The sequence below is a fragment of the Streptomyces sp. CA-294286 genome (assembly GCF_050947155.1).
Taxonomy (GTDB): Bacteria; Actinomycetota; Actinomycetes; order Streptomycetales; family Streptomycetaceae; genus Streptomyces.
This window is the reverse complement of the sequence record NZ_CP192004.1, coordinates 339,311-395,669: the sequence shown is the minus strand read 5'-3', so window position 1 is coordinate 395,669 and position 56,359 is coordinate 339,311. Positions and strand designations below refer to the sequence as shown.

Below are 56,359 nucleotides of genomic sequence, written 5' to 3'. Positions count from 1 at the left end.
CGAGCGAGACGGCGCCGGGCTGCTCGCCGTAGCCGGTGGTGTCGTGCGCCTCCAGGACGCAGACCAGCTTGTTCGCCTTGCACTGGGCGACCACGTCGGCGACGTCGGCGGTGCCGTTCTTGGTCCACCTGTCGCCCGTGCTGAGCACGACGCGTACGGAGTTGGCGCCGAGCGCCTTGATGTCGGCGAGGGCCTGCCTGGTCCTGGTGGTGTACCAGGTGTGGGCGTGATTCACGCCGCGGAAGACGAAGTCGTTGCCGTTGGCGTCCAGGAGACGCCCGTCCCGGACGTGGAACCCCGGCTCGGCCTCCGCCGCGGCGTCCGCTGCGTTGGCCGCAGGGGCGGCCGTTGACACGGAAGCGGCGAGGGCCAGCAGCGCTCCGGCTGCGGTGGCCAGTTTCGTTCTGCTCATATGGTGCTCCCAACTCGACGGAGGGCGAGGCGCAGTGCGGGAGAGGCGGTGCACGGGATACGGGATACGGGGTACGGGGTACGGGATACGACATGTGCGACACCAGATATCAGATACCGGATACCGGATACGACGAACGAAACACAGCGCACGGAGTACGGAGTACGGAGTACGGAGTACGGAGTACGGAGTACGGAGTACGAGACGTGAGACGCGAGATCCAGGGGCCCGGAGACGATCCGCCGCACGAGTGGAGAGATTAGGGCGCTGCACCCGACCGCACAACACTTGCAACATAACCGGTTAAGTTTACTTGGTTGCCCGACGCCCTCCGGGCGAACAGCGACCGCCCGGAACGGTACCGCCCGGCTCACGAACCGGCTCCCTCCCCGCAGACCCGCCCACCGAGACGAAATTATTGACCGATCGGTTCAGATAAGGCTAGGGTCCCCGACATGGCCAGGACCAAGGAATTCGATCCGGACGCCGTGCTGCAGTCGGCCCTTGAGCTGTTCTGGCGGCGCGGTTACGAAGCGACGTCGGTGGCGGATCTCGTCGAGCACCTCGGCATCGGCCGCGCCAGCATCTACGCGACCTTCGGCAGCAAGCACGAGCTGTACCTGAAGGCCATGGACCGGTATGTCGAGATGCGCGACCCGCTTCTCCTGGCCGAGCTGTCCCAGCCGGGCCCCGCACTGCCCGCGGTGCGGACGGTGGTGCGCCGCTTCGCCGCGGAAGCCGCTTCCCCGGAAGGGCGACTGAACGGCTGTTTCGTCACCAATACCGCAGCCGAACTGGCCCCGCACGACCCTGTGGTGGCCCGTCGGGTCGAGATCAGCTGGGACCACGTCGAGACCCCGCTGCACTCCGCACTGGTACGGGCCCAGGCCCAGGGCGAGCTCCCCGCGGACCGCGATCCGCGCACGCTGGCCCGCATGCTGCTCGTCCTGCTGCAGGGCGTACGCATCGTCGGCAAGGCGTCCAGTGATCCCGCCCGGGTGCAGGACGCGGCCGAACAGGCACTGGCTTTGCTGGACTGAGCACACGCGCCCGTGCAGCCGGGCCGCTTCTGCACGCCCAAATTATGGACCGATCAGTCAAATATCGGGGGAAACTTGACCGCCACGGGCGTCGCCCGCGCCACCGCCACCCGCCACCGCCACGCCTTCGTTCTCCTCGGCAGCGTCCAGACCGTGCTGATCTTCACGCTCGCCGCGATCGCCATACCGCTGCCCCACCTCGCTCACGAATTCGCCCTGGAACGCAGCGACGTGATCCTGCTCAGCGCCGCCTACGGACTGACCTTCGCCGGTCTGCTTCTCTTCGGCGGCCGCCTCGCCGACCGCCACGGCGGCCGACCCGTGCTGACCGCGGGCCTTCTCCTCTTCGCCGCCGCCTCGGCAGCCGTCCCGTTCGCCCCCGGTATCGAGGTGCTCCTCGCGGCGCGCTTCGCACAGGGCGCGGGTGCGGCCCTCGTCGCACCGGCCGCCATGGCCGTACTGCGCGTCCTCTTCCCCTCCCCCACCGCGTACGGCAAGGCAATGGCCACCTGGGGCGGGCTCTCGGTGCTCGGCGCGACTGCGGGCAATCTGCTCTCCGGCGTCATCTCGGCGCTGCTCTCCTGGCGTTGGACCTTCGCGGTGCCCCTCGTGGTGGCGATCACCGCCCTCGCCCTCGCGCCCCGGCTGCTGCCGGACACCGCACCGAACCGGGGCAGGGCCCTCGACCTGCCAGCCGCTCTGCTCGCCACCCTCGGCATCACCCTCGCCAGCTACGGACTCGTCGTCACCGACGCCCGCCCCTGGTCGTCGTCCGACGTGCTCGTGCCGCTGCTCGGCGGAACCGCACTGCTGGCCTCCTTCTGGTACGCCGAGCACCGAGCCCGCGATCCCCTGCTGCCACCCCGCTTCCTGCTCGACCGGCGGCGGGCCCTGGCCCTCACCGCCACCGCGCTGAGCGCCTGCGGGACCGCGATGACCTTCGTGATCTTCTCGCTCCACCTTCAACAGGGGCGCGACTGGTCACAGTTGCAGACCTCGGCCGCCTTCGTGCCGTTCGCCGTCGCACTCATCGCCTCGGGCCGGACGGCAGGTCCGCTCATCGGCAGGTACGGGGCCGGAGCCGTCACGTCCGCCGGGCTGGGCACGGGCGCGGCGGGGCTCGCCCTCCTCGCGGGGACCGGGCTCGATGCGCACACCTGGTACGCGTACGGACTGCTGCCGGGCCTCGTGCTGCTGTCGGCCGGCGCCGCTGCCTCTTTCGCGGGAGCCGCCGTGCTCGCCACCGAAGGCGTACCGCAGCGGCAGAGCGGGCTCGCGGGTGGCGTGCTGAACACCGCGATGGAATTCGGCCCGACCGCTGTCTTCGCCGGCCTGCTCACGCTCGGCAGCGACGCCTCGTCCTTGGCCGTGACCGGGGCCGCCCTCGCCGTCGCGGCCCTCCTGAACCACCGCACCAAGTAGTCCTCACCCACACTCAAGGGAGTCACCGAATGAACCGCTTCACCGGCAAGACCGTCCTCGTCACCGGCGCAGGATCGGGCCTCGGCCGCGCGATCGCGCTCGCCTTCGCCGCCGAGGGGGCATCCGTGGTCGTCGCAGGACGCACCGCGGCCTCCCTGGACGAGACGGTCGGCCTCGTCGAGGCCGACGGCGGCACGGCCACCGCCGTCACTGCCGATGTCACCGACTCCGGGCAGCTGCAGAACCTCGTACGAGAGAGCGTCATCCGCTTCGGCCGACTGGACATCGCGGTCAACAACGCCGGAATACTCCGCGCCACCGTACCCGTCGGCGAGGTGAGCGAGGACGACTGGGACATGGTGCTGCGGACCAATGTCACCGGCGTCTGGCTCGCCATGAAGCACGAGATCGCCCACATGAAGGACAACGGCGGCGGCACCATCGTCAACATCTCCTCCAACCTGGGCGTACACCTCCGGATCCCGAACGCCGCCGCGTACATCACCTCGAAGGCTGCGGTCTCCGCGCTGACCCGCGCCGCCGCTCTCGACCACATCCACCAGGGCATCCGCATCAACGCGGTCAGCCCCGGCGCCTCCGCCGCTCCCATGTCGCTGCGGCCGGGCGAGAGCGAAGCCGACCGTGCCGAGCGGGTGAAGTCGGAAAACCCGCTCGGCCGGGTGGCGGAGGCCGAAGAGGTGGCAGCCGCGGTGCTCTACCTCGCCTCCCCCGCGGCCGGCGCGGTCGTCGGCACCGACCTGGTGATCGACAGTGGATCATCGGCCTGACGGCTCGTGGGTCGCGGGGCCCTCTCCCTCAGGTTGAGGGTGACGGTGTGGCCGAGTCCCACCAGCGGGGGACTCGACGCCCCAGCCCCGGCGCGGACCAGCGAGTCACGCCGGGGCGCAGCCCTCGCCCCCTGCGGGGAAGGATCCAGAACAAGCCGGCTTTCGGCCTCCAGCTCGGACCCACCGTATGGATCGACGTGGCGGCAACGGTACGAGAGCAGGGGCGGAAGTAGCTCCCGTACGTACGCCTCTGCCCTGTCGCGTCACTTTCCCGCTCCCCCGCTCCCCCACCGCGTCACTCCCCCGCTCCCCCAGCACATCACTCCTCCGCTCCCCCGCCGGTCAACGCTCGCAGGATGCCTGCCAGCCGCGCCTCCCTGGCTGCGGGGGTGAGCGCCTGGAGGAGGGGAAGGATCAACTGGTACCGCTCGGACCTGCCCAGCGCTTCGTAGGCTCTCCCCACGACGGGGTCGGCGCCGAGCGCCGCCACCAGGTCCGGCGGTGCTGCCGCCGTCCGCTGTGACTCGTACGCCTTCGTCCACCGACCGTCCTCCTGTGCCCTGCGCACCTCGGCCAGGCCCGGTTCCCGCATACGGCCCGCGGCGATCAGCACGGCGACCTTGTCCACGTTCACCTGCGACCACAAGCTGCGAGGGCGACGCGGCACATACTTCTGGAGGTAGTACTGCGCGTCCAGGGAGCGGCGCTGCCCGGAGATCCAGCCGTAGCACAGCCCGATGTCCACCAGTTCGTCGTCGCTCACCGAGGGGATGCCGGACTTCTTCTTCGCCACCTTGACCCAGATACCCGGTTGCCGCGTGTAGTTGCCCGCCAACCAGCTCTCGAAGGCCAGGCTGTCCGCGAAGGCCATGACCTCGACGCCGTCCATGCGCGGCCGCTTCCCCGGTTCGTCGTCCATGCGGTTCAGGCTAGCCGGGCACGGAGCGGAATGTTCTTGATGTCGTGGCCAACCAGGCTGCGGGGAGGCCATGTTGCGCGCCCCACTCCCTACCTGCGGTCCGCTGCGCGCCGTATGGAGATCCGTCACACGGGAGGACATGGCCCGGTCACCGCGCCCTCGGCACCCTGGCTTCCCTGCCGCGAAGAATTCGCTGCTGCGCGGGGCCGTGGCGGCGTAGCCTGCCCTGCTGTGGACAGTGAGCGCGCTCATCGACAACTTCGTTTGATCGCGGAGACCGTGCAGACGGCCGAAGCTTTGGGAGCCGAGGTGTGGCTCCGCGGTGGATGGGCCATGGACTTCTTCCTCGGCGCGGTTTCGCGGGACCACGAGGACATCGACTGGTTCGCCTGGGCCGACGATGCCACGGCGTTGACCGGGGCCCTGCTCCTGCACGGTTGGCGATCCGTCCCCGGGCCGCCGCCGGAATGGCAACTCGACTTCGTGAAGGACGGGTTGGAGAGCAGCCTCACTCTCGTGAACCGCGATGGGGCCGGCCGTGTGGTGGTCGCCGGTGGCCCGTGGGCCGGCACGCCGTGGCCCGAAGGCATGCTTGAGGCCGAGCCGAGGTGTGTCGCAGGTGTCCGGTGCGCGATCGTGAGCCCGCAAGTCCAGATCGAGATCAAACGGATGATGCCGGTCTGGGACGCCTCCCGGCCCCGACGACTCAAGGATGCCGAGGACATCGCACGGCTGGAAGCGGCCCTCCGAGTCCGGGAGCGTCGATCCGAGCAGGGCCGCGGCAACCGTCCAGGACGCTCGCTGCCACACCGGGGCGCTCCCGTTCAGGGGGACGCTTCGTAGCGGGTGGCGACAGCGGCAGCCCGCTCGCGCAGGGCGGTGCGCAGCCAACGCGGAGTCAGGGCCTCCGCGTTGGTCGCGAGCTGCCACAGCGCCCACTCGGCGTGCCTGGCGTCCTGGAAGGTCACCTCCAGCCGCAACCATCCGTCGGCGTCGGTCTCTTCGGTGAGGACGGCCAGCGCGGTGCCCACCAGTTCCTCACGACGCGCCGGTATCACCCGTACCAGCACGGTGACTTGCTCGCCGCCTGCTCGGAACTGCGTGCTGCGTTGCTGCCAGGCCAGGCCGAGGTCGACCCGGGCCGACCGCTGTGCGGGTTCGGCGAGTTCCTCGGCGGCCAGGAGCCGGGACAGCCGATAGGTTCGGTCGGCACCGGACCGTGTGGCCAGCAGGTACCCCTGCTCGCGTACGGTGACCAGCCCGATCGGATCCACCGTGCGCCACGTCGGCACCCGGCCCACCGCCGCGTACCGGATGCGCAGCTTGTGTCCGGCGAACACGGCCCGGCGCACTGCGGCCACGACCGCGTCGGGTGCTTCCTGGATGTCCTGCCGACGGGAGAGGAGGTCGGCCTCCGGGTCGATGAGCAAACGCTCGGCCACCCCGGCCGCGGTGTCCCGATGACTTTCGGGCAACGCATCGACGACCTTGAGCATGGCCGAGGCGAGCGCTGATCCGAGACCGAACGCCTGTGCGCCGCGCCGCGATCCGGCAATCAGCAGCGCGAGTGCTTCGTCGTGGTTGAGCCCGGTGAGTTCGGTGCGGAAACCCGGCAGCAACGCGAACCCGCCGTGCCTGCCACGCTCGGCGTGCACGGGCACTCCAGCCGCGGACAGCGCCTCGATGTCCCGCAGCACGGTGCGGGTGGAGACCTCCAGCTCCCGGGCCAGTGCGGTCGCGGACAGCCGACCGCGCTGGCGCAGCAACAGAACCATGGAGACCAACCGGTCGGCGCGCATTGAATTCCCCCAAGGATCAGCTGACTTGGAGTGTCACACAACGGGGGCACACCGTCGGCGGGCGAGGTACCGGTACCGGTACCGGTCAACCAGTTCGCGGGGGTCTGCGGGATCCTGTCACGACAGGAACCCGTAGCCCGTGAGGAGTTCCCCTCCCCCGCGCGACTTCCCCGCACGACGGGCGACCAGCGCGTCGCCGTCAGCTTCTTGGTGCCGTCAGCTTCTTGGTGCCGTCAGCGCCGTTCGTGCCATCAGCGTCGTTGATGCGCCGGACGACGCCATGTTGGGGGCTGACCCTCGCCGCGTCGAGGAAAGCCAGCGCCACGTCCGACCAGTTGCTGGATCTCGGGCTGAGTGCGCAACCACAGCTGACCGCGCTCCTCTCCGTCAAGCCGTCCGGCTCCGACTCCCTGGCTCCGGCGCAATTGCCCTCGTCAACCGTCAAACTCCGGTACCCGAGGGGCCGAAAACCCACAGAAGCCCTCCTGGTGGCCGTTCATGCCTCGGAGGACCCCATCACACCGGGGGGTGTCCGTTCGGGCCCCAGAGGGCCCTTTCTGTCGGTCGATTTTTGGGGTGATGAGAGAAGAATTTCTGGTTTGAGCGGTTTTTGGTTTGTGAGAGCCCTGGGTGCGGCTGGTTCAGGCTGATGATCGAGCACGACGTCTGGCGAACCGTCCCTGAGCAAACGGCGCGGCGAGCGGCGTGACGGTGGGCATCGTGCACCGGCGTTACCCGCATCGGATCTCTGACATCGGCTCTCTGAGGGGACTGCTGGCAGGTGCGACCGAGGGCACGTTTCCGGGGGTGGAGGTGCCGGGCGAGTGTCGGCAGATGCCCACCCCGACTTGGGGCCATGGGACCGACCCCAAGTCGACGCCACGCTTGGCGGCTGGACCGACGCACCGGTCGACTCCCGGTCTTCGGCCGTCCGCTCTGCCTGGACGGAACGCGGCACGGCGGATCGCCTCTCGACCACCTCTCTGTGTACGACGCGGTGTCCGTACGACTACTTGTTGGCCCGTGCGCCGCTCGGACAACGAGATCCGCAGCCCCCGCGATCTCACCGTCGGCGCACCGCCGCCGGAACGGGATCCGCTCCGGCGGCCAGCTCCGAGCTCTACCGCTGCCCTCTGCGGCGGCCGACTGTCCAGGAGGCGAAGGCGGGTAAGCGAGGGGCGATGTTCCTCGCCAGCGGATCTTCAGTCGTCGTCGCCGATCGCGGGATCCGGGAAGGTCCGGGTCTCCGGTCAGCCAGCCTGCGCCCGCCACTGGCTTGCAGTCCACTCTCTACCGCACGCCTCGGGGTCGACCCGTTCGGGAGTGAGCCGCCGACGGTGCCGATCGTTCTGCGGGTACGGCAGCAGAGGCGAACGGCGCAGAGCCGCAAGCCGTAGGACGAGGGTTTGGCAGCGGAGGGTATGAAGCGGGATCTGACGCTGTTGTCCGCGGACAACAACTCCGCAACCTCTCCCTCCGCACGGGTGGTTGGCAAACTCTCGGCACTCCCCCGGCGGCAAGTCCGACCCGCCATGCTGCGCACGCCCTCCCAACCGCCGACACGCTTGGACATGTTGTCCGCGGACAACACGGGCCGATGTTGTCCGCGGACAACACGACGACTCCCTGGCATACCATACGAAGAACCTTCGGCTCTGTTGTCCGCGGACAACAGATGCGGACCACTACGGGTCAAGGCTTGTGTTGTCCGCGGACAACACAACTGACCGCGCCTGGCACCATCTATCTCATCTCGTGGTGTGGGCGGCGATTAACCGGGCCTCGGAGTCCAGCATCCGGCACCCGTTGTTGTCCGCGGACAACGCCTCTGCGCCTCTGGCGCAACCATGCCCTCACGAAGAAGAGGGCCTCACCGGGGTATAGGTGCACCCCGAGCAAGGTCAGGACCTGACCGGTGAAGTGACGCACCCCGGGGGGCTGCGAGAGAAGCTCGATGGCATTCACGACGCCCTCGGACGTACCCGCACCACCGATAGCTCACTACCGATAGCTGCGGCAGCGACTGTCATGCGCCGCCGCTCCTCGGACAGCGCGAGTCGCGGAAGAACTCTGTCTCGGAGAGGTAGCCGGGTGAGACGACGTTGGCGGTGGTGCCACAGGGCCCCGGTTGCACAGCAAGGTTGCAGTTCAGGCGGTCGGCCCTGCCTTGGCCGCGCCGTACGCATCCACGCCCTGGCACCCTGGTTGGCGGCGAGCAATCCGATCTGCACCACCACGGCCTCTCCGGTCGCCAATTGGGTCTGCCACGGCTTTCGTCGTAAGGGCCCGCACCCACCAGATTCGCTTCGAGGTTGGCCCGGAAGCGACGGCGGAACGAAGCCAGGTCTACGGGAACGGATGTATCGCAGTCTGTGTCGCCGCCCGGGTTGTTGATCAGCACGTCGAGGTGCTCGGGGAGTTCTGTCAGGAGACGGACGAGTGCCTGCGGATCCGTGTGGTCGCACGGAGCCGCCTGGCACGGTCGTACGGCCCGGCCACCTCGTGAAGGCCACTGCGGCGACGGCCGGTCACCACAGCTGCGTCGCCCTGGGACGCGCAGTACTCGACTCCAGCTACCCGGTACGGGACATCGCTGCCGCCTGGGAACGAGAACGTCCGGGCACGCCCGTCTCCTCGATCGGTATCGTCACTCCGATCCGGCGTCCAGCGAAACTCCTTGGCGACGATCGCCGTCGGATCCTTGCCCAGGCCCAAATGGACGCCGCCACCGTCGACCTGCTCAGTGTGTTGCGTCGGAGCGGTGCTCCGTACACCCTCAGCACCCGCGAGCTGAGCCGACGCTCTCTGATCACCGCGGGAACTGTTTCACAACGCGTCGTCTGCGCCAGTCGTCTGCGCCAAAGGTGAAGGGCTTGTCACCCGCCGCCGCGGCGAGGGACGGCCCCGCAGTGTGCAGGTGGCGTGGACACCGACCGGTCACGACCTGGGGGAAAGCACCGTGGAGCACGTTCTGGGACGGGAGGCCGAGCTGATCAGCAGCTTGAGTACCACGCAACAGACCCAGCTTGCCGAGCTGCTCCAAGCCCTGCTCCAGGACGTTCAACGCCGCGTGGGCGACCACCGGAATGACCACATCGGAGACGAGAGAGACGGCGCGGCGGGTCAGCCTGGGGGAGGAGGCGCTTCTGTTGTTGTCCGCGGACAACAACAGAGCCGGGGGATGGGAGGTTCTTCATGAGCGTTGTCCGCGGACAACGGCTTCCCCGCCAGTTCGGGTCTGGTGCTGCCGCAGTGTTGTCCGCGGACAACACATCTGGGTGTTCCGAGGCTTGTCTCGAATGTTGTCCACGGACAACACCTTGCGGACTAACCAGGTTCCCTTCTGCCCGCTCACGACGATCTCTTGCCCGCTGACGATGCGACCCCTGTTGTCCGCGGACAACAGATGTCCCTCACCACTGGCGCCTCCGGTCCTCCTTCTGAGCCTCGATGACCGGGCTCCGGGCGTCGTCTCCGCTCCCGTAAGACAAGTTGTCTCCGCTGAAGTGGGGGGCTCGGACAGACTCATTCGCTCGTGGACTCACTGCCGGATCCTCGACCGCAGCCGGGGCGGGAGCCGGATCCGAAGCCGACGCGGAGAGACCGGAGAGCCGGGCCGTCGCAATCGGCATCACCGTCGCGGGTCGCCAGGCACCACACCCCTCCCTCTGGCCGCCCCCTCTACACTCCTCGCCAATCAAGAAGATGCTCGGCCAAGACAGTGCTCAGCCAAGACAGCGCTCGCTCGCCAGGACTTGTGCCGTCGCTGACCAAGCTACTGACGTGATGCCTCGCATCGAGGTGAAGCCGTGCTTCGTCAATCCCCCCGGCAGTACGACCGACTCTGCGACCGTTCGGCGCGATGACTGGTTCGGTGGAATGACTGCGCGGCGGAACGACCCCGCGGTGGAATGACTGCGCGGCGGGAGCACCGCATTCCACGCTTTCCCCACGCTCACTCGACGTCCAACGTCCGATGGCAAGAAACCGGTAGCCGGCCCCGTAGCCGCCAAGCCCGGTGCCTCAGTGTTGTCCGCGGACAACAGCTCTCAGCCCGTACGAGCGACTCCTCGTGTTGTCCGCGGACAACACATTCAGGAGCACTGAGCTCAGCGCAGGCGTTGTCCGCGGACAACAGAACCTGTTCCGCCATGATTCTTCCCAGAGCTCAACGACAGACGTCAGCTGTTGTCCGCGGACAACACTTTCCTTCGGGTTCCTTCGGGACACCGAGGTCCTCGTCCTACGAAAGCCTCAGCACAGAGTCGATACCGTTCACGCGGGGGAGTGGTTTGCCGCTCAAGACGGAGAACGAAGCGAGCCAGCTGCGGTGCGTTGTTGTCCGCGGACAACAACTCCGGCGGCACGACTACCGCACCCGTCGCATCAGGCAGACCACGCCGCCTTCCCACGTCTGACGTGCGTCTCGTCGCACGGGTACTGCACCACCACTGCGATCCAGGGACGGCCTCGCCGAACGGTTCTCGACTACGGGCCACCTCTGGGCGGGCCGACGAAAGCGAACCCGCGAGACGGGGAGGAGCTTGCTAGCCGAAGGCCCGTTCCTATGGATCAGCCATGACCCAGGCGAGCCTGCCTGCGTACCTACCGAGGGGCTTCAGAGGGCAGGCCAGAGGAGAACGACCACGGCCTGAAGGAGGTCGGAGTGAACACCCCCGCTCGCCCAAGCCGCATCGCTCTCGATCACCGACCAGCCGATACCCTCCGCCTTGCCCACCTCTACGACGGTCGCGGAAGGGAGGGCCACGCCGCGTTCCGCCAGGAGTTCCCCCGAACATGACCGCTTCCGCTCTCAGCGGGTCTAGCCGAGTCCCAGGCGCCCGCTCTCCGCACACCGCAGCCGGTCACCTCGTCCGGGCCGGGAAGCACAGGAACCCTCCGTGTAGACCAGGGCTTGCCCGGATCGGCCTTGTCGTGGCGCGTCTCCACGAACGCCGACCCTCGCAGTCCATCGCAGTCCGTACGCTTTCGCAATCGGCACGCCTTCGCCATCTGCATGACGACCGCGTCTCCTCCGGTCCCTTTTCGGGGCAGCCGCGCCAGCCAGTCCTCAGGTGCCTGCCCCGCGCCGATTCCCAGCACCGGTGCCACGGCGTCCGCGAGTGCGGGTCCTGCATGAAGATGCCCGGACCGCAACTCGGCGGGCCCGTGGGGGGTGGTCAATTGCCCGGTGCCCAGCCCCGTTGTCCGGCCGCCTCCCGCCTCACTCTGGCAGAGGCACTGAATCTGGGCGACAGCACACGCGTCGCATGCCCTAAACGGCATGCCCTAGACGGCATGCTTTGTGCCGCGCATGCCGCCTGCCCGCCGTCGACAGGTACGAGCCGGTGGAGTCGTCCAGCGGGCTGGTACCCGTCCGGGGGCTCTGCAGCACGGCCGACGCCTGCGGCCGTACGGAGCTATCGCGCAAGACTGAGCTCACAGAACGCCAAGGGGCGCGTCCCGGCATGAGCCAGGGCGCGCCCCTTCGGCGAGCTGTCCGGATGCGTCACATGTGGTCGTGCAATTCCTTGACGAGGGCGACCAGTTCGTCATGTGCGAGGCCGGCCGCGAGCGTACGAGCCTGTGCTTCCGGTGTCGCACCGAGCTTCCGTACGAGGCTCCGAGCGCTGGTGTCGGTCACGCGTTCAGCGGAGTCGGAAGCCGTCGACTCAGTGGAGCCGACCGCGGCGGCACCCGCGGAGTTGTTGTCCGCGGACAACAACTCCGATGTGCTCTCCCGCTCCGCCAACGGAGGCACCGCCACCGGCACAGGGACCACCGCAGGCAGCGGGTGCAGTCCGGCCCCGGGTGCCGGGCCGGTCCCCGGTGCCGGAGCAGGTTCCGACATCGGAACAGACTCCGACGCCGGAGCAGCACCCGACACGGGTCCGGAGGCCGCCGTCCCCTCCGTCACCGCTGCGGGCCCTGCCGCGCGCGGAGCCGGGGGAGCCTCATGAGGGGCCTCCGACGCGGGCGGCTGCGCCGGTGCCGGAACGGACGCCTGGGGGGACGGCACGGCGGACGGCTGCCCGGCCCGCAAGGTGTTGTCCGCGGACAACACCTGCCCGCCACCCGCAGCCCCTTCTTCCGCCTGCTGCCGCTGTCGCACCTGTTCGGCGAGCGCTCTCGTCTCCTCGCGGGTGCGGGCTTCCTTCTCCCGCTGCTCCTTGAGGTGGTCGAGGAGGGCCGCGGCGTCCAGGCCCGGCTCGTCCTTCAGCTTCCGGGCCAGCATGCGCCCGTCCCGTTCGGCGAGCGTCCCGGCGCTGAGCATCAGCTGGAGTTCTTCCGGGAGTTCGAGGAGGGCGAGCTGGTTGGTGACCCAGGAGCGGTCGCGGCCCAGCCGCTTGGCCGCCCGTGCGCGGGCACCCGTCGCGGACTCCTCGCTGCATACGAGGACCAGTTGCTGCACGCCCCGGGCGCGCTCGACGACGTCGAAGTCCTCGCGCTCCAGGTTCTCCTTCAGCAGGTGGTCTATGAACGCCTCGCGGGAGGACGCCAGATCGTCGCGTACGACGAAGTCCAGGGCCTCCAGGCCGACGTGTGAGGCACAGCGGTAACGGCGTTCGCCGTTGATCAGGACGTACTGCGCGTCCCCGATCGCTGCCTCGTGCTGCGGCCACACCTTGAGGTAGGCGGCACGCGAGATGGCCACGCAGGCGGCGAGCTGGGTGTTGCGCAGCTCCTCGCCGAAGCGGGTCATCTCCTCGTCGGTGCCGAAGTTGCGGCGGGGGTTCAGCGGGGTGGGGGCCACCTCTTCGAGGCGGATGCGGGCGAGTTCGTATGCTGGGACGTCGCCCTGGACCAGAGCCTTGGCGCGGCCGCGGGCGCTCCTGCCGCGCGGTACGCCGCCGAAGGAGGAGCCGGTGCCGAGCCGGTCGGCGACGCTCATGAGGTGATCCTCCGTGCAATGGTGCGCATGATCTCGGACTGTTCGCAGTCGGGTGCGTAGGACAGCAGTGGCTGCTTGAGACGGACGGCTTCGCGCTGCTCCTTGCGCTCCGGCATGATGCCGATGACCGGCGGGTCGCCGATCGCCTTCCAGCTGTCCAGCGAGGACGTGGCGATGTAGCCCTTGCGGCTGTCGTACATGTTGACGATGAAGCCGAGCATGGTGATCTCGACCTCCATGTCCGCGGTCAGGTCCTGGATCTGGTCGTAGAGCATGTCGTAGGCGTCGGCCGAGGAGTCCTCGGCGAGGACCGGCACGAAGACCCCGGAGGTCTCCGGCTCCTCGTCCTCGCGGGTACGGCAGTAGTAGAGCGCGGTGTCCATGGAGTAACCGAGACTCGGGGGGCAGTCGACGACGATGTAGTCGAAGTCCCGTTCCAGCGGTTCCATCGCCTTCTCCAGGGCGGTTTCCTTCACCCGTACGAAGCGGCTGGTGGCCAGCTTGGCATCGAGCAGGAACGCGTCCTTGCACGCGGGCAGCAGGAACAGCCGGCCCGCGAAGCCGCTCTCCTCTATCGGGACGAGCAGCTCACGCAGCTCGCCCTTGGCTTCGCCGAGCATGTGCTTGGCGAGGCTGGGCTCTTCGATGCCGAAGAGCTGGTAGCCGAGCTGCTTGGTGAGGTGGCCCTGCGGGTCGAAGTCGATGAGCAGGACGCGGTTTCCGGCCTCGGCGAGGGCCTGGGCGACACCGGAGGAGGTGGCGGTCTTGCCTACGCCGCCCTTCTGGTTGCCGAAGATGATGCGGCGCGCGCCACCGCGGCGGGCGGGGCGACGGGGGGAGGGGTGGGCCCCGAGCCAGAGACGGATCGCCTGTGCGAGTCCCTGGTTGAAGGGCAGCCCGCGCTCCTTGCAGTCGTCCTTGAACTCCCCGTACAGACCGTGCGGAAGGTACGTCGAGAAGGAGCTGCCGCCAGTGGTGTCCACGACGGGGTGTTCGGACTTCTCCGAACGCCACGCCTGGACTCCCTCCGTGACGGCGTCCTTGATGTCGACGCCCAACTCGGCGGCTCTGACTTTGAGTTCTTGGCGCAGGGAGGCGGGAAGCTTCGCTACTACCTTTTCCCGGTCGTCCGGGGCGTATGGGACGGTCATGCGGTTACCTTACTCACCTCCGCGGGGGTATTGGTGACATTGGGGGCAAGAAAGTGCCGCGTGTCGGGTGAGAGCAAGGGGATGTGACGGGCCGTGAGGAGCCAGGACGGCATCGAACACGACATTTCAGGCCGTCAGCACCAGCATTCCGCCCATCGTCACCATCGTCGCCGCCACCACCGCGTCCAGCACCCGCCAGGCCCCCGGTCGGGCCAACAGACCGTTCAGCAGCCTCGCCCCGTAGCCGAGCGCGGTGAACCACGTCAGGCTGGCGACGATCGCGCCGCCGCCGAACACCCAGCGCAGTGACCCGTGGTCGGTGGCGACCGAGCCGAGCAGAAGGACGGTGTCCAGGTAGACGTGCGGATTGAGCCAGGTCATGGCGAGGCAGGTCAGTACCGCGGCGCGCGTCGAGCCGGCCGCGGTCCGGCCCCCGGTGGTGAGGGCCGCGTCGGGGGAGGGACGGATGACGCGGCGGGCGGCGAGGAGCCCGTAACAGATCAGGAAGCCGCCGCCCGCCAGGCCGACCGCGGTCAGTGCGGCGGGCCAGGCGGTGACGACCGCGCCGACGCCCGCTACGCCGAGCCCGATGAGGAGTGCGTCGGACAGTGCGCAGATGGCGACCACGGCGAGTACCGCGTGCCGGTGTACGCCTTGGCGCAGGACGTACGCGTTCTGCGCCCCGATGGCGACGATGAGGGAAAGTCCGGTGCCGAAGCCGGCGAGCGCGGCCGCAGCGATGCCGGAGGTGCTGTGTGACATGCGTGCCACGCTAGGGATCAGAGGGTCATCAGTACAGCTAAAGATTCTTACGTACCCTTAGCTCTCATGATGAATGAACTTCCCCTGGAGCAGGTGGCCACCCTGCTCGCCGTGGTCGACGAGGGCACGTTCGACGCGGCCGCCGCCGCCCTGCACGTCACCCCGTCCGCCGTCAGCCAGCGCATCAAGGCCCTGGAGCAGCGCACGGGGCGAGTGCTGCTGATGCGCACGAAACCGGTTCGGCCCACCGAGTCGGGCCGGGTCCTGGTGCGGTTCGCCCGCCAACTCTCCCTGCTGGAAAGGGATGCACGCGCCGAACTCGGGCTGACGGAGGAGGCGGCGGGAGCGGGGAACGCGGTACGGCTGGCCGTCGCCGTGAACGCCGACTCCCTCGCCACCTGGTTCCTGCCCGCCTTGAGCCGACTCCCGCAGGACCCGCCCGTCTGCGTGGAGCTGCGCCGCGAGGACGAGGGACACACGACGGCACTGCTGCGGGAGGGCCGGGTGATGGCCGCGGTGACCTCGTCGCCCGACCCGGTGGCCGGGTGCACGGTACGGGCCCTGGGTCTTGCCCGGTACCTGCCGGTGGCGAGCCCGGAGTTCGAGGCACGGTATCTGTCCGAGGGGCGCCTGGTGGACTGCCTGCGCCGGGCCCCGGTCATCGTCTTCGACCGCAAGGACGATTTGCAGGACGGCTTCGTACGGTCACTGGCGGACGGCGAAGAGGGGGCGACGGCGCGGGGAGCGAGCCCGGTCCGGCACTACGTGCCCACCTCGGAAGGCTTCTGCGACGCGATCACCGCCGGCCTCGGCTGGGGCCTCGTACCGGAACAGCAGGCGGTACCCCTGCTGCGCGCAGGAGCACTGTCCCTCCTCGCCACCGACCGCACCGTGGACGTGCCGCTGTACTGGCAGCAGTGGAAGCTGGACTCGCCCGCCCTGGTCGCCGTCGCGAGCGCGGTACGCGCCACGGCCGCGGCGGAACTGCTCGCTCCGCGTTGAACCGCTCGGCCCGCCCGCTCCGGCCTCAGTCGGCGAAGCCCCGTACGTACCGCTTCTGCCAGGGGGTTTCCACGGCACGGGGATCGTAGTGGGCCCTGACGAAGGCAACCGCACCGTCCGGCGGAACGCCGTCCAGGACCGCGAGGCACGCGAGAGCCGTACCGGTACGACCTCGTCCGCCGCCGCAAGCCAGCTCGACCCGTTCGGTGTCCGTACGGGTCCAGGCGTCGGACAGCAGCGCGCGGGCCTCGTCGCGGTCGCCCGGCAGCCGGAAATCGGGCCAACGCAGCCAGCGGGCCTCCCAGGGGACCTCGGGGGGCTCCTTGCCGAGCAGGTGGAGCGCGTACGTGGGCGTGGGCCCCGCGGGAAGCGGTCGGCGCAGCCCGCGGCCGCGCACGAGGCGTCCGGAGGGCAGCCGCAGCACACCGGCGGCATCAGGATCCCAGGGTTCCGTCATGCGCCCAGGGTAGTCGTCTCCGCACGGCGGAGGCGGAGAGATCACACAAGTGAGCGGCGCGGGGAGGCAGTTGGCGAGAGGGGGTCAGCGGGGGAGGACCGCCCGGATCGTCTTGCCCCGTGCCGTACGACGTGTCCGGACGGGGGAGCGGGCTCCGGTCCCGGTGAGGGAGGCCGGGCCGGTGAGCGCTGCCTGACCGGACATCACCGTCACCTCCTGCGCCAGCATCCCCACCAGATGCCAACCGAAGCCGCCTCCGCCGTCCGCCGTGTCGGGGGCGCGAGGATGCGGGCGTTCCGGGCTGGGGTCGCCCACCGCGACGGTGAGGGTATCGGGCGACGCGGACAACGCGAGGGTGTACCGGCCGCCCCCGTGCCGGACCGCGTTGGTGACCAGTTCGGACACCACCAGCACGAGGGAGTCCGCGGTGTCGGGTGCCGGTGCGGGGGAGAGGCGGTCGGCGAAGGCGCGGGCCGCCTTGCGGGCGCGAACGACTCCGGCCGGTCCGCGCCCCCGGATCGTCTCGGAACGCTGCTCCGGGGGCGTACGGCGGATCAGTTCCGCCCGAGAGGCCCTGAGGGCCGGTCGATCGGCCCTCAGGTCGGCCGGTCCGTCACTCTTCTGCTTGGTCAACGACTTGTGGTCGGCGGAGTCGTGGGTGTTCCGGGAGATGAACTGCATGCGCGTACGCCCCAATCCATGATCGGTTGTACCGCCCTGAGGCAGGCGTATGCCCGATGCATCGGCTCTCAGACACTCGCAGAGCATTGCGGATGCGAAATTCAGCTCGTACGAGTGACAGAGGGTGCGACAAACGCGGCGGGTGGAGCGCACGGAGTGGCCGGATCTTCTGGGCAGCGAGCGGGAGCGTTCAGCGGGGGAGTTTTCCCGTTCTGCGGGCTCCACAAAATCTGTAGCGAAGACGGTAGACATCGACGCACGTCGGTATTAGATTTCTTCTCGTAGCCACGAAGTCCAGTGAGGCGCGGCAGATACGGAGTGCCGCGCGTGCCGGTTCGAAGCAGGTTGTGGCACGGCAGCGGAACGGCGGGGCCGGGCAGTAGGAGGGTCCCGTGGTTGGTTGCCGGGTCGGGCGGTCCCAGGGCCGCGAGCAGTTCGCAGGTGGACCGGCACGACGAGCAGTACGCAGTACTCGCAGTACCAGAGATCGCAGCACGAGAGAAAAGGAGGAGGACGCCATCAGGATCGCCCGGGTGAGGCACAGTCCGCTCGGGTACCGCAGGCCCCGGAACGAGAGGTGGTCCCACGGTCACGCATCCGCGATCCCCGCATTTCGGTTCTCACCGGCCGGAACGCGGAAACAGAAGGCCGGCGCAGCACGAAGCCGGTAGATGGTGTTGATCCCTCGGGGTCCCGGTGCCACACGGTACCGGGACCCCTCTACGCGTTGACGTTTCTCCGAACAGTTCAGCCGACCCGGAACACCAAGCGCAGCACCGACGACACCACCCGCACACCGAAGATCATCGAGCCATGACCGCAGACCGCAGCGAAGGCAGTGAGGTGCCAGTGACAGTGGACAACCAGCAGGCCCCGTCCCCTCCCCGGGAGGAGCATGCCCGGGACCGTTTCGACGACGACGACTTTCCCGCGTACACGATGGGCCGGGCCGCCGAGATGATCGGTGCGACGCCCGCCTTCCTGCGGGCCATAGGAGAAGCGCGGCTGATCACCCCGCTGCGTTCGGAGGGCGGCCACCGCCGCTACTCCCGCTACCAGTTGCGCATCGCCGCGCGCGCTCGCGAGCTGGTCGACCAGGGCACCCCGGTCGGCGCCGCGTGCCGCATCGTCATCCTTGAGGACCAGTTGGACGAGGCCCTGCGCCTCAACGAAGAACTGCGCCACCCGGCCTCCGAGGTCAGTACCGGGGTCTGACGACGCCCGCCTCGGGGGCGCCGTCCTCGACACGCCGAACCCGGCCCAGTTACTACCGGTACTTCGAAATCCCGGTCCTTCAGTCCCTCCGTCCCTCCCCGTGCTGGATGCACCGCCCGGGGAGGGACTCCGCTGTGATCCCGTCCGCGCTCAGCCGCGGCCAAAACGCCTCACCCCCGGCACGGGACGAAAAACGCTCCAGCGGCGCCTGACGGCCTCGCGCACCCGTCACGGCTCCCTCTGGCGTCGCCAGCGCTCTCTCCGTACGCCGACGGCCGGCACGAGGGTCTGGGAGGTAGGAACCGAGCACACGCTGCCGTGCCCGCCGAGGCTTCTGTTGCCCCGCACGGGCTCCCAGCTCGCCAGCAGGCACCGGAACGGCCCTGGAGGGGCTCCCGGCACGGCTGTGGCGTCCTCAAGGGCTCCCTGTGCGTCTTGCACGTTCCTGGGCGGCCGGGAGCGACTGGGCAGCCAGGAGCGACTGGGCAGCCAGGAAAGTGCCTGGCAACGAGAGAGCCCGGACACACAGCCTGCGGGGCGCGGGGCGCGTCGTCGGCCCCCCACCGCGCCGCTGATCGCCCCGGGCCTGGAGGGCCATCCGGTGGATCCCTGATCCGGGCGCAAGACCTGCTGGGCACAAGGGACCGGCGCCTCCAGGAGGGACCGACGGGGCGGTCGAGGGACTGAACCCCCGCTTCGGACAGACGCACGGTCCTGCTCGAACGCCCTCGCGGGGGTTGCCCGTCTGTGCCCTTCCGCAGGGCGTGCGGCACAGGCCGGGGACTCTGCGTCTCAGTCCCTGCGTTTCAGTCCCTCCGTTCAGTCCCTCGGGAAAAGCGCAGGTCAGAGCGGTGGACTTCGTTTCGATCAAGGGACTGAGGGACTGAAGGGACTCAACTTCGCAGTATCCATCCCAATTGTGTGCGCGTGTGTATGCGGACGCGTGTAGTAGACAGCTATAAGCCTGAAGCGCTCATAACTAGGATTTTCAGTCCCTTCAGTCCCTTTGAGTCCCTGTTCGCGGTGGGCGCAACCCCCTGACCTGCAGGTTTACTGAGGGACTGAAGGGTAGGGACTGAACCGGCCGGTCCCCGGTCCTTCCGTCCCCCGGCTCTGGGATCCGTAGAGGCATCCGCCTCTCGTAGGCCAGTACGACACGGCCCCGCGGAGGGTAGCGATCATGTACCTGGGCACCCGCAACCCTTCGGGCCCTCTTTCGGCTGCGAACGAAGACCGCCCACCCGCCGAGGACTCAAAGGGACTCAAGGGACTGAAGAACTGATACAACGGCAGTTCCCCGCGGAGATTGCCGACCCTTGCGCTAGGCTCAGGACCTCATAGGAAAGTTCAGTCCCTTCAGTCCCTCATACAGACCCCTACAGGGCGCTGACCAGCGCTTCTATGACTGAGGGACCGAACGCACCAGAACGCACGACCTCTGAACCCGACAAGGACGACCGCGTGCCGCGCCACGGTGAGACCAGTAGCCCCGTCCCCTCAGGGACCGTGCGGGCACACGACGTTGCCCGCTGGTGCGCGGGCAACGGCTGGCCGGTGCACCCGCTCGCTCCCGGCCGGAAGACCCCGGCCGCGAACTGCGCGGCCTGCCGGGAGCCGGGGCACGTCCCGCAGGACTGCTCGTGCCTGCCCGCCGGCCGCTGGTGCCACGGCTTCCGGGCCGCCACCACCGACACCGCCCGGATCGACGACTGGTGGGGGCAGCACCCCGCGATGGGTGTGGGTGTCGCCTGCGGCCCGGCCGGGCTCGTCGTGCTCGACGTGGACGCGCACAGTGCTGAGGTCCCGGACCGGGGACGCCTGCTGCCGGGCATCCCGATCCATCCGCGGGTCGACCTGACGGGACTCGGGTCCGGGTTCGACACGCTCGCCCTGCTGGCCGCCTACCGGGGGCAGCAGGACCCGGCCTCCGACGCCACCACCCTGCGCGTCCGCACCCCCTCGGGAGGCCTGCACATCTGGTACCGGAACACCCGCCCCGGGACCCGGTACCGCTCGTCCACCGGGTCCAGCACCAAGGTCGCGCTCGCCTGGCAGGTCGACATCCGTGCCGACAACGGCTACATCGTCGCGCCCACCAACCGGACCCCGCAGGGCAGTTACGTGCCCGTCGGCGAGGCCAGGACGCCCGCCCCGCTGCCGGAATGGCTCGCCGGGGAGCTGACCCGCACCGGACACGCCACCACGCCCGCCCCCGAGGAGGTACCGGCAGCCACCCCCACCCCGGCCACGACAAAAGCCCCTGACGCCCCTCTGAGCGCCTTGCGGATCCCCGCCCCCCTCTATCGCGCCCGACGTGCCCCCAGGGCCGCACAGCGGCTTCTGGACCCCCTCCTGGCCGAAGTGGCGGCCTGTAGGGCCGTCCCGCAAGGAGCGAGCTTCTCCGAGAAGCTCAACCGGGCGGCCTTCACCGCGGGCGGTCTGGTGGCGGCCGGGCACCTCGCCGACACCGACGCACGAGACCTCCTGGCCCGGGCCGCACAGGCGGCCCGACCGCACCAGCCGCAGCGCAACACCGCGATCATCGACTCCGCCCTCGCCGCAGGTGCCACCCGACCGCTTCACCCCCAAGGACGCCCATGAGCAGCGCCGAGAGCACGAGCTTCGACGCCACTGCCGCCGCTCAGCAGATGCTCGAATTCCCGGTCCCCGGACCGGAATCGGGCCCTGACCAGGCGGCCGCCGGCACCACCGTGAGCCCCGGTTCACCCGCAGCCCTGCCCGCCCAGCAGGCGGCGCCCCCCGGGCTGCTCGCCGTGCACGAACACCCCAACCCCCTCGGGCTGCTGCCGAGCATGCTCACCGACCGGGGCAACGCCAAGCTGTTCGCGCAGCTGTACGGGGACCAGTTCCGCCACGTCGAGGGCCTCGGCTGGTACTCCTGGGACCAGTACCGGTGGAAACGCACCGGCGGCGAGAAGGCGGCCCTGTGGGCGGCCGGGGACATGGCCGAGCAGATGCCCGCCCAGGACCCGCGCGGCTTCTTCAGCGACCGCGAGCTGTACGCGCACCGCAAACGGACGATGTCCACGCCCGGCATGAAGGCGCTCCTCACGCAGGCCAAGGCGTCCCCGGCGCTCACCCTGGATCCGGACGTCCTGGACGGCGACGCGTACGCACTGTGCACTCCCGAAGGGGTCGTGGACCTGCAGACGGGCGAGATGCGCAAGCCCGACCCGGTCACCGACCGGCACTCGCGGGCCACCAGCGTCGCCCCCGAGAACATGCCCACGCCGCGTTGGCACAAGTTCCTGCACGACACCTTCGGCGACGACGAGAAGGGACTGGAGACGATCCGGTTCCTGCACCTGCTGCTCGGGTACTCGATCACCGGCGACGTCGGCGCGCAGGTGCTGCCCTTCCTGTTCGGCGCGGGTGCGAACGGCAAGTCGGTGCTGCTGGACGTGATGATCCAGATCCTCGGCGACTACGCGGACGCGGCGCCGCCCGGCTTCCTCATGGAAAAGGGCAAGTTCTCCGAACACTCCACCGAGCTCACCGAGCTGCACGGCCGCCGGATCATGGTGTGCTCCGAACTCAAGCCCAACGACAAGTTCGACGAGTCCCGCGTCAAGCTCCTCACCGGTGGCGACCGCATCAAGGCCCGGCGGATGCGGCAGGACTACTTCTCGTTCGCCCCCACCCACAAGCTGTGGCTGCTCGGCAACCACCGCCCCGAGGTCGGCACCGGCGGGCACGCCTTCTGGCGCCGCATCCGACTGATCCCCTTCGAGCGGGTCGTCCCGAACAAGCACAAGATCGACAACCTGGCCTTCGAGCTCGTACGGGACGAGGGCCCCGGAATCCTCCACTGGCTCATCGAGGGCGCCATGAACTACCTGGAGACCCGCGACCCGCTCACCGGTCCGGATTCCGTACGCATGGCCACCGAGGCGTACGAATCCACGGAGGACCACATCGGGCGCTTCCTCAAGGAGTGCTGCCTCAAGAGCCCGCCGTCCGCGAACGGCCACGACCGCTCCTCGGACGTGCTCCGGGTCGAGCAGGGCGTGTTGTACGCGGCGTACGGCACCTGGTGCAACGCCAGTGAGGGCATCAGGCCCGCGACCTCCCGTTCCTTCGCCAGCCGTATCCGCCAGGAGCTGGGTCTGGCGTCGCCGAACGACATGATGAAGTCCAGCGGCAAGAAGTACTACCCGGGTCTGGGCCTGCTCTCCGACGAGGACGACCCGGCCGCGGCCGGAGTCCTTTCCGGCTCTTCGAACGGTTCGGCAACCACATGACGCCCATCCGTGCACTGTGCGGCGACAGCGGGCAGCCTTACGATGGGACCCGGGCCTTCGGGCAAGCAGACCGGCGGGGCCCGACGACAGGACCCGGTCCGGGGCCAGAAATCCGAGGCCCGCGCGTGGCCGGAAACAACGAGGAGGGGCTTCAGCCATGAGCTCGCTACTGAACGAGAGCGATCTCGCCCACGAGAATGCGGTGGTGTGGCTGGAAAGCCCCGACGACCTGGACTACGTGCGCCAGGCCCTCGACAAGACGCCCCGTCGCCGCGGCAAGCCGCGCTACGCCCGCGACGGCCGGCTGGTCGGCTACACCGAGCTCGACGAACACGCCGAGGCCGACCCGGACAGCGGCCTGCACAAGCGCCGCGTCTTCTTCCTGCTGCCGCACGACCGCGACACCGCCCCCGGTGGCTACTACGCCGAGGGCGCCCCCGGCGAAGCCGTCGACCCGCGCACGATCGACCCGCAGAAGGTCGGCGAGAAAACCCCCCGTTCGCAGCAGGGATCCGCTGCTGCGGCCATAGCGATGCCGTAGGTCCCCGCCCGCCGCCGGGACATCGCCGCCGACGCGACGACGTCGGCATCCGCGCGCTGTGCGTCCGCGGCGCCGGGGGAGTGGGGAACGCCGGAGCGGGGGCGTCGTTCGGCGACGGCTCAGCGAGGCGGAACCTCACGTTCCACGACCGCGGCGGCACGAGCGGCGAGGGCGTTCAGGACCGGCTCGTGGAGGCGGTCCACCTCGATCTCCAGGACGGTTCGGTCCCCGTCCGCCCTTGTGGTGAACGTGAAGAACGAGCAGCAGTCGCCCTCCCGCGCCACCAGATCACGCACCCGCTCCTCGACGCCCTCCCCGCCGGACGAGAGGTGGAGGCGAAGGCGCAGCGGCCGGGGTCGCGTGATCGCGGCCAGTCGCTCGCAGAACAGCGCGTCCCACTCGGCGCTGCGCAGGGGCTGCTCCGCGGACGGCAACGTGCAGGACTGCGGTACCCACGTCGGTTCACTCATCACGCCTGCTCCCGTCGTCACGCCCCCGGCCGGCCGGCAGCCGATCGAGGACACCTTCGTGCGTGGTCGTCGTGCACTCGTGCACCGGTGCCAAAGCCTCGGAGAGCGCTCTTCCTTCCGGGAGGCGACCGACCCCTGAATTCAGCATTCCATGAATTCAGGACGTTGTGTACTGTCGCGGCATGCTCACTCTCGCTTCCGACATCGAGGTGCTGGCCCGGTTCGGCCGTGCGCTCGCAGACCCGATCCGCTGCCGGTTGCTGCTCGCCCTGCGTGAGGCCCCGGCCCACCCCGCCGATCTTGCCGATGCGCTCCAGATCTCGCGGACGCGCCTCTCCAACCACCTGGCCTGCCTGCGTGACTGCGGGCTGGTCACCGCTGTGCCCGTGGGCCGCCGTACCCGCTACGAACTCGCCGACCCCCGGTTGGGGCACGCGCTGGACCACCTGCGCGACGCGGTGGTGGCGGTCGAAGCGGACCGCACGTGTCCGGATGCGGACGCCGAAGGGTGCTGCTGATGCCGGCGTCGGCGTCGGGCCCGATACCCGCGCGCCGCGACGTCCTGACGAAGCGCATACGGCTGCTGGTCGCGGCGACCCTGGCGTACAACGTCGTGGAGGCCGTCGTCGCGCTCACCGCCGGCAGTCTCGCCTCCTCCGCCGCGTTGATCGGTTTCGGCCTCGACTCGGTCATCGAGGTCTCCTCCGCCGCTGCGGTCGCCTGGCAGTTCTCCGCCCGTGACCACGCCGTTCGCGAGGCCCGTGAGAAGACCACCCTGCGGATCATCTCCGTGTCCTTCTTCGTGCTCGCCGCCTACGTCGGCTTCGATGCCGTCCGGGCGCTCGCCAGCACCGGCGAGGTCCAGCACTCCCCGCTGGGAATCGTCATCGCCGCCCTGTCCCTCGCGATCATGCCGTTCCTCTCGGCAGCCCAGCGCAGGGCCGGACGCGAACTGGGCTCGGCCTCGGCGGTCGCCGACTCGAAGCAGACCCTGCTGTGCACCTACCTCTCCGCCGTCGTCCTGGCCGGCCTCGTCGCCCACAGCGTCCTCGGATGGTCCTGGGCCGACCCGGTCGCCGCGCTGGTGATCGCCGTCATCGCGGTGAAGGAGGGCCGCGACGCCTGGCAGGGCAAGGGCTGTTGCGCGTCCCCCGCCACCACGGCGTCCCCCGCCACCACGGCGTCCCCCGCCACCACGGCGTCCCCCGCCGCCACGGCGGCGCCGACCGGGAAGGCGGACGCCTGCGGCTGCTGCGCGGTCTGAAAGCCCGGGCAGCGTTCCCTACCACGCGGGACTCGACGGAACGCGCGTGGCGGGGCGGATCGCCAGCGAGAGCAGGGCCGCCATGGCGCAGAGCGCGCCGACCGCCGTCCAGACCGGGTCGTACGAGCCGAAGACGTCGCGGGCCGTGCCGCCGAGCAGCGCCACCAGGGCCGCGCCCAGCTGGTGGGCGGTGCTGATCCAGCCGAAGACGACGGGGCTGTCCTCGCCGTAGAAGTCCCGGCACAGCGCCAGGACCGGCGGAACGGTCGCCAGGTCGAGCAGGCCGAAGAGGGCGACGAAGGCGAGGAGGGGCGGGGTGGGCGTGGCGGCCAGGGAGAGGGGGAGGGTCAGCAGGAGGGCCGCTCGGAGGGCGAAGCAGAGGGCGAGGAGGCGGCGGGGCGGGTAGCGGTCGGTCAGCCAGCCGGAGGCGATCGTGCCGGCGACGTTGAAGACACCGACGAGTGCCAGGAGCGTCGAGGCGGTGGTGGCGGGCATGCCGTGGTCGTGGGCGGCGGGCGTGAAGTGGGTCCACAGGATGCCGTTGGTGGACGCCCCGCAGACCGCGAAGGCGGTGGACAGCAGCCAGAAGGACGGGGTGCGGCAGGCGCGGCGGAGGACCCGGAAGGTACGGCCGACGGCACCGCGCGCGGGGGAGGGCCGAGGAACGAAGGCCGCCGCGCCGTACGGCTTCAGACCGGTGTCGGCCGGGTGGTCGCGCAGTACGAGCAGGACGACGGGGGCCACCGCGCAGGCGGCCAGAGCGACCGTCACCAGAGCGGGACGCCAGCCGTGGTGCTCGACCAGCCGGGAGAGGGCGGGCAGGAACGCCATCTGGCCCAGCACGCTCGCGGAGGCGAGCACCCCGGTGACCAGGCCCCGGCGTCGTACGAACCACCGTTGGGTGACCGTCGCGCCCAGCGTCATCGCCGTGGATCCCGTGCCGAGGCCCACCAGCAGGCCCCAGTAGAGGGTGAGTTGCCAGGGTTCGCTGAGGACGGTGGAGGTGAGGAGGGCGCCCGCGGCGACGGTCGCGAGCGCGGTCGTGACGACCCGGCGGATGCCGAAGCGATCCATCAGGGCGGCGGCGAAGGGGGCCATGAGCCCGTACAGCAGCATGTTGACGGAGGTGGCGACGCCGATGGAGCCGTAGGACCAGCCGAACTCCTCGCGGACGGGCCGGGTGAAGAGGCCGGGCAGGGTGGCGAACGCGCCGGTGACGAGGATCGCGAGGGCGGCCGTGGCGGCCACGGGCCAGGCCCGGTGGACGCGGGGCGTGCGGGCGGGGGCCGGGGGCCCGCTCTCCGGGGCGAGGGGTGGGTGCGTATCCATGCGGACGATCCTTCGCGGTGGCCCCGACACCGGCCACCGGCCGGATTGCCGCCTTGTGAAAGAATCTGGCCATGCGTGACGACAGGGATGTGAACGGTGGGTCGGCTGCGGAGGCCCGTCGCGCCGATGGTGTGCACCGGGTCGCCGTTCTCGTACGACCCGGGCTGCTGCCCATGGAACTGGGCATCGTGCACCGGTTGTTCGGGCAGGCCAGGTCGGCGGCGGGCGAGCCGCTGTACGACGTGGTGACCTGCACGCCCGAGCCCGGCGAGGTGGCCACCGACACCGACTTCACCGTCAACGTGGCGCACGGGCCCGAGGCGCTGGACACGGCGGACACCGTCGTCGTGCCCGCCGCACACGAGGACTACGGGCCGCAGACGCGCGGCCTGCTGGAACCGGGGGTGGCCGCGGCGCTGGCGCGGATTCGGCCCAGCACCCGGATCGCCTCCATCTGCACGGGTTCCTTCGTGCTCGCGGCGGCGGGTCTTCTGGCGGGGCGGCGGGCGACGACGCACTGGAAGTCCTGCGAGGAGTTCCGGGAGCTGTACCCGGAGGTGGACCTCGATCCGGACGTCCTCTACACGGACGACGGCGGGGTGCTCACCTCCGCCGGGGTGGCCTCCGGCATCGACCTCTGCCTGCACATGATCCGCAGCGACTTCGGCGCGGCCGTCGCGAACGCCGTCGCCCGTACGACGGTGGTGCCGCCGCACCGGGAGGGCGGCCAGGCCCAGTACGTACGGCGCCCGGTGCCCGCGCCGGAGGTCTCCTCGACCGGCCGCGCACGCGCCTTCGCCCTTGCCCACCTCGACCGGCCGCTCACCCTGGACGAGCTCGCGCGCGAGGCGCACATGAGCGTACGGACCTTCAGCCGCCGGTTCCGTGAGGAGACGGGACTCACCCCCGTGCAGTGGCTGTCCCGCCAACGGGTAGACAGGGCAAGGGAGTTGCTGGAGGAGACGGACCTGCCGGTGGACCGGATCGCGCACGAGGCCGGATTCGGCACGGGGACGTCGATGCGGCAGCACTTCCAGGTGACGGTGGGCGTCTCACCGCAGGCGTACCGGGGGACGTTCCGGGGGCCGCGTACGGGCGCGGGAGCGCGAGCGGGCGGGGGGTGACCAGCAATGCCGCCGGTAGAGGCGCACGGGGTGGCGCTCGGGTCAGCTGCCCGCGGTGGCGGCGGTGCCCGCGGTGTCGCGGGCGCGCAGCACCATGAGTGAGCCCTCCGGGGCGGCGACCAGGGCGAAGGGAAACCGGTCGACCTCACAACAGAGCGCGACGTCGTCGGGGTGGACCCCCTCGCGTACCCCCTCCGTCAGTTCGGCGGCGGCGCGGGACGCGGCCGCGCGGCGGAGGAACCCGGCGGCGTCCGCGCCGGATCCGGCGGCCCGCCCGGCGATGTACTGGGCGCACGCCAGGTCTTCCTCCGCCCGGCCGCCCTCCCCGGTGACCACGAACGTCACCCGGTCGCTCCCGTGCGACCGCAGGAGCCGAGCCGTCGCCTCCGCCACCACGAAGCTCGCGCACAGCACCAGCGAGGAGTCCCTGACGGCGTGGGCCCCGACCGTTCCCGCGGTGGTCTTCTGTACGACGGTCCGGCCGGTGAGGTCGAGGGAACGCAGCATGCCGGGCGAGTTGACGGTGTCGAACCCGGGCGCGGGCGGACCGTCCTTGAGTGCCACCCAGCCCGGGTGGGACGCCTTGAGCGCCCGCGCCTCGTCCAGCGACTCGGCAAGAACGATCTTCTCCGCCCCCTGGGCGAAGGCCCAGGCGGCCACGGTGAAGGCACGCATGACGTCGACCACGACCGCCACGGGCGGAGTGTCGGTCAGATCGGCGATGCCGAGGAAACGGGAGTCCATGCGAGCCATGATCGGGTACGACCGTCCCGCAGCCCGGGGAGAGTGAGGCGCGTCACAGGGCCGGTGGCGGACCTGTCGGGTGCGGGCGGCCCGGTCACGGGACGAACGGGGGCGAGGCGAACTCCCGTTCCGCGGCGGGTCACCGGGGCGCGTCCGCTCCGGCGGTGAGCCGGGGCAGCGGTTCCGGCTGCGGGGCGGCGGCACGGTCCGGCGCTGACCTCGGGAGGTGACGCAGGGCGAACGCGCCGAGCGCCGCATGGAGCAGGGACGCGACGAGGGCGGCGGCGTGCAGTCCGGTGACGGCGGCCTGCTTGGCCTGGTCGATCACCGCGGGGGTCAGGCCCGGGAGGTGCAGGGTCTCGTGGAGCGTGCCCGCGGCGTCCGGCCCCTGGAGCCGGAAGATCAGGGCGGCCAGTGAGCCGAGGAGCGCGATGCCCAGGGCGTTGCCGAGCTCGTTGCTGGTCTCGGCGATCGCCGCCGCGGCCCCGGCACGTTCCGCGGGCACCGCGCCGATGGCCGTGTCCGCGACGACGCTGAAGGAGATGCCGTAGCCGACCCCCGCCACGACGGTGGACGCCACGTACCAGCCGATGCCGCCGGAAACGCCCGTGGCCAGCAGCAGAACGAGTCCGGCCGCGATGAGGAAGTGGCAGGCGACGAGCGCCGACCGGGTGCCCGTGCGGGCGACCAGGGCCGGGGTCGCGAGGCAGCTGACGGTGAGCACCGCGGCCCCCGGCAGTGCCACGAGGGCGGCGTCCAGGACGCTCAGACCGAGGACGGCCTGGAGGTAGCCGCCGCCGAGGTAGGCGACGGCCGACCACGCCGCCAGCGGGAGGAGGCCGGTGATGGCGGCGACGGTGAAGACCCGGTCGCGGAAGAGACGGAAGTCGATCAGCGGTCGGTCGAGGCGGAGTTGACGCCGTACGAAGACCCAGAGGGCGAGGACGCCGGGCACTCCGGCGACCAGCGGCGTCGCGGACAGGCCGTCGGCCGCCGCGTGCTTGATCGCATACACGCTCAGCAGGAGACCGGCGGCGGAGAGCAGGATGCTCGGCACGTCGACGCGACCGGGCCGGGTGGCGCGGACTTCGCGCAGCAGGACCGGGGCCAGGAGCAGGAACAGTACGACCACGGGCAGGTTGATGAGGAAGACCGAGCCCCACCAGAAGTTGTTCAGGAGCTGCCCGCCGACGACCGGACCGATCGCGAACCCGGCGGCGAAGGTGGCCGCGAAGACGCCGACCGCCTTCGAGCGTGTGCGGGGATCGGTGAACAGTTCGCTGAGCACCGCCAGCGCGGACGGCAGCAGGGTGGCACCGGCCACGCCCATCAACGCCCGGAAGGCGATGAGCAGTTCGGGGGTGGGGGAGAAGGCCGCGCCCGCCGAGGCGGCGCCGAAGACGGCCGCACCGATCAGCAGCAGCCGCAGCCGCCCGTACCGGTCGCCGATGCTGCCGAACGCGACGAGCAGCGAACCGACGGCGAAACCGTAGACGTCCAGGATCCACAGCGCCTGGTCGGCGGTCGGCGACAGCGCCTCGGACACCTTGGGCATGCCCAGGAACAGGACCGAACTGTCCATGGCGACCAACAGCACCGGGCCCAGGACCACCACGAGGCCGAGCCAGGCCCGGGGCCCGGGGGAGGGGGAAGGAGAGCGGGACGATCGCTTCGTGTTCATGGGCCCGACGATGCGGGGGCGGCCGTACGTCAGCCATCCCCGTGCCGTGGGTACACCTCGCAGGGGCACCCACGACACGGCCCGTTCCGCCTAGGCTTCCCGGCATGGAGACGGAGAGCAGGACGCACACGGCCCCGAAGAGCCCGACGAACGCGCTGCCGGAACGGACGGGCGGCCGGGACCGGGAGCCGGGCGCTCCGGGGCTCGGCGGCCTCGGCGCGTACCTGAAGAACCGCCGGGACCGGGTCACCCCCGCCGACGTCGGCCTTCGTACGTACGGAAGCACCCGCCGCGTTCCGGGGCTTCGGCGCGAGGAACTCGCGCAGCTCGCGGGGGTGAGCGCCGGGTACTACACGCGCCTGGAACAGGGGCAGGCCGGCACCGCCTCCCCGCAGGTGCTCGACGCGCTCGCCCAGGTGCTCCGGCTCGACGACGTGGAGACGCTCCACCTCCACAACCTCGCCCGGCACCAGGGCCGTTCGCGCCTGGTGCGGCCACGCCCGGAGAGCCCGCACCCGCGCGTGCTGTCCCTGCTGACCGCCCTGGGCGAGGCCGCCCCCGCGGTCGTGCTCGGCCGCCGCGGCGACGTACTGGCCTGGAACCGCACCGGGCACGCCCTCACCGCCGCGCACGTCGACTTCGACGCACCCGGCGATCCGGCACGACGGCCCTCCGTCCCCCGGATGTTCTTCCTCGACCCCCTGACCCGTGACCTGTTCACGAACTGGGACGCCCTGGCCAGGGCCCATGTCGCCTACCTGCGGCTCACCGCGGGCCGGTACCCCACCGACGCGCGGCTCGCCGAACTCATCGGTGAACTCGTCATGCACAGCGACCGGTTCGCCGGGCTCTGGGCCGCGGGCGACGTGGCGGACTGCACCGTCGGCACGATGCGGCTGCGCCACCCGGCCGTCGGCGGGCTCGACGTCGACTACCAGGTGTGGCTCCAGCCGGAGAGCCCCGACCACCGGCTGGAGGTCTACACCCCGAACGACGCGGCGTCGGCCGACGCCCTGAGGCTGTTGGCCCTCTGACGGCCCCGCGAGCCCCCGCCCGCCCGTCCTCAGAGGCCGAGGACCAGCTTTCCGCGCACCCGGCCCGCACGGCTCGTCCGGTGGGCCTCGGCGGCCTTCCGCAGGGGCAGGATCTCCTGGACCTCGACGTGCACGGCGCCCGAGTCGATGAGTTCGCCGATCCCGCGCAGTGCCTCGCCGTCCGGTGCCACGATCACGCGGAGGGCCGTGACGCCCGGGATGCGGTGCGCCTCGTCGACCGGTTCCGGCAGCGTGACGAGGGTGCCGCCGGGACGCAGGAGCCGCCACGACGCGTGCTGCACCGGGCCGCCGACGGTGTCCAGGACGACGTCGAAGGACCCGGAGCCCGGACGCGCCGTCGCGCGGTCCAGCGGCGCGTCGACCCCCAGGCGGCGGAGGAAGTCCAGGTTGCGGGCCGACGAGGTGGCCGTGACGTGTGCCCCCAGCAGCCGTGCGAACTGCACCGCGAAGTGGCCGACGCCGCCCGCGCCCGCGTGCACCAGGACGCGCATGCCCGCCGTGACATCCGCGGCCTCCAGTGCCTGCCGGGCCGTCAGCGCCGCCAGCGGCACCCCGGCGGCCTCCGCGAAGGAGAGCCGGGACGGTTTGGGCGCCACCGCCGCGGCGGGCAGGACGCACAGGTCCTGGTAGGCACCGCCGTACGGCAGCGGAAGCATGCCGTACACCGCCTCCCCGACCGCCGGGCCGCCCGGCACGGAGCTCCGCACCACGCCCGCCACGTCCCAGCCCATGCCCAGCGGGAACGGGCGGTCGTTGCGCACCTCTCCTTCGCGGTGCTTCCAGTCGACCGGGTTGACCCCCGCGGCCCTGACTTCCACCAGCACCTCGCCGTCGGCCGGAGTGGGGGCGGGGCGTTCAGTGAGCTCCAGAACGCTCTCGTCGCCATATCGGGAAAAGACCACCGCGCGCATCGAAGGCGCTCCTGTCGTGTCGAAGTACGTACGCCGCCGGGCATCGCCGGGACGCCTGGCGGCCACGGTGCGGGATCCGCAGCCGCTCCCACCGTGGCCGCCCGCGGCAAGCGGAGCCATTACTCCGCGGGTACCAGGCAGCCGAAGCGGCCCACAGGGGGGTACTGACAGGGACAGGCAGCCGTCCGTCGGCCGTGCGCATACTGACCGGCATGAACTCAGCCAGTGAACTCGGCGCCTTCCTGAAGTCGCGGCGTGCCCGGGTGTCCCCCGCGGCGGCCGGGCACGCCGGCACCGGCCGACGCCGGGTGGCGGGGCTGCGCCGTGAGGAGGTGGCCGACCTCGCGGGCGTCAGCGTCGTCTACTACACGCGGCTGGAGCAGGGCCGCGCCCGCAACCCGTCGGATTCCGTGCTGGACGCCCTGGTGCGCGTGCTGTGCCTCGACCCGACGGAGCGGGCGCACCTGTACGACCTGGCGCGGTGCACGGCCCCCCGGGCGTCCCCGCTCGCGGCAGCCCACCGGCCCGGCGACGCCGGCGGGCGGCCGGACCGTGCGGGCTCCGGCGATTGTGCGGCGGACGCGGACGACGAGCCTCCCGTACGGGAGGACCTGCACCGCCTCCTGGCCGCCGTGGGGGCCGTCCCCGCGTACCTGCTGGGGCCCGCCATGGACGTCCTCGCCGCGAACGGCCTCGCCCGCGCCCTGGTCGGCGGCCTGGACGTCCCGCCGCCGGGGCGGCCCAACCTGGCGCGTCACGTCTTCCTCGACGCCTCGGCCCGCGACCTGTACCCGCGGTGGGGCGAGGTGGCGGGGCAGACCGTGGGGTTCCTGCGCTTCTCGGCGGGCCGCAGGCCCGGGGACGCCCGGCTGGGGCGGGTCGTGACCGAACTGAGCCGCCGCAGCCCGGAGTTCAGGGAGCTGTGGGCCGCGCAGGAGGTCACGGAGAAGTCGTACGGCACCAAGGGCTTCCGGCACCCGCTGGTCGGCGACTTCGACCTCGGGTACCAGACGCTGTCGCTGCCCGGGACCGAGGGCAGGTCCCTGGTCGTCTTCACCGCGCCGGATGCGCGCGCGGACAGTGCGCTGCGGCTTCTCGGCAGTTGGACGGCCCCGCTCGCCGTACCACCGTCACACACCGGTCCGGAGCGCCGCGCGCCCCGGCCGGGCGGTCGCCCCCGACGCTCCTGATCCGTCCGCACCTCCTGGGGCGCGGCGGGGACGAGCATGCTCCCCGTACGGGCTGCTGCTCACCGCCGCTGCCGTGCGGGCGCCCGCGTGCGCTTTCGTGCAGGCCCGGTGCGAACCCGTCCGCCCGCGCTGTTGCCCACGACCTCTTCCGCACAGGTTCTGCACAGGCTCTTACGCACCGGCCGGATTGCCCTTACTGTCACCTCTACTTTCGAGTTACCCGTCAGTTAACAAGCTGTCGATGGGCGTTTCCGAGCCCGGAGGTTCACGTGAATTCCGCTCAGTCCCTTGTCGATGACCGCCCGGTTTCCGTGGCGCACCTCTTCTTCTCCCGGGTCGGGGCCACGCCCGGCGGCGAGGCCTACCGCTACCCCGTACCGGCGGACGACGGCACGTCCGGGGCCGAGCGGTGGCACTCGCTCACCTGGGCGCAGACCGCCGAACGCGTCACGACGATCGCCGCCGGCCTGCTCGCCCTCGGGCTGCGGCGCGAGGAACGGGTCGCGATCTCCTCCTCCACGAGGGTGGAGTGGATCCTGGCCGATCTGGGCGTGATGTGCGCGGGCGCCGCCGCCACCGCCGTCTACCCCAGCACCCACGCCGACGAGACGGTCTACATCCTGTCCGACTCCGGCAGCCGGGCGATCTTCGTCGAGGACTCCGAGCAACTGGCCAAGGTGCTCGCGCACACCGACCGCCTGCCCGAACTCCGTCACGCGATCCTCTTCGATCCCGACGCCGACGCCGAGGCCGCCCGGGTGGAAGGGCTGGAGGTGCTGTCCCTCGCCGAACTGGAAGCGCGCGGGGCCAAGTACCTGGAGGAGCACCCGGACGCCGTCGAGCAGGCGGTCGCGGCCATCGAGCGCGAGCACCTCGCCACGCTGATCTACACCTCCGGCACCACCGGCCGCCCCAAGGGCGTGCGCCTGGTGCACGACTGCTGGTCCTACCAGGGTGTCGCCCAGGAGGTCAGCGGACTCCTGCGCGCCGACGACGTGCAGTTCCTGTGGCTGCCCCTGTCCCACGTGTTCGGCAAGGCCCTGATCTCCGGGCAGATCAGAACCGGCCACGTACTGGCGGTGGACGGGCGCATCGACCGCATCATCACCAACCTGCCCGCGGTCCGACCGACCGTGATGGCGTCCGCACCGCGGATCTTCGAGAAGGTCTACAACGGCATAGCCGGCCGGGCACGCGCCGAAGGGGGAGCCAAGTACAAGATCTTCCTCTGGGCCGCCAAGGTCGCCCGCGCCTACGCGAAGGCGGGGCAGGAGAGCACGGCGGCGGGCGGACGTCGCCGGATCCCCCCGGTGCTCGCCGTTCAGCACGCCGTGGCCGACCGGCTGGTGTACGGCAAGATCCGCGCCGCCTTCGGAGGCAACCTCCGCGGCAGCGTCTCCGGCAGCGCCGCCCTCGCTCCGGACATCGGCTACTTCTTCTCCGGCGCCGGCGTCCACGTCTTCGAGGGCTACGGGCTGACGGAGACCAGCGCGGCCTGCACCGTCAACCCCGCCGAGGGGTACCGGGTCGGCTCGGTGGGCAAACCGCTGCCCGGTACCGAGGTCCGCATCGCCGAGGACGGCGAGGTGCTGCTGAGGGGCCCGGGAGTCATGCGCGGCTACCACAACCTCCCGGAGAAGACCGCCGAAGTACTGGAGAGCGACGGCTGGTTCCACACCGGCGACATCGGAGAGATGGACGCGGACGGCTTCCTGCGGATCACCGACCGCAAGAAGGACCTGTTCAAGACCTCCGGTGGCAAGTACGTGGCGCCCACGGAGATCGAGGGCCGCTTCAAGGCCGTCTGCCCGTTCGTCAGCAACATCCTGGTCATCGGCGACGGCCGCAACTTCTGTACCGCCCTGATCGCCCTGGACGAGACCGTCGTCATGCCCTGGGCGCAGGAGAACGGACTCGCCGGCCGCGATTACGCGGACGTGGTCTCCTCGGCACAGGTGCACGAGCTGATCGCCGGCTTCGTCGAGCAGGTCAACGGCGACCTCCAGCGCTGGCAGACGATCAAGAAGTTCTCGGTGCTGCCGCGCGACCTCGACATCGAGCACGGCGAACTCACCCCGAGCCTCAAGGTCAAGCGCCCCGTCGTGGAGCGCCAGTACGCGGAGGTCGTCGAGGCGATGTACGAGGGCGCCCGCGAAGCCTGACGCCGCGCGCCGCCCGCTGCCCCGGCCCGCCCTCCGGTCTCGTTGCGCTCGGAGGGCCCTCGCGGGCGGGGCGGCCGGAAGAACGACGTCCGACGGCGGGCGGGGCCCGACGCGGCGCCCGCCCGCCGCCGGGGCCGGGCCCCGCGCCCGCCCGTCGTCACGGGCAGGGCGACACCCCTCACCGGGCCGTCGTCCCCTGCGCCCGCCCACGCCCGGCCGCCGACTCACCCGCTGGTGAGCACCACGAGCTGCTGGGTCGCCCTGGTCATCGCGACGTAGCGGTCGACCGCTCCCTCGATGCCCACGCCGAACTCCTCGGGGTCGACGAGCACCACCAGGTCGAACTCCAGGCCCTTGGACAGCACCGGGGTCAGCGCCCGCACCCGGGGCCGCGCCCGGAACGCACCGCCGGGCGCGTCGTCCCCCGCACCGTTCGCCCCGATGACGCAGGCGACGCCCTCCTCGTGCGCGTCGAGCCACGTGTCGAGCACCCGGTCCAGGTCCGCGACGGAGCCGTGGACGACCGGGAGGCCGCTGCTGCGGACGGAGACCGGCACGTTGGCGTCCGGCAGGACCGTCCGGACGACCGGCTCGGCCTCCTGCATGATCTCCCGCGGCGTGCGGTAGTTGAGGGTCAGGGAGGCCACCTCGATCCGGTCGAGCCCGACCCGCTCCAGCCGCTCCCGCCAGGACTCCGCGAAGCCGTGCCTGGCCTGTGCGCGGTCCCCGACGACGGTGAAGCTCCGCGACGGGCAGCGCAGCAGCAGCATCTGCCACTCGGCGTCCGTCAGTTCCTGCGCCTCGTCCACGACGACGTGCGCGAACGGTCCGGCCAGCCGGTCCCGGTCGGCGGTGGGCAGCGCGTCCTGGTCGATCAGGCTGTCCTGGAGGTCCTTGCCGCGCAGCATCCTTACCGCGCCCTCGCTGTCGTCGCCGCCCGAGTTGACGTCGGCGGCGGCGACGATGTCGTCGATGACGAGCGCCATCCGTTCGCGCTCGGCGGCGACGGCCGCGGCGCGCAGCCGGTCGCGGCGGGCCGCCTCCGGATCGCCGAGCCGCTGCCGCGCCGCGTCCAGGAGCGGCAGGTCGGACACCGTCCAGGCCCGGGGCGCGTCCTCGCGCCGGAGCTTCGACACCTCGTCGGGGGTGAGCCACGGCGCGCACATCCGCAGGTAGGCGCGGACCGTCCACAGGTCGGAGACGAGGTCGGCGGCGTCGATCAGCGGCCACGCCCCGTGCAGAGCCGTGACGAGGTCACGGTCCTGGCGCAGCGCCCGCAGGAACTGCTCGGGGGAGACGCCGTCCTCCTCCTCGTCCAGGCCCTGCTTGTCCATGAGGAGCGTGGCCAGTTCCTCCCAGACCTGCTCGCGGGCCTCGTTGTGCGGGGTGCCCGCGCCCGCCGCCCGGAACGCCTCGGCCCAGTCGTCGGCGCCCACCCACACCTCGCACCAGGGAGTGGAGACCGCCAGCCCCTCGGTGGGCGGCTGTTCGTAGAACGCGACGGCCTTCTCGATCGCCCCCACCATGTCCGCGGACGACTTCAGGCGAGCCGTCCGCGGGTCGGACTCGAGGACCGCCGCCGCCCCTTCGGGGACGAGGTCGCGCAGGGTGCAGGTCTGGACGCCGTCCTCGCCGAGGCCGGGCAGGACGTCGGCGACGTACCCGAGGTAGGGCTCGTGCGGGCCGACGAAGAGGACGCCGCCGCCGCGCCGGTGGTGGCCGAGCCGCGGGTCGGAGTACAGGAGGTACGCGGAACGGTGCAGGGCGACGACGGTCTTGCCCGTACCGGGGCCGCCGTCGACGACGAGGGCGCCGCGCGAGCCCGCGCGGATGACGGCGTCCTGGTCGGACTGGATGGTGCCCAGGACGTCGCGCATCCGCTCCGACCGGTTGGCGCCCAGGCTGGCGAGGAACGCCGACTGGTCGTCGAGCGCGGCACGGTCTTCCAGGCCGTCCGGGGTGAACACCTCGTCCCAGTAGTCGCTGATCCGCCCGCCCGTCCAGCGGTACCTGCGTCGGCTCGCCAGGCCCATCGGGCGGGCGTGGGTCGCGGCGAAGAAGGGTTCGGCGGCGGGCGAGCGCCAGTCGACCAGGAGGCGGCGGCCCTCGCCGTCGGTCAGCCCGAGCCGCCCGACGTACAGGGGCTCCGCGCCGTCCTCGGCGACGACGTGGCCCAGGCACAGGTCGAGGCCGAAGCGGCGCAGCGCGCGCAGCCGCCCGGTCAGCCGGTGGATCTCCGCGTCGCGGTCCATCGCCTCCCGGCCGATGCCGCCGGGGGCCCGGCGGAGGTTCTCCAGCCGCCCGGACAGTTCGGCGATCGTCCGCTCCAGGCTCGTGGCGATGGCCGCGAAGTGCTGTTCGTCCCCGGCGATCAGCTGCGGGTCGGCCTTGACGGCGAGCCGCCCGGGGAGCTGGAAGACGCCGGTGGCCGCAGCGGTGGTGCCGGTGGTCTGAGGGCTGGTACGCACGTGGTGGGACTCCCGTTTCCGCAGCTGGGGGGCTTAGGAGAGGGATTGTGCGGTACGCGGGGGGCCTTGCCGCAAGGCCCCCCGTGAGCTATACCTTGAGAGTGGCAAGGAGTACGTGACGCACCCGTACCCGCGCTGCGCGCCGCGGAGCACGTCTCCGTTGCCCGTGTCACACGTCGCGGTCCACGTCGTCCCAGGCGAGCGAACTCATCCGCCAGCCGTCGGGCGTCCGGACGAACTGCGTGGTCTTGTGACCCGTCCCCTCGAACCGCTCGCCGTTCAAGACACCCGTCTTGCGGTACTCGCTGAAGCGGTGCGCGACCGTCCCGAATATCTCCGTCCGCTCGCCGACCTCCCACTCGGCGAACTCCGTCAGCGTCCCGTCCGTGAGCATCCGCTGCCGCGGCTCGACGAACGAGTCCAGGTCGTACACCACGGGCTTGCCCCCGACGTTGCTGACGATCATCCCCTCCGGGATGAACACCTCACGGATCACCCCGACGTTCGGCCGCCGGCCGCCGGTGTTGGTGAACGCGCCGAGGAACTCCGTTGTCAGCCGGTCGAGTTCGGCCTTGTCGCTCTCATCGGTTCCGGAGTCCGGGGCCTTCTCCGGGAGCGGCCTCTCCTCGGCGAGCAGCGACCACATCTCGCAGTGGAGCCGTTCGCCGCGGTACGGGGTCCGCTGCCGCAGGACGCCCTCGCGCGTCATCCCGAGGCGGCGCGCCACGGCGCTGCTGCGGGCGTTGCGCGTCGAGGCGACCCACTCGATCCGGCTCATCCCGCGTTCCGAGAACGCCCAGTCGATCAACGCCCGGCACGCCCGGGTCACCAGCCCCCGCCCCTGTCCGGCCTCCTCCAGCCAGCAGCCGATCTCGCACACCCCGGACGCCGCGTCGAAGTGCGGGAACATCACGCCGCCGACCAGCACGCCGTCCAGCCAGATCCCGTGGATCCGCCCGGTGTCCGCGGCCTGCCGGTCGGCGTACCGCTGGAGGACGGCGGTCGCCGAGGCGAGGTCGGTGCTGAACGTCGCCCACGGGATCCACGGGTCCACCAGGGGCCGGGCGCGGTCGATGTGTGCGAGGAACTCCTGCGCGTGCCAGGGTTCCAGCGGGGCCAGGCGGGCGTCGTCACCGAGCGGAAGTGCGTACACGATTACCTCGATCCAGGGGCGTCACGCACGTACGTAACGCGTGTTCGGTACGTAAGGTAGCAGCATGCCACCCGCACCAGGAGACCGTGAAGCCCGTCGCAAGGACGTGTCCGAGGCGGTGTGGCAGGTCCTCGCCGAGAAGGGCTTCGGCGGGCTGACCCTGCGCGCCGTCGCCGCCGCGATGAACGTCTCGACCGGCATGCTCATGCACTACTTCCCGACCAAACGGGCCCTCATCGCGCACGCCCTGGACCTGCTGGAGACGCGGACGGCCGAACGCCCGCGCCGGGCACGCCCCGCCGAGGGTCTGGCCACCGTACGGACGATGCTGCTGGACATCCTTCCGCTGGGCCCGGACGACACCGCCCGCAACCGCATCTGGGTCAGCTCCTGGGACCTCGCCCTCGCGGACCGGGGCCTCGCCGCCGACCAGGCCGCCCGCTACACCCGGCTGCGCGACTCCCTGCGCCCGCACTTCGTCACCGCCCTGGCCCGGGGCGAACTCCCCGCCGCCGCGGCCGGCCCGGACCAACTCGCGGCGTCGGCAGTCGCGTTCACGCACGGGCTCGTCGTGCAGGCCCTCTTCGACCCGGCGCGGTTCCCCGAGGACGTGCAGACCGCGATGCTCGACGACTTCCTCGGGTCCTTGGGAGCGGGGGCGGGGGAGGGGTCTTCCGGCGGTTCAGGCTGACGGGCGCAGATGCGTGCGTTGACCGTCGTGGTCGAGGATGCACAGGAACTCCGCAGGGCCGCCACGGGCGCCGAAGGCGTGCGGGATCATGGTCGAGAACTCCGCCGCCTCGCCCGTCTCGACCAGGATCGTACGGTCGCCGAGAACCAGCTCGACGGTGCCGGACAGGACGGTGAGCCAGTCCTTGCCCGGGTGCACCCGCAGGTCGGCGTCGCCGCCCCGGGGGGCGGGTCGGGTGACGCGGAGCTTGGCGACGGTGAAGCCGTGGGGGCCCGCGTCCCGGTTGAGCAGCCAGGTGGTCCGGCCCTGGGCCTCGTCGCGGTGCGGGCGGATCACCACGTCGTCGTCGGTCGTGGACTCCACCAGGTGGTCGAGGCTCGTGCCGAGTGCGCGGGCGATCGGGGCCAGCTGGTCGAGGGCGATCCGGCGGTGCCCGGTCTCGATCCGGCTGAGGGTGGAGGGGCTCAGGTAGCAGCGGGCGGCCAGCTCGTCGAGGGACCAGCCCTTGGCGAGCCGCAGGCCCCTGATCCGCTTGCGTACGAGGTCGTCCAGATCTCCGTCTTGCGTCATACGCAAGAGTGTATGCCAGGTGCGCAAGATGGTCGTACGCTCGAAGCATGGGAACTCAGCAGCAGGACATGGACGGACACGACGGCCGCGCGCGCCGGGACCACGACGAGCAGCACGGTCAGCACGGCAACCCCCGAAGCCACGGCGCTTCCGAGGATCGGGGCGCTTCCGGGGATCAGGGCCGACACGAGGGTCACGGCGCTCACGACACTTCCGGGGGGCGGGGCCCGGACGGGGGTCGGGGCCCGGACGGTGACCACGGCAACCGGGCGAGTCACGCAGGGCACGCGAATCACGCAGATCATGAAGGCCACTCGCACGGCCACCCGCACGGCGCCTCCGGCGATCAGGGCTCGGACGATGACCACGGCAGCCACGGCAGCCACGCAAGCCACGTAGGTCACGGCGGCCACTCGCACGGTGCCGCCGGTGACGCCGCGCCCGACCCCGCCGCCGAGGAAGCCCTCGCGGAGATGCTCGAACTCGACGCCGAGGTCCTCCAGGACTACCTCGCCGACCTCATGGACTGGCTCGTCGAGCTGACCTCCGACACGCCCCCGCGCCGCATCCTCGACCTGGGCGCCGGCACCGGCACCGGTACGCGCGCGCTCCTGCGGCGGTTCGCGGACGCCGAGGCGGTGGCCGTGGACATGTCCGAGTCGATGCTCGGACGCCTCGCGGACAGGGCGCGCGAGTCCGGTCTCGCCGACGGCCGGGTCCGTACCGTGCGGGCCAACCTCGACGAGGAGTGGCCTGCCGGACTCGACTCCTTGGACCTGGTGTGGGCGTCGGCCTCGCTGCACCACATGGCGGACCCGGACCGTTCCCTGCGTGAGATCCTCGCGGCGGTGGCCCCCGGCGGGCGGCTGGTCGTGGTGGAGATGGACGCGTCGCCCTTCCCGCGCTTCCTGCCGGACGACCTCGGCCCGGGGCTCGGCCGGCCCGGAGTCGAGGAGCGCTGCTACGCCGCCGTCGCGGACAAACACGCCGCGGCGGTGCCGCACCTCGGCGACGACTGGGGCACCCGGCTGACCAGGGCGGGCTTCACGGTCGAGGCGGAACGCCGCTTCGTCGTCCACCTGAAGTCCCCGCTGCCCGCCGCCGCCGGACGTTACGCCCGCGCCATCCTGGCCCGCCTGCGCGAGCACCTTGCCGACCGGCTGGACGCCGACGACGTCACGGTGCTCGACAAGCTCCTGGACGACGACGGCCCGTACAGCATCCTGCGACGCGACGACCTGACCGTCCGGACGAGCCGGTCGGTGTGGGTGGCGCGTCGGCCCTGACAGTGGAATGACAGCGGAACGCCCCGGCTGCCGCTCTCCCTGCGGCAATCGGGGCGTCAGCCGGGGAGCGGAACCACCCGGCGCGGGCGTCCTGCGCCGCGGCGCCCCCTCTCCCGCTTCTCCGCGCTGCTCTGCCGCAGTGCTCTGCGGTTCTACGCGCTGGCCAGCGTCAGTTTCGCCGCGAACCCGAGGAAGAGCACTCCGGCCGCCGAAGTCGCCCCGGCGGAAAGCCGCTTGCGGCGCGCGAAGGCGGCCGAGAGGCGGGTGCCGCTGAAGATGAGGGCGGTGAGGTAGAGGAAGCTCGCCAGCTGGGCGAAGGTGCCGAGGAGGACGAAGGACAGCGCGGGGTACGCGTAGGCCGGGTCGACGAACTGCACGAAGAAGCTGATGAAGAAGAGGATCGCCTTCGGGTTCAGCAGGCTGATCACCAGGGCCCGGCGGTACGGACGTTCCACAGCGGCGGGCTCGGCCTGAGCCGCGGCCGTCCGCACGGATTCGCGCCGCGTCCGCCACATCGACCACGCGGCCCGCAGCATTCCGATCGCGAGCCAGGTCAGATAGCCTGCGCCCGCGTACTTCACGATGCCGAACAGCAGCGCGTTCGCCTGGAGCAGCGAGGCGACCCCGGCCGCCGACAGCACCATCAGCACCGCGTCCCCGCACCAGACCCCGGCCGCCGCCGTGTACCCGGCACGGACGCCACGACGGGCGGCGACGGACAGCACGTACAGCGAATTCGGTCCTGGCAGAAGCACTATCAGGACGAGACCCATCAGGTAGGTCGGAAGATCAGTCACACCGAGCATGGGCAGAGTTTCGCACGGGCGTGCGGGTGCTGCTCCGGCATTTCGCAGTGCGGGCAGCGGGCGGCGGGCGGCGGACACGGCGGCCGTGGCGGTGTGCACCGCCCCACCGCCACGGAGCACGCAACACGGCCCCGCCGCACGGCCCCACCGCCCGCCCCGGAGCGCGGCCCCACCGGCACGGAGCACGCAACACGGCCCCGCCGCACGGAGCACGGTGCGCGACGTCATGGGCGGGCGGGGCCGTGGGGCTGTCGCGCGTCCAGCTCCCGCAGGGCCCGCTTCAGGGCGGGGTCGCGGAGCCGGTGGAGGTCCTGCAGGGCGTACACGGGTTCGTGGTGGGTGGGCGGGATGCCGCAGCCGTCGTAGGTGCGGCCGGACCGGTCGGCGTACTTCTCGTTGGGGAGGGTGAGGGTCCAGCCGTTGGGGAGGGCGCGGTCCATGGTGTCGGAGAAGACGCCCTGGGTGGGCTCGCCGATGCGCAGGGGCGCGGGGGAGCGGGACATCAGGGCCTGGGTGAAGGTCTCCCCGGCGCTGACCGTCAGCGGGCCCGTGAGGACGGCGAGGGAGCCGGTGTAGCGGGCCCCCTCTGCGGGGCGGACGCGTACGGGCTGGCCGCGGGTCCAACTCCCCTCGTCGTACGGGTCGTTGCGTGCGGACTTGGTGTACGCCGTGTAGGTACGGTCCGTGAGGCGGCGGGCGAGGGCGATGCCCAGGGCGTCCGAGCCGCCGCCGTTGAAGCGGAGGTCCACGACCAGGCCGCGGAGGGCGCGGACGCGGGAGGGGGTGAAGACGGTGTCCAGGGCGCGGTCCAGGACGGCCGCGTCCGCGTCGGCGTTCTCCTCGCCGTCGCTGCCGTACTTGAGGAAGCCGGTGATCCGGAGGTAGCCGACGCCCCGCCGCTGTTCCAGGTCCGCGTACTGGACCCGGCCGTTGGCGAAGCTGCGCACGGTGGCGGGAAGCTGGGCGCGGGTGGCCCTCTCGATCGCGGCGACGGACTCCGGGGAGACCTCCGGCGTTCCGGGGCGGAGGTTGAGCGTGCCGCGCTTGCCGGTGGCGTCGCGGAGCTGGGTGTGCAGGTCGTGCAGCGGTTCGATCATCGCGGCGAGCAGGGCGAAGAGCCGGTCGTCGGTGATGCGGGGGTGTACCTGCGGGCGGTACTTCGCGCGCGTCGCGTTCCAGTCGACGCCCCTGTCGCGGAAGAAGGGGTAGTTCTCGTGGAGAGTCGACCAGAAGACGTCGAAGGTGTGCAGTGGGCTCCCGGCGGGCGGGTGGGCGCAGTCGGCGGGCAGTGAGGACACCCGCCCCAGGCGCCGTTCGCCGACGGCACCGGCGGGCGAAAGCCGCGCGCGGTCGGCCGCGCCGCCCACCGTCCGGATGCTCAACTCCCGCACGCCCTCGGCATTGTGGAACGGGACCGCGCCGTCGTTCCCCGTCCTGTCGGCCGACAGTCGCAGCCCGCCCGGCAGGCAGCCGGCCGCGGACACCTCGTAGCTCCGCAGCTCGCCGCGCCGCACCGTCAGGTACTCCTGGTAGCCGTCGCTCCGCCACACCCCGTCCAGCGCGGTGCCGCCGCCCCGGCTGCCGCGCGGGTCGGGCTGTGCGCCGTGCGCGACGGCACCGGGCGCGACCAGTGCCAGGGCGGAGACGAGCGCGACGGCCCCGGCGGTACGACGCCGCAGTCGCCCCGACCTCTGCTGCTTTCCGGCGTCGGCGGCGCCCGTGGGGGCCGTGCGGTCGGCGCTGTCCGTGTACTCGACGCTGCCGGTACGGATGGGCATGGCGGTCCCCCGAGGTCCTGTGCTGCTGACGGTCGCTGGTCCCCCCACCCTCTCGGCCCATCGCCCGGCCGGGCCATCCGGCCACCCCGACGTCCTGCCTGGGGACAGCCCCCGTCCCGTCGCCCCGACTTCGGTCCCGGGGCTCAGTCGCCGACGTACTGCTGTGCGTACTCCTTGGTCGGCGGGGTCGGGGTGATGACGTCGATGAGGACGCCGTCGGGAGCGGCCACGATGAAATGTCGCTGCCCGAAGTCCTCGGTGCGCAGTGCGAGCAGGGGGGTGAGGCCCTCCCGTACGACCAGCCGTTCCCACTCGGCGTCCACGTCCGCCACCTCGAAGTTGAGGATCAGGCCCTCTACGGGTTTGCGGTGGCTCTCGGGGAGGGTGGGGTGGGTGTGGTCCAGGAGGGCGAGTTCGTAGGGGGAGTCGCCCGGCCGTCGCAGACTCACGTACCAGTCGGCCTCGAAGGTCGTCTCGAAGCCCAGCAGCCGGGTGTAGAAGGCGTGGGAGTCCTTCAGGCGGGCGGTGGCGATGACGGGATAGAAGCCGGTCAGCTGCACGGCAGGTCCTTTCTCACGAACTTCGCGTACCATCGGTATGTGAAAAAGCTATTCGCGTACCACTGGTATGTCAATGGGAGGGTTCGGTGACGGAGCGCGGGGTCAGGGCGCGGCAGCGGGAGGAGACCCGGCGGACGCTGCTGGCGGAGAGCAGGCGTCTGTTCACGGAGCGCGGGTACGGCGCGGTGAGCCTGGCGGAGGTCGTCGGCGCGGCCGGGGTGACCAAGGGGGCGCTCTACCACCACTTCGACGGCAAGGAGGAACTCTTCCGCGCGGTCCTGGAGGACGTGCAGCAGGAAGTGGGCCGGCGGGTCGCCGGGGCCGCCGGGGCGCACGAGGACAGCTGGGGCCAACTGACCTCCGGCTGCCGGGAGTTCCTCGCCGCGGCCACCGCACCCGGCATTCAGCGGATCATGCTCGTCGACGGGCCCGCCGTACTCGGCTGGACCGCCTGGCGGGCGATGGACGAGGCGTCCTCCGCCCGCCACCTCACCGAGGCGCTGACCGCTCTCGTGGACGAGGGAGTCATCCCCGCCCAACCGGTCGCGCCGTTGGCCCACCTGCTCTCCGGTGCGATGAACGAGGCCGCCCTGTGGCTGGCGACCTCCACCGACCCCGCCGACCTGGAACACACCACGGCCGCTCTCGACCGGATGCTTGACGCGCTACGGGCCGCATAGGCGACGCGGGCCCGGCCCCCGTCGCGATGCGATGACGTCCACGCCTGCCCCCAGGGGCGTGGGCGGGCGTCGTCGCTCTGCGGGGACCGCCGGGCCTCAGCGGCTGCCGTTCGGACGTGGCGTGAAGGTGACGGGCGTGTGCGTGCGGGCCACCAGGGTGCGGAGGTCCTCCAGGGTGCCGGTGAGGGTGCCTGCCGTGCGGGCCTGGATCAGGACGTTGCCGAGGGCCGTGGCTTCGACGGGGCCCGCGAGGACCGGGCGGCCCGCGCGGTCGGCGAGGCGTTGGCAGAGGAGGCGGTTGAGGGCGCCGCCGCCGACCACGTGGATGCGCGTCAGGCGTACGCCGGAGAGGAGCTCGGTGCGGTCGACCGCCTCCGCGAAGGTGTGGGCGAGGCTTTCGACGATCGCGCGGACGAGGGCGGGGCGGTCCGGCGGGGCGGGGAGGCCGTGCTCCTCGTACCACTGCGCGATACGGGCCGGCAGGTCGCCGGGGGCCAGGAAGCGCGGGTCCTGCACGTCGAACACGGCCACGGGGAGCGGCGCTCGGGCGGCTCGGGCGAGCAGGTCGGGGAGCGAGGCGGAGCTTCCGTCGCGCTGCCACCAGCGGATGCTCTCGCTCAGCAGCCACAGACCCATCACGTTGGTGAGGAAGCGGACGCGGCCGTCCACGCCGCCCTCGTTGGTGAAGTTCGCGGCGCGGGCCGCGTCCGTGAGGACCGGCTCCGCCAGCTCCGTGCCCACCAGACCCCAGGTGCCGCACGAGAGGTACGCGGCCCCGGCCTCCGTCATGGGTACCGCGACCACCGCCGACGCCGTGTCGTGGGAGCCGACCGTCGTCACCGGGATCTCGGGGAGCCCGAGGGGGCGGGCGAGGTCCGGGCGCAGGGCGCCGACCGGGGTGCCCGGATCCACCAGCTCGCCGCACAGCGACCCGGGAAGACCCAGCCGGGCGAGCAGCTCGTGGTCCCACGCGCCGGTGCGGACGTCGAGCAGGCCGGTCGTCGACGCGTTCGTGCGCTCGGTGAACTGCGGGCCGCCGGTCAGCCAGTGGCCCAGCAGGTCGGGGATCAGCAGCATCCGGTCGGCGAGGGCCGTCCAGGGGTCGGCGGCCAGTTGGTAGAGCGTGTTGAAGGGCAGGTACTGGAGCCCGTTGCGGGCGAAGAGGCCCTCGTGCGGAACGAGTCGGTGGACCCGGGCGGGACCGGCCTCGGTGCGGACCTCGTCGCGGTAGTGGCACGGGTTGCCCAGCAGGCGGCCCCGGCGGAGCAGGCCGTAGTCGACCGCCCAGGAGTCGACGGCGAGGCCCGCCAGCGCAGGGCCCGCCGCCCGGTGGGCGTGGCCCAGGCCGGTCAGGATCTGACGGTGGAGTTCCAGGACGTTCCAGTGCAGGCCGTCGGGGGTGCGGACGGGCTCGTTGGGGAAGCGGTGGACCTCGTGCAGGTGGAGGCGGTCGGGCGCGACCTCGGCGGCGATCACTCGCCCCGAGGTCGCGCCCAGGTCGACCGCCGCCACCCGGAGGGCGGTGGAGGTCATCGCAGGAAGCCCGCCGCCACTCCCGCGTCCACCGGCACGTGCAGGCCCGTCGTGTGGGACATCTCAGGACCGCACAGCACGAAGACCGCGTTGGCGACGTGTTCGGGCAGGACTTCGCGCTTGAGCAGGGTGCGCCGGGCGTAGAAAGCGCCCAGGTCCTTCTCCTCCACCCCGTAGACCGCGGCCCGGTTCGCGCCCCAGCCGCCCGCGAAGATCCCGGAGCCCTGGACGACGCCGTCCGGGTTCACCCCGTTGACCCGGATGCCGTACTCCCCCAACTCGGCGGCAAGCAGCCGCACCTGGTGGGCCTGGTCGGCCTTGGCAGCCGAGTAGGCGATGTTCTTGGGTCCGGCGAAGACGGAGTTCTTGGAGGAGATGTAGACGATGTCGCCGCCCATGCCCTGCTCGATCAGCACCTTCGCGGCGGCCTTCGAGACGAGGAAGGAGCCCTTGGCCATGACGTCGTGCTGGAGGTCCCAGTCCGCCTCGGTGGTCTCCAGCAGGGACTTGGACAGGGAGAGACCCGCGTTGTTGACGACGAGGTCCAGGCCGCCGAAGGCCAGGACCGCCGTGTCGACCATGTGCCGCACCGCCGCCTCGTCGGAGACGTCCCCCGCCACGCCCACCGCGACGTCCGGACCGCCGATCTCCGCGGCAGCCGCCTGCGCCTTCGTACCGTCGAGGTCGGCGACGACCACGCACGCGCCCTCGGCGGCGAGCCGGCGTGCGGTGGCCCGGCCGATGCCCGAGGCCGCGCCCGTGACCAGGGCGATGCGGGTGGCCAGCGGCTTCGGCTTCGGCATGCGCCGGATCTTGGCCTCCTCCAGCGCCCAGTACTCGATACGGAACTTCTCGGACTCCGGGATGGGGGCGTACGTCGAGACGCCCTCGGCCCTGCGCATCACGTTGATCGCGTTGATGTAGAACTCGCCCGCGACGCGTGCCGTCTGCTTGTCCTTGCCGTAACTGAACATGCCGACGCCGGGGACGAGGACGATCAGCGGGTCCGCGCCCCGGATCGCGGGGGAGTCGGGGGTGGCGTGCCGGTCGTAGTACGCCTGGTACTCCTCCCGGTAGTCCGCGTGCAGTTCCCCGAGGCGGGCGAGGACGTCGGTGAGGGGCGCGGCGGCGGGCAGGTCCAGGACCAGCGGGCGGACCTTGGTGCGCAGGAAGTGGTCCGGGCAACTGGTGCCGAGGGCGGCGAGGCGCGGGTGCTCGGTGCGGGCGAGGAAGTCGAGGACGGCGGGGGAGTCGGTGAAGTGGCCCACCATCGGCCGGTCCCGGGAGGCGATCGAGCGCAGGGTGGGGGCGAGGGCCGCGGCCTTCGCCCGCCGCTCCGGCGCCGGCAGGGCCGCGTACCCCTCCAGGACCGGGCCGAAGGGCTCCGGACGGCTGTGCTCGGCCATGTAGTCGGCGGCCTCGTCGATGATCCACAGGGAGTTGCGTTCGCACTCCTCGGAGGTGTCGCCCCAGGCGGTGATGCCGTGACCACCCAGGATCACCCCGACGGAATCCGGGTGCGACCGCTTGTACTCGGCTATGTCGAGGCCGAGTTGGAACCCGGGGCGACGCCACGGCACCCAGCCCACCCGCTCGCCGAAGATCTTGCGGGTCAGTTCCTCGCCGTCGGCGGCGGTCGCCAGCGCGATGCCGGAGTCCGGGTGCAGGTGGTCGATGTGCGCGGCGTCGACCAGCCCGTGCATGGCGGTGTCGATGGAGGGGGCCGCGCCGCCCTTGCCGTGCAGGCAGTAGTCGAACGCGGCGACCATCTCGTCCTCGCGCTCCACCCCCGGGTACACGTCGACGAGCGCCCGCATCCGGTCCAGGCGCAGGGTGGCCAGGCCGGCGGCGGTGAGGGTGCCGAGGTCGCCGCCCGAGCCCTTCACGTGGAGGAGGTCGACGCTCTCCCCGGTGACGGGGTCGGTGGCGGAGTCCTTGGCGGAGGTGTTGCCGCCGGCGTAGTTGGTGTTCTTGCGGTCGCCGCCCAGCCGGTTCGAGCGGGCGATCAGCGCCTCCACGGCGTCGGCGCTCCCGCCGCGGTCCTCGGGCACGGGACGCCCGGTGACGGACCCGCTGTCGGGACGCCCGGTGGCGGGCTCGTTCTCGGGGCGCTCGGTCACGGGCTCGATTCTCTTGCTGCTCACGTCAGTTCCATCCTGCCTGGTGTCCGCCGACCCGGTCCGCCTCGATCTGCTGCTGGTAGCCGTCGGCGAGGTACGCCCGCACCGGATCGCCCGGCAGGCCACGGGACTCGCGCCACTCGGCGAGGTCCTTCCGTACGTCCGTGTAGAAGGCGTCGTTGAAGATCTCGTGGGCGAGGAGCACGTCTCCCGCCGCCCGTGCCGCGTCCAGCGCCTCGGTGTCCAGGAGCAGGGCGCGGGCGGTCATCTCCTGCACGTTGAGCACGGACCGGATCTGGCCGGGGATCTTCTGCTCGACGTTGTGGCACTGGTCGAGCATCAGCGCCACGTCCGAGCCGGGGCCGTACCCGCCGCCCCTGATCACCTCGACCATGATCCGGAAGAGCTGGTACGGGTCGGCCGCGCCGACGATCAGGTCGTCGTCCGCGTAGAACCGGCTGTTGAAGTCGAAGGAGCCGAGCTTCCCGAGGCGCAGGAGCTGGGCCACGATGAACTCGATGTTGGTGCCGGGCGCGTGGTGGCCGGTGTCCAGGCACACCTTCGCCCGCTCGCCCAGTGCCAGGCAGTGCGCGTACGAGGTGCCCCAGTCCGGCACGTCCGTGTGGTAGAAGGCGGGCTCGAAGAACTTGTACTCCAGCACCAGTCGCTGGTCGCCCGACAGCTGGGCGCATATCCCGGCGAGCCCTTCGGCCAGCCGGTCCTGACGGGCGCGGATGTCGTCCTGGCCCGGGTAGTTGGTGCCGTCGGCGAGCCAGATCTTCAGGTCGCGGGAGCCGGTCTCGTTCATGACCTCGATGCAGGCGAGGTGGTGGTCGACGGCCTGGCGGCGGACCTCGGGGTCCGCGTGGGTGAGGCTGCCGAGCTTGTAGGCGTCGTCCTGGAAGGTGTTGCTGTTGATCGTGCCGATCGAGACGCCCAGGTCCTCGGCGTACCTGCGGAGTCCGCCGTAGTCGTCGACGGTGTCCCAGGGGATGTGCAGGGCCACGGTCGGGGCGAGCCCGGTGAAGCGGTGGACCGTCGCGGCGTCGGCGATCTTCTCCTCGACGGTGCGGGGGGTGCCCGGCGTGCCGAAGACCTTGAAGCGGGTGCCGGAGTTGCCGTACGCCCAGGAGGGAACCTCGATCGCGAGGGCGGCGAGGCGTGGGGCGGTGTCGGCGAAGTCGACCATGGAATCTTCCTTGCCGGGGGCTGAGTGTGCGGAGTGCGCGGCGCGTGCCCGTGGATGTGGTGTGAATCGATTCAAGCACGGTGTCGCTGATGACGGCAAGGGTTGCGGCGGAGAGGGGTCGGGGGACGGAGGGAGGTCGCGCAGTCCTGCGATTCGCTTCCGGCGGCGGGGTGTTGACGTGCGGGCGTACATCCGCTCCGCCGGGCTGTGGCAGCCGTACGTTCCGAGTAGGCTGAAACGAATCAAAAGCGGACGGAGGAAAGGGGCTGGCCCACGGGTGCTCTCGCGCTCGCCCACGGGTGCTCTCGCGTTCGCCCGCGAGGTGCCGGAGCGGGCTCGCGGGGCGCGGCGGAAGTGGGCCCGGGTGTCGGCTGCTCCAGTGGCTTTGCATGACCATGCGTATGTGTGCATACTCTTCCTATGTCTAAGGTCCTCACCTCCCTCCCCGCCGGCGAACGCGTCGGCATCGCCTTCTCCGGCGGGCTCGACACCTCCGTCGCCGTCGCCTGGATGCGCGACAAAGGCGCAGTCCCCTGCACGTACACCGCCGACATCGGTCAGTACGACGAGCCCGACATCGAGTCGGTGCCCGGCCGTGCGAAGGCGTACGGCGCTCAGATCGCGCGTCTCGTCGACTGCCGTGCGGCGCTCGTCGAGGAGGGGCTGGCCGCGCTGACCTGCGGCGCGTTCCACATCCGGTCGGGCGGGCGGGCGTACTTCAACACCACGCCGCTGGGCCGCGCCGTCACCGGCACGCTGCTCGTGCGGGCGATGCTGGAGGACGACGTCCAGATCTGGGGCGACGGCTCGACCTTCAAGGGCAACGACATCGAGCGGTTCTACCGCTACGGCCTGCTCGCCAACCCCCACCTGCGGATCTACAAGCCCTGGCTCGACGCGGACTTCGTGACCGAGCTCGGCGGCCGCAAGGAGATGTCGGAGTGGCTGCTCGCCCACGACCTGCCCTACCGGGACTCCACGGAGAAGGCGTACTCCACCGACGCCAACATCTGGGGTGCGACCCACGAGGCCAAGACCCTGGAACACCTGGACACCGGCGTCGAGACCGTCAACCCCATCATGGGCGTCCGGTTCTGGGACCCGTCCGTCGAGATCGCCACCGAGGACGTGACGATCGCCTTCGACCAGGGTCGCCCGGTCGCGATCAACGGCAAGGAGTTCGCGTCGCCCGTCGATCTGGTGATGGAGGCCAACGCGATCGGCGGACGCCACGGCATGGGCATGTCCGACCAGATCGAGAACCGCATCATCGAGGCCAAGAGCCGCGGCATCTACGAGGCCCCCGGCATGGCCCTGCTGCACGCCGCGTACGAGCGCCTGGTCAACGCGATCCACAACGAGGACACCCTCGCCCAGTACCACAACGAGGGCCGGCGGCTCGGCCGCCTCATGTACGAGGGCCGGTGGCTGGACCCGCAGGCGCTCATGGTCCGGGAGTCCCTCCAGCGCTGGGTCGGCGCCGCCGTCACCGGCGAGGTGACCCTGCGGCTGCGGCGCGGCGAGGACTACTCGATCCTCAACACGACGGGCCCGGCGTTCTCGTACCACCCGGACAAGCTCTCCATGGAGCGCACCGAGGACTCCGCGTTCGGCCCGGTCGACCGGATCGGCCAGCTCACCATGCGCAATCTCGACATCGCCGACTCCCGCGCCAAGCTGGAGCAGTACGCGGGCCTCGGCCTGATCGGCACCGCCAACCCCGCCATCGGCGCGGCCCAGGCGGCGTCCACCGGTCTGATCGGCGCGATGCCGGAGGGCGGCGCCGAGGCCATCGCCTCACGCGGCGAGGTCTCCGGCGACGAGGAGATGCTGGACCGTGCGGCGATGGAGTTCGGCACGGACTAGGCACGAGGGAGGGGGCCTGCCCGGCGCGGTTCCGCTCTGCGGGCACGGGCGTTCCGGGCCGGCCCCTTCCAGCACGATGTCCGAATGCGGCCGGTACGTAGCGGCCGATTCGCGCATCCTCGCGGCATGACGACTTCACCTGCGACCGGCCCGGACGATGCGTCGGCCTGCTCGGACACCCCCACCGGCCCGGACACCCCCACCGGCCCGGCCGGGCCCACCCGGCCCGCCGAGCCCGCGGCCGTTCTCACGGCCATGTACGCCGCCGAGGCCGCGTACTTCGCCGCCGGTGGGCCGGGCGTGGCCGACTTCGGCGACCTGGCCCGGTTCTTCGCCCCCGACGTGGTGCTCCACCAGGCCGCCGGCCTCCCCTACGGCGGTACGTGGCGGGGCCACGCCGGCATCGAGGGCGGCGTGCGCGCGATGGCCGAGGTCTGGGAGCTGTTCGAGTTCGTCGAGCAGGACTTCCTCGTCACCGGAGAGACGTCGGTGGTCCTGACCCGGGTACGCGCCCGTGCCCGTGCGACAGGCCGTGAGCTGAGCTTCCCGATCCTCCAGACCCTCACGGTCAGGGACGGGCGGATCGCCGAGGTACGGCCGTTCTACTGGGACACCTGGGCGATCGCGGACGCTTGCGCGTTGCCGTAGAGCGATGCCCCCGGGGGAACGTGCGGAGTGGGACGGCCGCTCCCCGACGTTGCGCGGCCGTCCCCACTGCCCTGCCCGTGCGCTCAGTCGGTGAGGCCGACCAGGGCGCGGGCGAAGTCGAGCGAGTACGTGAAGACCTCCGCCACCGTTTCCTGCGACACGCCGTGCCAGCCGTGGTCCGCGCCGGGGACCAGGCGCAGTTCGGCCCGGACGCCACAGCCCTTCAGAGCGGCGGCGAGGTCCTCGCTGTGCGAACACGGGACCATGCTGTCCGCCGCGCCGTGCACGAGGAGGAACGGAGGTGCGGCCGGGTGCACCTGTGCGAGGGGGCTCGCGGTCCGGGCGAGTGCGGGGACGGTGGCCGCGGGCGCACCGAGGAACCACGCGTCGGGTGTACCTGCGGCATGCGGGGAGTAGTAGCCGCGGGGCGTGGTGAAGTCGCTCGGCCCGTACCAGACGACGGCACCGGAAAGAACGACGGCGGCCTCGGGCCGCATGGGGGCGGCCTCGGGCGTCGTGGTGGCGGGCACGGCGGTTCCGGGGGCCGGCCCGGTGGTTTCCGGCTCGGACGCGGTGATCCCGGTGGCGGGCATATCCGGGCCGGGTTCGGGTCGGGTGGTTCCGGACTCGGATGCGGAGCCTGTGAGGGTGAGCAGCGAGGTCAGGTGGCCGCCCGCCGACTCGCCCCACACCACCGTCCGCCCGACGTCGACGCCCAGTTCGTCGGCACGCAGCGCCAGCCACCGCAGGGCGGTGCGCAGGTCCTCCAGCGGGGCCGGGAAGACGGCCTCGCCGCTGAGCCGGTAGTCGACGGCGGCCACCGCGAAGCCCGTCTCCGCGATGCGGGCGAGCGGGCCCGGGGTCCACTGCCGGGTGTGCAGCCCCATGTCGTCGCGCCGGCCGCGCCGCCAGGCCCCGCCGTGCACGAACAGGACCAGGGGGGCGGAGGGGGCGGGGGCGGCGGGGAGCCAGAGGTCGAGTTCGAGGGGGCGGCTGCCGTCGAGTTCTCCGTACGGGACGCCGCGCAGGTGCCGTACGCCGGAAGGGAGTTGTGCGGGGGGCGGGAGGGGGGCGCCGTCCGGGTGCGGCGCCCGGAGCAGGAGCGGGAGGGGGATCGGGGCGTCCGCGTCGTCGTCCGGGGCGGTCACTGGGTGTGCCACTGGTGGTCGGGCAGGAAGCGCACGTCGAATTCCCGCGGCACGGTGGCGAACTTCTGCGGCTCCGGGACGACCGGCACGTGCGGCAGGCCCATCTCGTCGGCGGGCGTGCCGAGGTTCTCGAAGAACCGCTCGAAGGTACGGCCCGGCCCCGCGGCGACGCCGACGACCTGGCTGTGATGTCGTTCCATGCGGTAGGAGTGCGTGCAGTTCTTGGGCACGAAGCCGAAGTCGCCGGGGGTGAGCAGGCGTTCCGTCTGTTCGCCCGCCAGGTCCTCGACGAAGAGCCGGACGGCGCCCTGGGTCACGTAGAAGACCTCGTGCGTGTCGGCGTGCAGGTGAGCCGGGATGATGTCGCCCCTGGGGCCCTCGACGGTGAAGAAGTTGAAGGTGTTCTCGGTCTGCTCGGCACCCGCGTACACGGTCACCAGGTCGCCGAAGAGGTGCGCGCGGTCGCCCTCGCCCCTCTCGATGACGTAGGGCTTCGTGGGGTCGGCCGGTATGCGCGAGGCCCGGCGGTAGCGGGTGGCGTATTCGAGGGTCATGCGGACTCCGTGGGATGGGGCGGCTGCTCCTGCCGTTCCGGGGGAGGCGGGACGGGATTGCCCCGCAGCCCGGTGCCGTGCAGCAGCGCCGAGTATCTATGTCAGGCACCCTGACATATGATTCCGCTGTGCAGCAACTCGCGGGTGGTGAACTCGCGCACCGCTCCGATCGCCGATCCGTCCCGTGAGGAAACCATGCGCCACCCCCCGCACCGCCAGCTGCCCCGACTCCTCGGCGAGGCCCGCCGCTGGTTCGAGGAAGCGATGTTCGCCGCCCTGGAGGCGGCGGGAGAGCAGCCGGTGTCCGCGCCGCAGGCGCAGCTCTTCTCCGTACTGGAGGACGGCGGCACCACCGTCTCCGAGGCCGCCCGCCGCATGGGCGTCACCCGGCAGACCGCCCACCAGGCGGTGCACGGCCTGGTCGCCGCCGGAATGCTGGAGCAGGTCCCCGACCCCGCCTCCGCCCGCAGGCGCCTGATCCGCCGCACCGCGGCGGGCGAACGGGTGCACCGGCAGGCGGAGCTGATCCTGGAGGGCCTGGAGGAGCGCCTGGCCGAACGCATCGGCCGGGACGCGGTGAACGCCCTACGTGCGGCCCTCGAAACCCCGTGGGGAGACCCTCCGACGCCGGCACTCGGGACGTTGCGGGAATCCGGTCCGGAGGCCACGGGCTGACCGGCCGGTACCGCTCGGTGGGGCCGGTCGGGGTCCCGGTTCGGTGGGGAGAACGGCGTGTCCGCTCGTGGCGCAGGGGCTGCGGTGCCCCCGACGGGGCGAGCGGGGCGGGCGGGGTGGGTGGGCGGGGCGAGCGGGGTCGGCAGGGCCGGAGCGGTGAGCGGGTCAAGCGGGGCCGGCAGGGCCGGAGCGGTGAGCGGGTCAGGGGATCGGCGTCAGCTCGCGCTCGAAACACAGCGACGTGCTTTCCAGGCCCGCGTACGTGCCGAAGTTGGGGATGCGGCGGTATCCGGAGCGGGTGTAGAAGCGCACCGCGTCCGGCTGGGAGAGGCCCGTCTCCAGGCGCACGCGGGTCCAGCCGCGGTCCCGGGCCCACTGCTCCAGGAACTCCAGCAGCGCGGGAGCCACGCCGGTACCGCGTCCGGCCGGGATCACGTACATCCGCTTCAGTTCGCCCGCCGCGCCCCCGAGGTCGCGAAGTCCCGCACAGCCCAGGGGAGTTCCGTCGTCGGCGCGGGCCAGCGCGAACAGTGCGATGTCGGCGGCGGTCGGAGCGGCACCGGGCTCGCTGTCGGAGGTGCCGTACCGCAGCGCGATCTCGGCGCGCTGAGCGGCGCGCAGGGCGACGGCGTCGGGGTGCTCCCACATCACTTCTTCGATCTTCATGGGCGCCGATTCTGACCGCTGATTGTTTCCGGCGGGTGAAACGGTCTCCGACGGCCTCCCGGCTCCTTGCCCTGACGCCCGCGTCAAGGTCTAGCGTCGTCCCCATGCGCATCGGTGAACTGGCGGAACAGGCCGGGGTCAGCACCCGGACCCTGCGGTACTACGAGTCCCGCGGCCTGCTGGCCGCCCGTCGTGCGGTCAACGGATACCGCGTGTACGGCGACGACGACCTTCGGCTCGTGGAGCAGATCCGTACGCTCCAGGACTTCGGGTTCGGCCTTGAGGACACCCGGCCGTTCGTCGAGTGTCTGAACGCCGGGCACCCGGCCGGGGACGCCTGTCCCGCCTCGCTCGACGTCTACCGGCGCAAGCTCGCCGAACTCGACGTGCTGATAGCGGAGTTGACGACCGTGCGTGACCAGGTGGGGGCCCAGTTGGTACGGGCCGAGGCGGATCTTCCGGACGGGCCGACGCCACTGTGCGAACTCGGTCAGTCGTACACAGCGAACAGGTGACGCCGCACAGACGGCCGCCACGAGAGAGGACGAACATGTTCAGAACAGCGGGGCTGGGCGAGGCCACGGACGCGAACTTCGACGAGGTGGTGCTGAGGTCCGACCTCCCGGTGCTCGTGGAGTTCGGGGCCGACTGGTGCGGCCCGTGCCGCCAGATCGCGCCCGTACTCAGGGCGATGG

General features: G+C 71.4%; 48 protein-coding genes and 1 pseudogene (2 of these 49 cut by a window edge). 24 read left to right on the top strand and 25 right to left on the bottom strand.

Going from position 1 to position 56,359, the window contains the following annotated elements:
* Positions 1-412, bottom strand: partial view of a cellulase family glycosylhydrolase gene (locus ACQPZG_RS01780; RefSeq protein WP_433543969.1) — the 5' portion only. 1,229 nt of this gene lie to the left of the window's left edge; the window shows 412 of its 1,641 coding nt (coding positions 1-412); it begins with the start codon at positions 410-412; its stop codon lies beyond the left edge, outside the window.
* Positions 413-867: 455 nt separating this feature from the next.
* Between ACQPZG_RS01780 and ACQPZG_RS01775 the strand changes: the two genes are divergently transcribed.
* From ACQPZG_RS01775 to ACQPZG_RS01765, 3 genes are all read left to right on the top strand, one after another.
* Entirely contained in the window at positions 868-1,452 is a 585-nt protein-coding gene (locus ACQPZG_RS01775; protein WP_433543968.1) for a TetR/AcrR family transcriptional regulator, read from the top strand.
* 75 nt (positions 1,453-1,527) lie between these two features.
* Positions 1,528-2,874, top strand: coding sequence for an MFS transporter (locus ACQPZG_RS01770; protein ID WP_433543967.1), 1,347 nt, complete (start codon positions 1,528-1,530; stop codon positions 2,872-2,874).
* A 29-nt stretch (positions 2,875-2,903) separates the two neighbouring features.
* Positions 2,904-3,662 carry an SDR family NAD(P)-dependent oxidoreductase gene (locus ACQPZG_RS01765; RefSeq protein WP_433543966.1) on the top strand — a complete coding sequence of 253 codons (759 nt, stop codon included), beginning with the start codon at positions 2,904-2,906 and terminating at the stop codon, positions 3,660-3,662.
* Positions 3,663-3,981: 319 nt separating this feature from the next.
* On the opposite strand, the gene ACQPZG_RS01760 is transcribed toward ACQPZG_RS01765, so the two are convergent.
* The gene (locus ACQPZG_RS01760; RefSeq protein WP_433543965.1) at positions 3,982-4,581 is read right to left on the bottom strand and encodes a YdeI/OmpD-associated family protein; all 600 of its coding nucleotides are present in this window, start codon (positions 4,579-4,581) and stop codon (positions 3,982-3,984) included.
* A gap of 231 nt (positions 4,582-4,812) precedes the next feature.
* Here ACQPZG_RS01760 and ACQPZG_RS01755 point away from each other — a divergent pair, with 231 nt between their 5' ends.
* Positions 4,813-5,424: a nucleotidyltransferase domain-containing protein gene (locus ACQPZG_RS01755; protein ID WP_433543964.1), complete on the top strand. Its 612-nt coding sequence runs from the start codon at positions 4,813-4,815 to the stop codon at positions 5,422-5,424.
* On the opposite strand, the gene ACQPZG_RS01750 is transcribed toward ACQPZG_RS01755, so the two are convergent.
* Complete coding sequence (locus tag ACQPZG_RS01750) at positions 5,406-6,380, bottom strand: helix-turn-helix transcriptional regulator (RefSeq protein WP_433543963.1); 975 nt, start codon at positions 6,378-6,380, stop codon at positions 5,406-5,408. The two genes, ACQPZG_RS01755 and ACQPZG_RS01750, sit on opposite strands and share 19 nt — an antisense overlap.
* Positions 6,381-8,927: 2,547 nt before the next feature.
* Between ACQPZG_RS01750 and ACQPZG_RS01745 the strand changes: the two are divergent.
* Positions 8,928-9,486, top strand: a pseudogene (locus ACQPZG_RS01745) (MarR family winged helix-turn-helix transcriptional regulator); the annotation flags it as partial.
* A 2,403-nt stretch (positions 9,487-11,889) separates the two neighbouring features.
* On the opposite strand, the gene ACQPZG_RS01740 reads toward ACQPZG_RS01745, so the two are convergent.
* The 3 genes from ACQPZG_RS01740 to ACQPZG_RS01730 form a co-directional block, all read right to left on the bottom strand.
* Positions 11,890-13,272, bottom strand: a complete 1,383-nt coding sequence (locus tag ACQPZG_RS01740) for a ParB/RepB/Spo0J family partition protein (protein ID WP_433543962.1) — start codon at positions 13,270-13,272, stop codon at positions 11,890-11,892.
* Entirely contained in the window at positions 13,269-14,423 is a 1,155-nt protein-coding gene (locus tag ACQPZG_RS01735) for a ParA family protein (protein WP_433543961.1), read from the bottom strand. Before ACQPZG_RS01735 ends, ACQPZG_RS01740 begins: the two co-directional genes overlap by 4 nt.
* A gap of 126 nt (positions 14,424-14,549) precedes the next feature.
* Positions 14,550-15,185, bottom strand: coding sequence for a LysE/ArgO family amino acid transporter (locus ACQPZG_RS01730; protein WP_433543960.1), 636 nt, complete (start codon positions 15,183-15,185; stop codon positions 14,550-14,552).
* A gap of 69 nt (positions 15,186-15,254) precedes the next feature.
* Between ACQPZG_RS01730 and ACQPZG_RS01725 the strand changes: the two genes are divergently transcribed.
* Entirely contained in the window at positions 15,255-16,187 is a 933-nt protein-coding gene (locus ACQPZG_RS01725; protein ID WP_433544593.1) for a LysR family transcriptional regulator ArgP, read from the top strand.
* Between the two features lie 25 nt (positions 16,188-16,212).
* Here ACQPZG_RS01725 and ACQPZG_RS01720 read toward each other — a convergent pair whose 3' ends face one another.
* The gene (locus tag ACQPZG_RS01720; RefSeq protein ID WP_433543959.1) at positions 16,213-16,644 is read right to left on the bottom strand and encodes a phosphatase domain-containing protein; all 432 of its coding nucleotides are present in this window, start codon (positions 16,642-16,644) and stop codon (positions 16,213-16,215) included.
* Between the two features lie 84 nt (positions 16,645-16,728).
* Positions 16,729-17,325, bottom strand: coding sequence for an ATP-binding protein (locus ACQPZG_RS01715; RefSeq protein WP_433543958.1), 597 nt, complete (start codon positions 17,323-17,325; stop codon positions 16,729-16,731).
* Between the two features lie 813 nt (positions 17,326-18,138).
* On the opposite strand from ACQPZG_RS01715, the gene ACQPZG_RS01710 reads away from it, so the two are divergent.
* From ACQPZG_RS01710 to ACQPZG_RS01695, 4 genes are all read left to right on the top strand, one after another.
* On the top strand, positions 18,139-18,540 hold the full coding sequence (locus tag ACQPZG_RS01710; RefSeq protein ID WP_433543957.1) for a MerR family transcriptional regulator: 402 nt from the start codon (positions 18,139-18,141) through the stop codon (positions 18,538-18,540).
* Between the two features lie 1,506 nt (positions 18,541-20,046).
* The gene (locus ACQPZG_RS01705; RefSeq protein ID WP_433543956.1) at positions 20,047-21,141 is read left to right on the top strand and encodes a bifunctional DNA primase/polymerase; all 1,095 of its coding nucleotides are present in this window, start codon (positions 20,047-20,049) and stop codon (positions 21,139-21,141) included.
* Positions 21,138-22,802 carry a DNA primase family protein gene (locus tag ACQPZG_RS01700; protein WP_433543955.1) on the top strand — a complete coding sequence of 555 codons (1,665 nt, stop codon included), beginning with the start codon at positions 21,138-21,140 and terminating at the stop codon, positions 22,800-22,802. The genes ACQPZG_RS01705 and ACQPZG_RS01700 overlap by 4 nt, the downstream gene beginning before the upstream one ends.
* A 157-nt stretch (positions 22,803-22,959) precedes the next feature.
* A complete protein-coding gene (locus tag ACQPZG_RS01695) occupies positions 22,960-23,343 on the top strand; it encodes a DUF6009 family protein (protein ID WP_185035767.1) in 384 nt (127 codons plus the stop codon).
* 119 nt (positions 23,344-23,462) lie between these two features.
* Here ACQPZG_RS01695 and ACQPZG_RS01690 read toward each other — a convergent pair whose 3' ends face one another.
* Positions 23,463-23,813, bottom strand: coding sequence for a hypothetical protein (locus ACQPZG_RS01690; RefSeq protein WP_433543954.1), 351 nt, complete (start codon positions 23,811-23,813; stop codon positions 23,463-23,465).
* A 182-nt stretch (positions 23,814-23,995) separates the two neighbouring features.
* On the opposite strand from ACQPZG_RS01690, the gene ACQPZG_RS01685 reads away from it, so the two are divergent.
* Both ACQPZG_RS01685 and ACQPZG_RS01680 read left to right on the top strand, forming a co-directional pair.
* The gene (locus ACQPZG_RS01685; protein ID WP_433543953.1) at positions 23,996-24,331 is read left to right on the top strand and encodes an ArsR/SmtB family transcription factor; all 336 of its coding nucleotides are present in this window, start codon (positions 23,996-23,998) and stop codon (positions 24,329-24,331) included.
* The gene (locus ACQPZG_RS01680) at positions 24,331-25,077 is read left to right on the top strand and encodes a cation diffusion facilitator family transporter (protein ID WP_433543952.1); all 747 of its coding nucleotides are present in this window, start codon (positions 24,331-24,333) and stop codon (positions 25,075-25,077) included. Before ACQPZG_RS01685 ends, ACQPZG_RS01680 begins: the two co-directional genes overlap by 1 nt.
* Before the next feature lie 18 nt (positions 25,078-25,095).
* On the opposite strand, the gene ACQPZG_RS01675 is transcribed toward ACQPZG_RS01680, so the two are convergent.
* On the bottom strand, positions 25,096-26,406 hold the full coding sequence (locus ACQPZG_RS01675; RefSeq protein ID WP_433543951.1) for an MFS transporter: 1,311 nt from the start codon (positions 26,404-26,406) through the stop codon (positions 25,096-25,098).
* Positions 26,407-26,477: 71 nt separating this feature from the next.
* Here ACQPZG_RS01675 and ACQPZG_RS01670 point away from each other — a divergent pair, with 71 nt between their 5' ends.
* Positions 26,478-27,530, top strand: a complete 1,053-nt coding sequence (locus tag ACQPZG_RS01670; protein ID WP_433543950.1) for a GlxA family transcriptional regulator — start codon at positions 26,478-26,480, stop codon at positions 27,528-27,530.
* 42 nt (positions 27,531-27,572) lie between these two features.
* Here the strand turns inward: ACQPZG_RS01670 and ACQPZG_RS01665 are convergent, their stop codons facing one another.
* Both ACQPZG_RS01665 and ACQPZG_RS01660 read right to left on the bottom strand, forming a co-directional pair.
* Entirely contained in the window at positions 27,573-28,274 is a 702-nt protein-coding gene (locus tag ACQPZG_RS01665; RefSeq protein ID WP_433543949.1) for a 2-phosphosulfolactate phosphatase, read from the bottom strand.
* A gap of 139 nt (positions 28,275-28,413) precedes the next feature.
* Positions 28,414-29,955 (bottom strand): MFS transporter, encoded by a 1,542-nt coding sequence (locus ACQPZG_RS01660; RefSeq protein WP_433543948.1) that lies wholly within the window; start codon positions 29,953-29,955, stop codon positions 28,414-28,416.
* A 104-nt stretch (positions 29,956-30,059) separates the two neighbouring features.
* Here ACQPZG_RS01660 and ACQPZG_RS01655 point away from each other — a divergent pair, with 104 nt between their 5' ends.
* Entirely contained in the window at positions 30,060-30,989 is a 930-nt protein-coding gene (locus ACQPZG_RS01655; protein WP_433543947.1) for a helix-turn-helix transcriptional regulator, read from the top strand.
* Positions 30,990-31,018: 29 nt separating this feature from the next.
* On the opposite strand, the gene ACQPZG_RS01650 is transcribed toward ACQPZG_RS01655, so the two are convergent.
* Positions 31,019-31,921, bottom strand: a complete 903-nt coding sequence (locus ACQPZG_RS01650; protein WP_433543946.1) for an NADP-dependent oxidoreductase — start codon at positions 31,919-31,921, stop codon at positions 31,019-31,021.
* Between the two features lie 212 nt (positions 31,922-32,133).
* On the opposite strand from ACQPZG_RS01650, the gene ACQPZG_RS01645 reads away from it, so the two are divergent.
* Positions 32,134-33,111 carry a helix-turn-helix transcriptional regulator gene (locus tag ACQPZG_RS01645; RefSeq protein WP_433543945.1) on the top strand — a complete coding sequence of 326 codons (978 nt, stop codon included), beginning with the start codon at positions 32,134-32,136 and terminating at the stop codon, positions 33,109-33,111.
* Positions 33,112-33,380: 269 nt separating this feature from the next.
* Positions 33,381-35,273 carry an AMP-dependent synthetase/ligase gene (locus ACQPZG_RS01640; protein WP_433543944.1) on the top strand — a complete coding sequence of 631 codons (1,893 nt, stop codon included), beginning with the start codon at positions 33,381-33,383 and terminating at the stop codon, positions 35,271-35,273.
* A 224-nt stretch (positions 35,274-35,497) separates the two neighbouring features.
* On the opposite strand, the gene helR is transcribed toward ACQPZG_RS01640, so the two are convergent.
* Positions 35,498-37,741: an RNA polymerase recycling motor ATPase HelR gene (gene helR, locus ACQPZG_RS01635; RefSeq protein WP_433543943.1), complete on the bottom strand. Its 2,244-nt coding sequence runs from the start codon at positions 37,739-37,741 to the stop codon at positions 35,498-35,500.
* Between the two features lie 169 nt (positions 37,742-37,910).
* On the bottom strand, positions 37,911-38,894 hold the full coding sequence (locus tag ACQPZG_RS01630) for a GNAT family N-acetyltransferase (protein ID WP_433543942.1): 984 nt from the start codon (positions 38,892-38,894) through the stop codon (positions 37,911-37,913).
* A gap of 64 nt (positions 38,895-38,958) precedes the next feature.
* Between ACQPZG_RS01630 and ACQPZG_RS01625 the strand changes: the two genes are divergently transcribed.
* Positions 38,959-39,585: a TetR/AcrR family transcriptional regulator gene (locus ACQPZG_RS01625; RefSeq protein ID WP_433543941.1), complete on the top strand. Its 627-nt coding sequence runs from the start codon at positions 38,959-38,961 to the stop codon at positions 39,583-39,585.
* Here the strand turns inward: ACQPZG_RS01625 and ACQPZG_RS01620 are convergent.
* The gene (locus ACQPZG_RS01620) at positions 39,577-40,155 is read right to left on the bottom strand and encodes a helix-turn-helix domain-containing protein (protein ID WP_433543940.1); all 579 of its coding nucleotides are present in this window, start codon (positions 40,153-40,155) and stop codon (positions 39,577-39,579) included. The genes ACQPZG_RS01625 and ACQPZG_RS01620 overlap by 9 nt on opposite strands.
* 473 nt (positions 40,156-40,628) lie before the next feature.
* On the opposite strand from ACQPZG_RS01620, the gene ACQPZG_RS01615 reads away from it, so the two are divergent.
* Complete coding sequence (locus ACQPZG_RS01615) at positions 40,629-41,441, top strand: class I SAM-dependent methyltransferase (protein WP_433543939.1); 813 nt, start codon at positions 40,629-40,631, stop codon at positions 41,439-41,441.
* A 152-nt stretch (positions 41,442-41,593) separates the two neighbouring features.
* Here the strand turns inward: ACQPZG_RS01615 and leuE are convergent, their stop codons facing one another.
* The 3 genes from leuE to ACQPZG_RS01600 form a co-directional block, all read right to left on the bottom strand.
* On the bottom strand, positions 41,594-42,247 hold the full coding sequence (leuE, locus tag ACQPZG_RS01610; RefSeq protein ID WP_433543938.1) for a leucine efflux protein LeuE: 654 nt from the start codon (positions 42,245-42,247) through the stop codon (positions 41,594-41,596).
* 224 nt (positions 42,248-42,471) lie between these two features.
* Positions 42,472-44,025, bottom strand: a complete 1,554-nt coding sequence (locus ACQPZG_RS01605; RefSeq protein WP_433543937.1) for a S41 family peptidase — start codon at positions 44,023-44,025, stop codon at positions 42,472-42,474.
* Between the two features lie 143 nt (positions 44,026-44,168).
* Positions 44,169-44,585 (bottom strand): VOC family protein, encoded by a 417-nt coding sequence (locus ACQPZG_RS01600; protein ID WP_433543936.1) that lies wholly within the window; start codon positions 44,583-44,585, stop codon positions 44,169-44,171.
* Between the two features lie 86 nt (positions 44,586-44,671).
* Between ACQPZG_RS01600 and ACQPZG_RS01595 the strand changes: the two genes are divergently transcribed.
* On the top strand, positions 44,672-45,265 hold the full coding sequence (locus ACQPZG_RS01595) for a TetR/AcrR family transcriptional regulator (RefSeq protein ID WP_433543935.1): 594 nt from the start codon (positions 44,672-44,674) through the stop codon (positions 45,263-45,265).
* A gap of 96 nt (positions 45,266-45,361) precedes the next feature.
* Here ACQPZG_RS01595 and ACQPZG_RS01590 read toward each other — a convergent pair whose 3' ends face one another.
* From ACQPZG_RS01590 to rhaI, 3 genes are all read right to left on the bottom strand, one after another.
* A complete protein-coding gene (locus ACQPZG_RS01590) occupies positions 45,362-46,798 on the bottom strand; it encodes a rhamnulokinase (protein ID WP_433543934.1) in 1,437 nt (478 codons plus the stop codon).
* Positions 46,795-48,849: a bifunctional aldolase/short-chain dehydrogenase gene (locus ACQPZG_RS01585; RefSeq protein WP_433544592.1), complete on the bottom strand. Its 2,055-nt coding sequence runs from the start codon at positions 48,847-48,849 to the stop codon at positions 46,795-46,797. The genes ACQPZG_RS01590 and ACQPZG_RS01585 overlap by 4 nt, the downstream gene beginning before the upstream one ends.
* 94 nt (positions 48,850-48,943) lie before the next feature.
* Complete coding sequence (gene rhaI, locus ACQPZG_RS01580; protein WP_433543933.1) at positions 48,944-50,107, bottom strand: L-rhamnose isomerase; 1,164 nt, start codon at positions 50,105-50,107, stop codon at positions 48,944-48,946.
* A gap of 420 nt (positions 50,108-50,527) precedes the next feature.
* On the opposite strand from rhaI, the gene argG reads away from it, so the two are divergent.
* Positions 50,528-51,973: an argininosuccinate synthase gene (gene argG, locus ACQPZG_RS01575; RefSeq protein ID WP_433543932.1), complete on the top strand. Its 1,446-nt coding sequence runs from the start codon at positions 50,528-50,530 to the stop codon at positions 51,971-51,973.
* Positions 51,974-52,228: 255 nt separating this feature from the next.
* Positions 52,229-52,621, top strand: a complete 393-nt coding sequence (locus tag ACQPZG_RS01570; RefSeq protein ID WP_433544591.1) for a nuclear transport factor 2 family protein — start codon at positions 52,229-52,231, stop codon at positions 52,619-52,621.
* A gap of 83 nt (positions 52,622-52,704) precedes the next feature.
* Here the strand turns inward: ACQPZG_RS01570 and ACQPZG_RS01565 are convergent, their stop codons facing one another.
* Together ACQPZG_RS01565 and ACQPZG_RS01560 are read right to left on the bottom strand one after the other, a co-directional pair.
* The gene (locus ACQPZG_RS01565; protein WP_433543931.1) at positions 52,705-53,769 is read right to left on the bottom strand and encodes an alpha/beta hydrolase fold domain-containing protein; all 1,065 of its coding nucleotides are present in this window, start codon (positions 53,767-53,769) and stop codon (positions 52,705-52,707) included.
* Positions 53,766-54,323, bottom strand: coding sequence for a quercetin 2,3-dioxygenase (locus ACQPZG_RS01560; RefSeq protein ID WP_433543930.1), 558 nt, complete (start codon positions 54,321-54,323; stop codon positions 53,766-53,768). The genes ACQPZG_RS01565 and ACQPZG_RS01560 overlap by 4 nt, the downstream gene beginning before the upstream one ends.
* A gap of 195 nt (positions 54,324-54,518) precedes the next feature.
* On the opposite strand from ACQPZG_RS01560, the gene ACQPZG_RS01555 reads away from it, so the two are divergent.
* A complete protein-coding gene (locus ACQPZG_RS01555) occupies positions 54,519-54,998 on the top strand; it encodes a MarR family winged helix-turn-helix transcriptional regulator (protein WP_433543929.1) in 480 nt (159 codons plus the stop codon).
* 201 nt (positions 54,999-55,199) lie between these two features.
* Here ACQPZG_RS01555 and ACQPZG_RS01550 read toward each other — a convergent pair whose 3' ends face one another.
* On the bottom strand, positions 55,200-55,664 hold the full coding sequence (locus ACQPZG_RS01550; protein ID WP_433543928.1) for a GNAT family N-acetyltransferase: 465 nt from the start codon (positions 55,662-55,664) through the stop codon (positions 55,200-55,202).
* A 104-nt stretch (positions 55,665-55,768) separates the two neighbouring features.
* Here ACQPZG_RS01550 and ACQPZG_RS01545 point away from each other — a divergent pair, with 104 nt between their 5' ends.
* Positions 55,769-56,179, top strand: a complete 411-nt coding sequence (locus tag ACQPZG_RS01545) for a MerR family transcriptional regulator (RefSeq protein WP_433543927.1) — start codon at positions 55,769-55,771, stop codon at positions 56,177-56,179.
* A 35-nt stretch (positions 56,180-56,214) separates the two neighbouring features.
* On the top strand, positions 56,215-56,359 hold the beginning of the coding sequence (gene trxA, locus ACQPZG_RS01540) for a thioredoxin (RefSeq protein ID WP_433543926.1). The gene runs 188 nt beyond the window's last position; 145 of the gene's 333 nt are visible here — the first part of the coding sequence; the start codon lies at positions 56,215-56,217; its stop codon lies off the right edge, out of view.

Bases quoted from the DNA above. Each gene is read 5' to 3' on its own strand.
- ACQPZG_RS01775 (WP_433543968.1), top strand. From the start codon at position 868: ATGGCCAGGACCAAGGAATTCGATCCGGACGCCGTGCTGCAGTCGGCC.
- ACQPZG_RS01765 (WP_433543966.1), top strand. From the start codon at position 2,904: ATGAACCGCTTCACCGGCAAGACCGTCCTCGTCACCGGCGCAGGATCG.
- ACQPZG_RS01760 (WP_433543965.1), bottom strand. From the start codon at position 4,581: ATGGACGACGAACCGGGGAAGCGGCCGCGCATGGACGGCGTCGAGGTC.
- ACQPZG_RS01750 (WP_433543963.1), bottom strand. From the start codon at position 6,380: ATGCGCGCCGACCGGTTGGTCTCCATGGTTCTGTTGCTGCGCCAGCGC.
- ACQPZG_RS01740 (WP_433543962.1), bottom strand. From the start codon at position 13,272: ATGAGCGTCGCCGACCGGCTCGGCACCGGCTCCTCCTTCGGCGGCGTA.
- ACQPZG_RS01735 (WP_433543961.1), bottom strand. From the start codon at position 14,423: ATGACCGTCCCATACGCCCCGGACGACCGGGAAAAGGTAGTAGCGAAG.
- ACQPZG_RS01730 (WP_433543960.1), bottom strand. From the start codon at position 15,185: ATGTCACACAGCACCTCCGGCATCGCTGCGGCCGCGCTCGCCGGCTTC.
- ACQPZG_RS01725 (WP_433544593.1), top strand. From the start codon at position 15,255: ATGAATGAACTTCCCCTGGAGCAGGTGGCCACCCTGCTCGCCGTGGTC.
- ACQPZG_RS01720 (WP_433543959.1), bottom strand. From the start codon at position 16,644: ATGACGGAACCCTGGGATCCTGATGCCGCCGGTGTGCTGCGGCTGCCC.
- ACQPZG_RS01715 (WP_433543958.1), bottom strand. From the start codon at position 17,325: ATGCAGTTCATCTCCCGGAACACCCACGACTCCGCCGACCACAAGTCG.
- ACQPZG_RS01710 (WP_433543957.1), top strand. From the start codon at position 18,139: ATGACCGCAGACCGCAGCGAAGGCAGTGAGGTGCCAGTGACAGTGGAC.
- ACQPZG_RS01700 (WP_433543955.1), top strand. From the start codon at position 21,138: ATGAGCAGCGCCGAGAGCACGAGCTTCGACGCCACTGCCGCCGCTCAG.
- ACQPZG_RS01695 (WP_185035767.1), top strand. From the start codon at position 22,960: ATGAGCTCGCTACTGAACGAGAGCGATCTCGCCCACGAGAATGCGGTG.
- ACQPZG_RS01690 (WP_433543954.1), bottom strand. From the start codon at position 23,813: ATGAGTGAACCGACGTGGGTACCGCAGTCCTGCACGTTGCCGTCCGCG.
- ACQPZG_RS01685 (WP_433543953.1), top strand. From the start codon at position 23,996: ATGCTCACTCTCGCTTCCGACATCGAGGTGCTGGCCCGGTTCGGCCGT.
- ACQPZG_RS01680 (WP_433543952.1), top strand. From the start codon at position 24,331: ATGCCGGCGTCGGCGTCGGGCCCGATACCCGCGCGCCGCGACGTCCTG.
- ACQPZG_RS01675 (WP_433543951.1), bottom strand. From the start codon at position 26,406: ATGGATACGCACCCACCCCTCGCCCCGGAGAGCGGGCCCCCGGCCCCC.
- ACQPZG_RS01670 (WP_433543950.1), top strand. From the start codon at position 26,478: ATGCGTGACGACAGGGATGTGAACGGTGGGTCGGCTGCGGAGGCCCGT.
- ACQPZG_RS01665 (WP_433543949.1), bottom strand. From the start codon at position 28,274: ATGGACTCCCGTTTCCTCGGCATCGCCGATCTGACCGACACTCCGCCC.
- ACQPZG_RS01660 (WP_433543948.1), bottom strand. From the start codon at position 29,955: ATGAACACGAAGCGATCGTCCCGCTCTCCTTCCCCCTCCCCCGGGCCC.
- ACQPZG_RS01655 (WP_433543947.1), top strand. From the start codon at position 30,060: ATGGAGACGGAGAGCAGGACGCACACGGCCCCGAAGAGCCCGACGAAC.
- ACQPZG_RS01650 (WP_433543946.1), bottom strand. From the start codon at position 31,921: ATGCGCGCGGTGGTCTTTTCCCGATATGGCGACGAGAGCGTTCTGGAG.
- ACQPZG_RS01645 (WP_433543945.1), top strand. From the start codon at position 32,134: ATGAACTCAGCCAGTGAACTCGGCGCCTTCCTGAAGTCGCGGCGTGCC.
- ACQPZG_RS01625 (WP_433543941.1), top strand. From the start codon at position 38,959: ATGCCACCCGCACCAGGAGACCGTGAAGCCCGTCGCAAGGACGTGTCC.
- ACQPZG_RS01620 (WP_433543940.1), bottom strand. From the start codon at position 40,155: ATGACGCAAGACGGAGATCTGGACGACCTCGTACGCAAGCGGATCAGG.
- ACQPZG_RS01615 (WP_433543939.1), top strand. From the start codon at position 40,629: ATGCTCGAACTCGACGCCGAGGTCCTCCAGGACTACCTCGCCGACCTC.
- leuE (WP_433543938.1), bottom strand. From the start codon at position 42,247: ATGCTCGGTGTGACTGATCTTCCGACCTACCTGATGGGTCTCGTCCTG.
- ACQPZG_RS01605 (WP_433543937.1), bottom strand. From the start codon at position 44,025: ATGCCCATCCGTACCGGCAGCGTCGAGTACACGGACAGCGCCGACCGC.
- ACQPZG_RS01590 (WP_433543934.1), bottom strand. From the start codon at position 46,798: ATGACCTCCACCGCCCTCCGGGTGGCGGCGGTCGACCTGGGCGCGACC.
- rhaI (WP_433543933.1), bottom strand. From the start codon at position 50,107: ATGGTCGACTTCGCCGACACCGCCCCACGCCTCGCCGCCCTCGCGATC.
- argG (WP_433543932.1), top strand. From the start codon at position 50,528: ATGTCTAAGGTCCTCACCTCCCTCCCCGCCGGCGAACGCGTCGGCATC.
- ACQPZG_RS01570 (WP_433544591.1), top strand. From the start codon at position 52,229: ATGTACGCCGCCGAGGCCGCGTACTTCGCCGCCGGTGGGCCGGGCGTG.
- ACQPZG_RS01560 (WP_433543930.1), bottom strand. From the start codon at position 54,323: ATGACCCTCGAATACGCCACCCGCTACCGCCGGGCCTCGCGCATACCG.
- ACQPZG_RS01555 (WP_433543929.1), top strand. From the start codon at position 54,519: ATGCGCCACCCCCCGCACCGCCAGCTGCCCCGACTCCTCGGCGAGGCC.
- ACQPZG_RS01550 (WP_433543928.1), bottom strand. From the start codon at position 55,664: ATGAAGATCGAAGAAGTGATGTGGGAGCACCCCGACGCCGTCGCCCTG.
- ACQPZG_RS01545 (WP_433543927.1), top strand. From the start codon at position 55,769: ATGCGCATCGGTGAACTGGCGGAACAGGCCGGGGTCAGCACCCGGACC.